General features: G+C 48.4%; 46 protein-coding genes and 1 pseudogene (1 of these 47 running past the window's edge). 20 read left to right on the forward strand and 27 right to left on the reverse strand.

Going from position 1 to position 57,671, the window contains the following annotated elements; translation table 11 throughout:
* From AC1S52_RS16010 to ureE, 3 genes and pseudogenes are all read right to left on the reverse strand, one after another.
* Positions 1–1,041 (reverse strand): annotated as a pseudogene (locus AC1S52_RS16010) (hypothetical protein); the annotation flags it as partial.
* Positions 1,042–1,690: 649 nt separating this feature from the next.
* On the reverse strand, positions 1,691–2,362 hold the full coding sequence (locus AC1S52_RS16015; protein ID WP_482030030.1) for an urease accessory protein UreF: 672 nt from the start codon (positions 2,360–2,362) through the stop codon (positions 1,691–1,693).
* 64 nt (positions 2,363–2,426) lie between these two features.
* Positions 2,427–2,900 (reverse strand): urease accessory protein UreE, encoded by a 474-nt coding sequence (gene ureE / locus AC1S52_RS16020; protein ID WP_482030031.1) that lies wholly within the window; start codon positions 2,898–2,900, stop codon positions 2,427–2,429.
* 393 nt (positions 2,901–3,293) lie between these two features.
* Between ureE and AC1S52_RS16025 the strand changes: the two genes are divergently transcribed.
* The 8 genes from AC1S52_RS16025 to AC1S52_RS16060 all read left to right on the forward strand — a co-directional run bounded on the left by AC1S52_RS16025 (position 3,294) and on the right by AC1S52_RS16060 (position 14,548).
* Positions 3,294–3,884, forward strand: a complete 591-nt coding sequence (locus AC1S52_RS16025; RefSeq protein ID WP_482030032.1) for a LuxR C-terminal-related transcriptional regulator — start codon at positions 3,294–3,296, stop codon at positions 3,882–3,884.
* A 754-nt stretch (positions 3,885–4,638) separates the two neighbouring features.
* Complete coding sequence (locus tag AC1S52_RS16030; protein ID WP_482030033.1) at positions 4,639–5,973, forward strand: oligosaccharide flippase family protein; 1,335 nt, start codon at positions 4,639–4,641, stop codon at positions 5,971–5,973.
* Positions 5,974–5,985: 12 nt separating this feature from the next.
* The gene (locus AC1S52_RS16035; protein ID WP_482030034.1) at positions 5,986–6,900 is read left to right on the forward strand and encodes a glycosyltransferase family 2 protein; all 915 of its coding nucleotides are present in this window, start codon (positions 5,986–5,988) and stop codon (positions 6,898–6,900) included.
* A 708-nt stretch (positions 6,901–7,608) separates the two neighbouring features.
* Positions 7,609–9,282, forward strand: a complete 1,674-nt coding sequence (locus tag AC1S52_RS16040; protein ID WP_482030035.1) for an alkaline phosphatase family protein — start codon at positions 7,609–7,611, stop codon at positions 9,280–9,282.
* 568 nt (positions 9,283–9,850) lie between these two features.
* The gene (locus tag AC1S52_RS16045) at positions 9,851–10,036 is read left to right on the forward strand and encodes a hypothetical protein (protein WP_482030036.1); all 186 of its coding nucleotides are present in this window, start codon (positions 9,851–9,853) and stop codon (positions 10,034–10,036) included.
* A gap of 1,663 nt (positions 10,037–11,699) precedes the next feature.
* Positions 11,700–13,277 (forward strand): B12-binding domain-containing radical SAM protein, encoded by a 1,578-nt coding sequence (locus AC1S52_RS16050; protein ID WP_482030037.1) that lies wholly within the window; start codon positions 11,700–11,702, stop codon positions 13,275–13,277.
* 532 nt (positions 13,278–13,809) lie between these two features.
* The gene (locus AC1S52_RS16055) at positions 13,810–14,181 is read left to right on the forward strand and encodes a hypothetical protein (RefSeq protein ID WP_482030038.1); all 372 of its coding nucleotides are present in this window, start codon (positions 13,810–13,812) and stop codon (positions 14,179–14,181) included.
* A gap of 103 nt (positions 14,182–14,284) precedes the next feature.
* Positions 14,285–14,548: a DUF1232 domain-containing protein gene (locus tag AC1S52_RS16060; protein WP_482030039.1), complete on the forward strand. Its 264-nt coding sequence runs from the start codon at positions 14,285–14,287 to the stop codon at positions 14,546–14,548.
* 120 nt (positions 14,549–14,668) lie between these two features.
* Here AC1S52_RS16060 and AC1S52_RS16065 read toward each other — a convergent pair whose 3' ends face one another.
* The 6 genes from AC1S52_RS16065 to AC1S52_RS16090 form a co-directional block, all read right to left on the reverse strand.
* The gene (locus tag AC1S52_RS16065; RefSeq protein ID WP_482030040.1) at positions 14,669–15,424 is read right to left on the reverse strand and encodes a DUF928 domain-containing protein; all 756 of its coding nucleotides are present in this window, start codon (positions 15,422–15,424) and stop codon (positions 14,669–14,671) included.
* Positions 15,425–15,438: 14 nt separating this feature from the next.
* Positions 15,439–16,245: a DUF928 domain-containing protein gene (locus AC1S52_RS16070; protein ID WP_482030041.1), complete on the reverse strand. Its 807-nt coding sequence runs from the start codon at positions 16,243–16,245 to the stop codon at positions 15,439–15,441.
* Between the two features lie 40 nt (positions 16,246–16,285).
* On the reverse strand, positions 16,286–16,756 hold the full coding sequence (locus AC1S52_RS16075; protein ID WP_482030042.1) for a DUF928 domain-containing protein: 471 nt from the start codon (positions 16,754–16,756) through the stop codon (positions 16,286–16,288).
* Positions 16,757–16,851: 95 nt separating this feature from the next.
* The gene (locus AC1S52_RS16080; protein WP_482030043.1) at positions 16,852–23,880 is read right to left on the reverse strand and encodes a two-partner secretion domain-containing protein; all 7,029 of its coding nucleotides are present in this window, start codon (positions 23,878–23,880) and stop codon (positions 16,852–16,854) included.
* Positions 23,881–23,892: 12 nt separating this feature from the next.
* Positions 23,893–26,523: a CHAT domain-containing protein gene (locus tag AC1S52_RS16085; RefSeq protein ID WP_482030044.1), complete on the reverse strand. Its 2,631-nt coding sequence runs from the start codon at positions 26,521–26,523 to the stop codon at positions 23,893–23,895.
* A gap of 180 nt (positions 26,524–26,703) precedes the next feature.
* Positions 26,704–27,288 (reverse strand): L,D-transpeptidase, encoded by a 585-nt coding sequence (locus AC1S52_RS16090; protein ID WP_482030045.1) that lies wholly within the window; start codon positions 27,286–27,288, stop codon positions 26,704–26,706.
* 420 nt (positions 27,289–27,708) lie between these two features.
* On the opposite strand from AC1S52_RS16090, the gene purB reads away from it, so the two are divergent.
* On the forward strand, positions 27,709–29,004 hold the full coding sequence (purB, locus tag AC1S52_RS16095; RefSeq protein ID WP_482030046.1) for an adenylosuccinate lyase: 1,296 nt from the start codon (positions 27,709–27,711) through the stop codon (positions 29,002–29,004).
* Positions 29,005–29,074: 70 nt separating this feature from the next.
* Here purB and AC1S52_RS16100 read toward each other — a convergent pair whose 3' ends face one another.
* Positions 29,075–29,839: a hypothetical protein gene (locus AC1S52_RS16100; protein WP_482030047.1), complete on the reverse strand. Its 765-nt coding sequence runs from the start codon at positions 29,837–29,839 to the stop codon at positions 29,075–29,077.
* A gap of 173 nt (positions 29,840–30,012) precedes the next feature.
* Positions 30,013–30,912 (reverse strand): calcium-binding protein, encoded by a 900-nt coding sequence (locus AC1S52_RS16105; protein ID WP_482030048.1) that lies wholly within the window; start codon positions 30,910–30,912, stop codon positions 30,013–30,015.
* A 117-nt stretch (positions 30,913–31,029) separates the two neighbouring features.
* Here AC1S52_RS16105 and AC1S52_RS16110 point away from each other — a divergent pair, with 117 nt between their 5' ends.
* From AC1S52_RS16110 to AC1S52_RS16130, 5 genes are all read left to right on the forward strand, one after another.
* Positions 31,030–31,194, forward strand: coding sequence for a hypothetical protein (locus tag AC1S52_RS16110; RefSeq protein WP_482030049.1), 165 nt, complete (start codon positions 31,030–31,032; stop codon positions 31,192–31,194).
* Positions 31,195–31,858: 664 nt separating this feature from the next.
* Complete coding sequence (locus tag AC1S52_RS16115; protein ID WP_482030050.1) at positions 31,859–32,614, forward strand: peptidylprolyl isomerase; 756 nt, start codon at positions 31,859–31,861, stop codon at positions 32,612–32,614.
* A gap of 86 nt (positions 32,615–32,700) precedes the next feature.
* Positions 32,701–35,733, forward strand: coding sequence for a peptidase domain-containing ABC transporter (locus tag AC1S52_RS16120; RefSeq protein ID WP_482030051.1), 3,033 nt, complete (start codon positions 32,701–32,703; stop codon positions 35,731–35,733).
* 125 nt (positions 35,734–35,858) lie between these two features.
* Positions 35,859–37,334 (forward strand): HlyD family type I secretion periplasmic adaptor subunit, encoded by a 1,476-nt coding sequence (locus AC1S52_RS16125; protein ID WP_482030052.1) that lies wholly within the window; start codon positions 35,859–35,861, stop codon positions 37,332–37,334.
* A 31-nt stretch (positions 37,335–37,365) separates the two neighbouring features.
* Entirely contained in the window at positions 37,366–37,524 is a 159-nt protein-coding gene (locus AC1S52_RS16130) for a hypothetical protein (protein ID WP_482030053.1), read from the forward strand.
* 124 nt (positions 37,525–37,648) lie between these two features.
* Here the strand turns inward: AC1S52_RS16130 and AC1S52_RS16135 are convergent, their stop codons facing one another.
* The 14 genes from AC1S52_RS16135 to AC1S52_RS16200 form a co-directional block, all read right to left on the reverse strand.
* Positions 37,649–37,816, reverse strand: coding sequence for a hypothetical protein (locus tag AC1S52_RS16135; protein WP_482030054.1), 168 nt, complete (start codon positions 37,814–37,816; stop codon positions 37,649–37,651).
* Positions 37,817–38,029: 213 nt separating this feature from the next.
* A complete protein-coding gene (locus tag AC1S52_RS16140; protein ID WP_482030055.1) occupies positions 38,030–38,662 on the reverse strand; it encodes a DUF3611 family protein in 633 nt (210 codons plus the stop codon).
* A gap of 27 nt (positions 38,663–38,689) precedes the next feature.
* Positions 38,690–38,872: a hypothetical protein gene (locus AC1S52_RS16145; RefSeq protein WP_482030056.1), complete on the reverse strand. Its 183-nt coding sequence runs from the start codon at positions 38,870–38,872 to the stop codon at positions 38,690–38,692.
* A gap of 142 nt (positions 38,873–39,014) precedes the next feature.
* Complete coding sequence (locus AC1S52_RS16150; RefSeq protein WP_482030057.1) at positions 39,015–39,977, reverse strand: TIGR03885 family FMN-dependent LLM class oxidoreductase; 963 nt, start codon at positions 39,975–39,977, stop codon at positions 39,015–39,017.
* 26 nt (positions 39,978–40,003) lie between these two features.
* Complete coding sequence (locus tag AC1S52_RS16155; protein WP_482030058.1) at positions 40,004–41,656, reverse strand: alpha-amylase family protein; 1,653 nt, start codon at positions 41,654–41,656, stop codon at positions 40,004–40,006.
* Between the two features lie 71 nt (positions 41,657–41,727).
* Entirely contained in the window at positions 41,728–41,934 is a 207-nt protein-coding gene (locus tag AC1S52_RS16160) for a sensory rhodopsin transducer (RefSeq protein WP_482030059.1), read from the reverse strand.
* A 13-nt stretch (positions 41,935–41,947) separates the two neighbouring features.
* Entirely contained in the window at positions 41,948–42,199 is a 252-nt protein-coding gene (locus AC1S52_RS16165) for a sensory rhodopsin transducer (protein WP_482030060.1), read from the reverse strand.
* A gap of 28 nt (positions 42,200–42,227) precedes the next feature.
* On the reverse strand, positions 42,228–43,082 hold the full coding sequence (locus AC1S52_RS16170) for a DUF1206 domain-containing protein (protein ID WP_482030061.1): 855 nt from the start codon (positions 43,080–43,082) through the stop codon (positions 42,228–42,230).
* A gap of 27 nt (positions 43,083–43,109) precedes the next feature.
* A complete protein-coding gene (locus AC1S52_RS16175) occupies positions 43,110–44,051 on the reverse strand; it encodes a metallophosphoesterase (RefSeq protein ID WP_482030062.1) in 942 nt (313 codons plus the stop codon).
* A 53-nt stretch (positions 44,052–44,104) separates the two neighbouring features.
* Complete coding sequence (locus AC1S52_RS16180; RefSeq protein ID WP_482030063.1) at positions 44,105–44,368, reverse strand: hypothetical protein; 264 nt, start codon at positions 44,366–44,368, stop codon at positions 44,105–44,107.
* A gap of 12 nt (positions 44,369–44,380) precedes the next feature.
* Positions 44,381–45,271 carry an HAD family hydrolase gene (locus AC1S52_RS16185; RefSeq protein ID WP_482030064.1) on the reverse strand — a complete coding sequence of 297 codons (891 nt, stop codon included), beginning with the start codon at positions 45,269–45,271 and terminating at the stop codon, positions 44,381–44,383.
* A 41-nt stretch (positions 45,272–45,312) separates the two neighbouring features.
* Entirely contained in the window at positions 45,313–45,927 is a 615-nt protein-coding gene (locus tag AC1S52_RS16190) for a DedA family protein (RefSeq protein WP_482030065.1), read from the reverse strand.
* 3 nt (positions 45,928–45,930) lie between these two features.
* The gene (locus tag AC1S52_RS16195; RefSeq protein WP_482030066.1) at positions 45,931–46,536 is read right to left on the reverse strand and encodes a hypothetical protein; all 606 of its coding nucleotides are present in this window, start codon (positions 46,534–46,536) and stop codon (positions 45,931–45,933) included.
* A 108-nt stretch (positions 46,537–46,644) separates the two neighbouring features.
* Positions 46,645–48,054: an Nramp family divalent metal transporter gene (locus AC1S52_RS16200; protein ID WP_482030067.1), complete on the reverse strand. Its 1,410-nt coding sequence runs from the start codon at positions 48,052–48,054 to the stop codon at positions 46,645–46,647.
* 485 nt (positions 48,055–48,539) lie between these two features.
* Between AC1S52_RS16200 and AC1S52_RS16205 the strand changes: the two genes are divergently transcribed.
* The 4 genes from AC1S52_RS16205 to AC1S52_RS16220 all read left to right on the forward strand — a co-directional run bounded on the left by AC1S52_RS16205 (position 48,540) and on the right by AC1S52_RS16220 (position 53,028).
* Positions 48,540–48,743: a hypothetical protein gene (locus AC1S52_RS16205; protein WP_482030068.1), complete on the forward strand. Its 204-nt coding sequence runs from the start codon at positions 48,540–48,542 to the stop codon at positions 48,741–48,743.
* A gap of 1,195 nt (positions 48,744–49,938) precedes the next feature.
* Positions 49,939–51,330 (forward strand): CHRD domain-containing protein, encoded by a 1,392-nt coding sequence (locus AC1S52_RS16210; protein ID WP_482030069.1) that lies wholly within the window; start codon positions 49,939–49,941, stop codon positions 51,328–51,330.
* 242 nt (positions 51,331–51,572) lie between these two features.
* Positions 51,573–52,106 (forward strand): DUF2808 domain-containing protein, encoded by a 534-nt coding sequence (locus AC1S52_RS16215; RefSeq protein WP_482030070.1) that lies wholly within the window; start codon positions 51,573–51,575, stop codon positions 52,104–52,106.
* A gap of 112 nt (positions 52,107–52,218) precedes the next feature.
* Positions 52,219–53,028 carry a YebC/PmpR family DNA-binding transcriptional regulator gene (locus tag AC1S52_RS16220; RefSeq protein WP_482030071.1) on the forward strand — a complete coding sequence of 270 codons (810 nt, stop codon included), beginning with the start codon at positions 52,219–52,221 and terminating at the stop codon, positions 53,026–53,028.
* Between the two features lie 2 nt (positions 53,029–53,030).
* On the opposite strand, the gene AC1S52_RS16225 is transcribed toward AC1S52_RS16220, so the two are convergent.
* Positions 53,031–54,005, reverse strand: a complete 975-nt coding sequence (locus AC1S52_RS16225) for a LysR family transcriptional regulator (RefSeq protein ID WP_482030072.1) — start codon at positions 54,003–54,005, stop codon at positions 53,031–53,033.
* A gap of 120 nt (positions 54,006–54,125) precedes the next feature.
* On the opposite strand from AC1S52_RS16225, the gene AC1S52_RS16230 reads away from it, so the two are divergent.
* Positions 54,126–54,893: an iron-containing redox enzyme family protein gene (locus tag AC1S52_RS16230; protein WP_482030073.1), complete on the forward strand. Its 768-nt coding sequence runs from the start codon at positions 54,126–54,128 to the stop codon at positions 54,891–54,893.
* A 697-nt stretch (positions 54,894–55,590) separates the two neighbouring features.
* Here the strand turns inward: AC1S52_RS16230 and AC1S52_RS16235 are convergent.
* On the reverse strand, positions 55,591–56,862 hold the full coding sequence (locus AC1S52_RS16235) for an acetylornithine/succinylornithine family transaminase (RefSeq protein ID WP_482030074.1): 1,272 nt from the start codon (positions 56,860–56,862) through the stop codon (positions 55,591–55,593).
* Positions 56,863–57,020: 158 nt separating this feature from the next.
* Between AC1S52_RS16235 and AC1S52_RS16240 the strand changes: the two genes are divergently transcribed.
* Positions 57,021–57,671, forward strand: the beginning of a protein-coding gene (locus AC1S52_RS16240) for a cation:proton antiporter (RefSeq protein WP_482030075.1). 939 nt of this gene lie beyond the right edge of the window; the window shows 651 of its 1,590 coding nt (coding positions 1–651); its start codon is at positions 57,021–57,023; its stop codon lies beyond the right edge, outside the window.

The following is a 57,671-nucleotide window of genomic DNA, read 5'->3' on the forward strand; positions in this document are numbered from 1 at the left end:
CTCAATTAGAGAACATTCAAAACTATGTTTTAACTTTATAAATTCATTCAAAACTTTCTGCCGTGTGTGTTGCATATCATTAGCTAAACCATGTGAATTCTCATCATTTGAGTCCCTAAGATAGCTAATTGAATTGCTAAGAAATTTAATATAATTAACTACCTTGGCTGAGGATATAATAAACACTTCTGTCGGAATATCTTGAATAAATTTTGCAGCACTAGAACTTGTTACAGCACCTAGCAATCCTCCACCCCCAACAAGTACTGCAAAACCTCCTGCCATACCAAATCCACCAGCAGCAATAGCACCACCCCCGAAGAAGGCTAAACCAGCAGAAGTTGCAGCAGCACCAGAAAGCCCCATAAGCCCTCCTACAGTAGTTGCAATTGCAGGAGCAGCAAGTCCCGCCGTGAGCAAAGCAACTAATGTTCCACCAATAGTCCATTTAACAATTCGAGACCAATACCCGGTAACACTTTTCACAAATTCATCGGTATTAGCTAGAATTGAACGACCAATTTCTCGTTCAAAACCAAAAATACGACCGATTCTTTCACAATCGTCATAAATATCTACTTCCGTAAGATTGCTTTGATAACCTGCAATACCTGTATAAACTGGGGCAAGAACTGCCTCTTGCAATATCAGAAATCGCTTAAGTTTTAATGAGACATTTCTGCGAAACTCTTCTTCCAAATCACTCCACGTTTTTGTCTGTAAATTGGTAATATTACTACCCGGAATTTCGTTTATTTGCTGCCAAGCTTTATCACGCCAATCCTCAATCCATACTCTCTTATCTCGAATAGCTTGTGCTAGGTCTGAGATACGCTCTGCAAGCATTTCTTGACGAACACCTCTCAAAAAGGCATCTCGATTGTGTTCTAATTTTGTTAAATTCTCGTATTCTGTCTTCAATAACTTCTCTGTGTTCTCAATGTCATGAAACACACGAGCTTCAACAAGTTTTATAAAAATCGCAAAACCCAATCCGTCTATTTGAAATACTTCACTGGATTGCTCTATTGGAACCAGCATATAGCTTAAATCCTTCTTAATCAGGAATAGGAACAGAACACGTTGGACAATACATCTTTCGTTTCTGTGTTGCGATGTACCTGTAGAATTCCCTGATTACATAACTAAACTTAGCTCTAAGCTTAAATTCTCTTGGTAAAGCTATCCTAATCCCTGTTTTCAATGGTTCAGCAGGTTAAACAACAACAATTAACACTTGCTTTACATGAAAAGTCGTAGGGCACAAGCCATACCTGTCATTTCTTAGACTCACAACCGATACCGTCCTTATCTCCGTCAAATCTGTGAGGATCAGGTTGTAGGACTCTAAAATTTTTGTAAGGAATGTCCTTACAATCCAGGTCAGGAGGAGGGGACGGAATACAAACGCTGGGATAGGAGCGATCGCAATTTCTCTGAGCAAACGTAGCTTGTGGGTGAAGGCAAAGAGTAAAGCTAACCGCCAACGCAAAACCTAGCAGAATTCCAGTCATCCATTTCATTAATTAATGCCATCCTGGTCTGAGATCAGAAGCTCTACCCTAAAATGTTCAAGCGTATTCTTAGCGCTCAGGTAGAAATACTGAGCGGTATAGAAAAATTCACAGAACTCTTTATGAAATGGCTAACCGTTGTCCCTTTCTTAAACAAGAATTGGCTGTATCCCTAACTAACTCCTGAACAGCCGACTGTACTGCGTCTCATGCGCCATACTCGCCAGCGTTAGCCCCCAGCCACAGCTACTCAACTCATCATCCGATAAACTCAAAATTTCCTCAGTAGCGCGCTCTAGCTCCAGGTTGAGGCTCAAAATCAGTTTCTGACCAGCCGTTTGTCCTAACGGGATCAGTTTGATCCCCGCACCCACCAGATTCGTCACCCAACTGTGCAAGTAACCCAAAATCGCCGATCGCAGATCAATCTGCCACTCAGCCGCCACCACCCCAAACGCGATCGCAAAATTACACCCTTCCCCTTTTAACAACTCAAACTTCTGTCCATCCATTGCCGTTGGCTGCAAATCTTGAAATAACCGCAGCAGCGATCGCCCCATCTGCCAACTCTGCGATCGCAACTCCTCCGTTTCTCGCGCCGCAGATAACCAGCGATTCCACCCACAAACTGCCTCAAAATCCCCCAACTCCAGCGATCGGTAACTGCGTACCATCACCGCCGCATCCAACCTCGCTGCCCCATAGCGCAATTCCTGAACTAACCACTGCTCCAGACTATCCTGATCCTGAATTTTTCCACCGTAAACCAGAAACTCCAGCCCCTCCGAGTAACTGTAAGCCCCCACCGGCAACCCCGGACTCACCAACTGCAACAACCGTAGCAACACTACCTCAGTACCCTTCCCTCTTCGACTTCACTCAGCACAGGCTTCATCCCTCATCCTTCATCCTTTACGAGTGCCCATGCCCATAAGCCCCAACCTCCGGCTGAAACGGTTGGGTTTCCTCTACAACCTGTAACCCCCGATGCTCCAACATATCCCACAACACCGGATCGGGCGATAGCCGCAAGTAATCGGGCGTAATCTCCAGCGGCACATGACGATTCCCCAAATGATAGGCAGCCTTCAGCAACTCCAACGGCGTATCGGCTGTCACAGTCAGTACAGGTTCCGGTTTAGCAACGACTCGAATCACCTCATCCCCATCCGCTTGCAGCAGATCACCATCTCGTAAAACGGTGCCCCTGGGTAACTGAAGATAGACTGGCTGACCCGTTGTGGTCTCAAAGCGATGGCGCGATCGCGTCCGCTCCTCCGCCGTCAACAACAGGGTTAGACTCGTTGCCACCTCTGAATCATTGACCAACCGCTGCGTCAAGGTGATTACCACAGGCTTAGCCTCAATATCTTCAACAAACTGCATTAGTAAAACTCAGCTTACAGCGGTTTTCAGACGAGTGCCAGACAGTCGATGCCTTTAGATGAATGCGAAACAAACAAAAAGTCACAAAACTGTAACCCTAAATTCTCCGGAGAAGCTTAAATCCCTGACGAATCTATACTCACCTTCTTCAAACCCTAGTAGAGCCTGGCATAAATCTCGCTACCATTCCTGACACCTGACATCTAAGGGACTCGCAAATTAATAAAGTCCCAACGTCATTCCCGCGCAGGCGGGAATCCATCGTGGAGCAGCTTGTCTAGCGGGTACTTTATTTTGGGGCACATCCCTAACACCTAACACCTAACACCTAACACCTACCCCCTTGCCCCCCAGCCTACTCCTCTGTTCATTTAGCCCCCAAGTGAACTCCTTATGGACACCTCTTTTCCAAATCTCAAACAATCCACCTTACTTCAAGCCATCCTCGAAGGGTTGATAGACGGTATCCTGATCCTGAGTGATCAGGGTGAGTGGATTCACGCCAATGATTGCGCCCGACGCATTTGCCACCAGCTATCGAGAGGCATCCCTCAACCCGATCGCGTGCCCCAGGAGATCTGGAATACCTGTAAACGTCTGATTGAGAACCTCACCCTATACCCAAACCAGACCGTCACCGTTGAGGATGAAATCAACGCAGAATCCGCCTCCTACCGATTACGGGCACAGTGGTTAAATCTGGATGCCATGCAAAGCCCTTGTGTGTTAGTCACCCTGGAAGATCGGCTGCAATCCATCCACAGCACCGCGATCGCTGAGGGACATCGCTACGGCTTAACCCCCCGTGAAGCAGAAGTTTGGCTTCGCTATCGTGCCAACTACAGCTATAAAGACATTGCTTCTGAGCTATACATCAGTCACAACACGGTCAAGAAACACATGAAAAGCATTCATGCAAAACGCCAGTCAGCCCTGGAAGCCCCAGAGACTATATTAATGTCAGCTAAGTTTAATGTCAGCTAAGTCTGAGATTTTGCACCTTTCTCAATAACCCGCCCTCGAATCAAGTCGGGGCTAACAACTCAAACCCATTGCAATGGGTTGAAAGTCTGTTGCTTGAGTGTTTTAGCCCATTGAAACGGACTTTAGCTATCCGCCCAGAATTCAAATTCTGGGCGGGTGTTGCCAGTGGTGCAAGATCTGAAGATGTGCTAATCCTCCATCTTTTCAATTTTTTCATAATCCGTCAGTCTCACTTACCATACCTTTACGGACGGGGAGCAGCGAGGCAACTAGCATAGAGTGTGTAGATTGGTGTTGCTAATCTCCCTCTGGGAGCCAGTTCTATCCTTTTTCAGGAGCTAATTTCCTGGATACGGCGATACTCACTACTCATTTGGGCACTCTATATTAAAGAGCAAGGATATCAATTTGAACGGTATGCAGCGTCAAGGTTAAGTCACTGAAGATAGCGATCCTACTTTGGATTCTGAGAAAAGATCCCTACTGTTGCTACCAAAGTGCTTAGTTCCCTTGAATTCCCCCTTCAAGGAGGACCTTGAACCCAGTTTTTTACCAGGCAATTCAGAGAAAAAATTTCCCTTTCTGTGGGAATACTGCAAGAGCTTCTTCACGAACTACCACGTTTCAAAGCTCCTGTATACTGCTGCTTACATTGCCAAAGATAGGTGCTGCCAAAGCTTGTACTGCCCAAACAGGTAAGTCCCAAGCCCCCCCTGAAAAACAACAGTTCAAACAATTGCCAGGAACATAACCTATGTCTGCTGCCAACGTTACATCATCCCTCAAACGTCTTGCCCTCCGTGGAGCTTTGTGGACCTTCGCGGGCTATGGGGCAAGTAAAATCCTCAGTTTTGGCAGCCAGCTAATCTTAACTCGTCTGCTGGCTCCAGAAATTTTTGGGCTGATGGCATTAGTCAATACCTTTCTGATCGGACTTGAACTGTTCTCAGATGTGGGGATTGGTCCCAGTATCATTCAAAATGATCGGGGAGATGAACCAGAATTTCTCAACACCGTCTGGACAATTCAAGTAATCAGGGGCGTGGCGCTCTGGCTGGTTGCCTGCATGGCAGCGTGGCCCTTTGCTCAGTTTTATAGGCAACCCGAGCTATTTGCACTAATTATAGTCTCTGGGTTTAGCGCAGTCATTTCTGGCTTTAACTCAACTACCCTCTTTACCTCTAATCGCCACCTTGCCCTCGGTCGCCTGACCCTGATTGAATTGATTTCCCAAGCTGCATCTCTGGTCGTCGTCCTCCATTGGGTGTTGCGCTACCCAAACGTTTGGGGATTGGTGGCTGGCAGCATGTTTGGGGGACTGGTCAAAATGTTTCTCAGCTACAGATGGCTGCCAGGAATTCGCCATCGATTCACCTGGGATTGGAAAACCGTTCAGTCTTTAACTAAGTTTGGGCGCTGGATTTTCCTTAGCACTGTGTTAGCCTTTTTTCTGCAATATGCAGACAGGCTAGTATTAGGAAGATTTTTAACTATCGAAGAACTAGGAATTTATTCCCTGGCTGTGCTGTTATCAGGGGTGATTCTAGAGGTTCATAGCCAAATGAATCAAGCCGTATTGCTCCCGGTTTACTCCAAACTCAAGCATCTTCCCATTGAAGAACTGCGGCAGAAAGTTAAGAAGCTACGGATTGCCATGATGGCAGCACTACTTCCTCCCATCTGGATCTCCGCCATTTTTGGCACCTTGATTATTGACTGGCTGTTTGATTCCAGATACCACAATGCCGGTTGGATGTTTCAGATTCTGGCTGCTGGGCTGGTTGTACCCGTAGTTTCAGTCATTGGCCCAGTTTTCCTTGCCTTTGGTGACTCATTTACCCCGTTATATCTAATGATAGTTCGATCAATTGCCCTATTTGGGGCAATGGTGATAGGTGGATTACTATATGGCACCCCTGGGGTAATCTGCGGGATTGCCATCCACTATCTGGTGTTTTACCCGTTCCTGGCGGCTGTCCATAAAAAGTATTCCCTCTGGATTCCCTGGCTAGATGCGGTAGGGATGCTTTCCTCAGCAGGTGTTATTTTGGGTGGTCTGTACTTAGTTAATATGTTTGTTGGAGGTTAGGAGGTAATCAGGATGGGTCAGCCAGTTGTATCAGTTGTGATGCCGGTTTATAACGCCGAGGCATACGTCGGAGAAGCGGTAGAAAGTATTCTGGCTCAAACCTTTGACAACTTTGAATTGATTATTTTGGACGATGGTTCAACCGATCGCTCGGCGCAGGTATTGAAGCATTACCAGCAAAGGGATACACGAGTTAAAATCATTAGCCGTGAGAATAAGGGTCTGATTGCCACCCTGAATGAGGGAATTGCGTGTTCCACTGGACGGTATATCGCACGCATGGATGCCGATGATATTGCTCTTCCAGAGAGATTTTCAAAGCAAGTTGAGTTTTTGGAAACCCATCCTGACTATGTAGTCGTTGGCTCAAAGGTTTTACTGATTGATCCAGAGGGCTTACCTATCTGTCCCTTCGCTACACTAACGGAGCATGAAGCGATTGATGCTGCCCATATGGAGGGTAGAGGCGGAGCAATCTGCCATCCTGCTAGTATGCTTCGTCGGGATGTTTTACAAAAAGTTGGCGGTTACCGTCAAGAAATGAAGTATGCCGAGGATTTTGATCTGTTTCTGCGTCTAGCTGAAGTGGGTAAAGTTGCCAATCTACCCCATATCCTTCTCAAATATCGAATGCATATAAACAGTATTGGACATACTAAACGAGTCGAACAGTTGAAGTCTTGCTTTCAAGCACTCAAAGAAGCTTACGGACGTAGATCACTCGACTTTCAAATTCCGTTTTTGAATGATGTCATTAATCATGAAAGCGATCCAACCTTAAGTCAGATTCATCAAGTTTGGGCTTGGCAATCTTTAGTTTCTGGACATATTCAAACTGCCCGAAAACATGCTTTTCTGTCCATAAAAAATAATCTGGTTTCTTTTGACTCCTGGAAAGTGCTTGCCTGTGCGATAAGAGGGTACTAGAAACTCAGGGATCTTTTGTAAAACACTTCTTAATTTCAGGTTTCGGCTTCGATCGCTCTTTTTGCTCAATCGAAGTCGGAACCTGTTTTTTGGACTTATTTTCGATCAGGTGCAAACCCTTGACCAAAGCGCCGGGGCGATCGCCTCTAAAGCACTACCGATTTACACTGTTCAATCAAATTAATAGCAGGGGGTGCAGCAAATGGTTCCCCAACGTTACCATTGCTACTTTCCAACTGCAAAAAGTTAAGCGTAAACGCTCTGGCAACAAACATTCATTTCTAAGAGCTTTAGAAAAAGAATTACACCCTAATTTTCACTGCGTAGAGCAATTACTTTACTAAATCTTTACCTGTATAATCTATTCTTTAAGACAACTTTATGTTGCGGGATTTACGGGAAAGCTATGCTTCTCCTTACATAAGCGTTCTGTGTTCTCCCTTAGTGGAAAGCAAAAAACTGAACAGAATGAATGTTTTGGGCAGTAGAAACTTGGAACTGAGTACAAATCGTAGGTGGGTTACACTCCATCAAGTTACTGCACACCAGAAAATCAACGGAAGTTAAAGTGAGTTTTTCTTAAAGGACTCACAAGAACTTTTTGGTTGAGTATTGGTTGCACTGGCTAAAAGCTGGAAAGACCTCACTTAAGAATTCAAAAATTTTGAAAAATCTCCAACATCATTTCTAAGAATTAGGATCAGGGAAATGACTAAACCTGTAATCGCAATTGGACTCGATGCTGGTGACCCGGCATTGCTTGAAAAATGGATGGCTCAGGGACATCTGAAAACCATACGTCGATTGAAGGAAAGCGGTGCTTACGGGCGTTTGAAGACCTTCGACTTCTACCGGGCAGAAACTCCCTGGACCACATTTTTGACTGGTTGCTCCCCCAATACCACAGGTTACTGGTCGCCCATTAAATATCATGGGCATAACTATTCAGTAGAGGAAATTGAGTCCTACAAGTTTGGCGAGTACCGCCCGTTCTACGCTCTGGGTAAAAAACGGCGGGTTGCCGTGGTCGATGTGCCTCAGGCTCCCGTATTAGAAGACATCAATGGAGTTCAGATTTCTGCCTGGGGGGCACATTCACCTCAAACTCCCAGCGCTTCCTCGCCTCAGGAACTATTTCAGGAACTCGTAGCTCGTCATGGGGAACATCCCCTCCTGCGGAATGATGAAGCAAATATTCTGGACTTGCCGGATCTGCAACGTCTCCAGAAGGGGATGGAGACTGGAATTGCCCGTCGGGCTGAAATTTGCCGCGATCTTTTGGAGCGGGAACCGTGGGATCTATTTTTGACTGTGTTTGGTGAGGCCCATGTTGTGGGGCATTATTGCTGGCACATGATGCACCCCTCGGATCACCCTTTGTACAAGCAAATGGGCGCTCAGTACTCCGGCGATATGATGCTGGAGGTGTTTGAAGCGATAGACCGGGCGATCGCCCGTATCCTGGAAAAAGCACCAGACGATGCCCAGGTTGTGCTCTTCTCTGCGCATGGGATGGGGGCAAACATCATGGATATCCCTAGCATGATCTTCCTGCCAGAATTCCTTTTCCGGTGGAATTTCCCAGGGAAAATGGGATTGGCACCGGGCAAAATTGGTGGTCCGCTCAAGCCTCCAATCACCGGCAAGCATCCGAGAGAAGAGGGGTGGGCTAGCGCTTTATGGAATACAAAGTACGAGTCGAACCCACTTAAGTCTTTCCTACGGCAGAACCTCCCTGGTAGATACTTTGACCGGCTTGAACCTTTGCTGGGAGCTTCTCAAGAACCGGGTCCCATGTCTCCCTTTAAGCTGTTCCATCAACGACAACCCCAGTGTTTTCAACCCGCCGTCTGGTACAAACATCTGTGGTCCCAGATGAAAGCTTTTGCCATTCCTACTTTCTCTGAGGGCTATATCCGGATTAACTTGCAGGGCAGAGAACCCAGTGGCATCGTTGCTCCCTCCGAGTACAATTCCGTCTGTGATGAAATCATTGAAAAGCTTTATCGGCTCCGAGATGCCCGCACAGGTCAGCCAATGGTGAAGGGAATTTTGAGGACGCGCCAGTCTGCGGCGGATCAAGACCCCAAACTGCCAGATGCCGATATTGTTGTTACCTGGCAAGAAGAATGCGTTACGGATACTGTAGAGAGTTCTGATGTTGGGCGGATTGGTCCTGTTCCCTATACCCGGACAGGTAGCCATCGTGCGGATGGATTTCTTGCAGTCCAGGGACCAGGAATTGAACCGGGCACGAACCTCCCCCATGGACATTCTCTCGATTTAGCGCCCACCATTCTAAAGTTAATAGATGCAGAAATTCCTCAACATTATGAAGGTAAGCCTCTGTTGCAGACCCCTGCAATGGTGTCTCTACTCTAGGGTTTTGTCAGTTTTGAATATGTGAACTGGGGGAGGAGATAATTTAAAAGACACCTCGATTAAGGCGTTTTCCAGGAAAGAAACCACCCATCCGTTTCAACACTTGGCAATGGTCACGCACGCTTTGCCCATCCTACGCTGGCTTGGGTATAGTCTTTATCGGAAATCTCCTGATTGCCTTATTGCGAAAATTGTCCAAGCTATACTGACCAATTCTCAATAAGAATCCCTATTTTTCGAGGGTAGATATACATTCAAAGTGGCGCGAGGATTCTCGCCCCATTGAGTACTCCTGAACTGCTTAAGTAGGTTGGCAGATTTCTATGCACTGGTCACTCTAAAGAAGAACACATCAAGCTACCATTCGTTTCTTCCACTACAAAAAGCGATCATCCCTGCTTTCACTAGCTAGATATAACTGTAAATACTAAAGAATAGATTATTCAATTAACTTAATAAATGATTTGTATTTTTAACGATAAGCTTGGATTAAGCAAAAACCAAAATAATTAATTCGAATCAGTGATTTGTGTTTGTTTTTGCTGGCTTTAATAAAGAGGAACCAGAAATGATTACCAGAGAAACCTATAACTTGGAAGTTGATTACGGGACACGTAATCATAAAGGAAGTTTTGTTCAGGATGCTTCCTACCGATTAATCAAAATCGACCAGGCTGGCTGGGCATTAATTTGCCTTGACAATACAACTTGCCACTATGTCGATCCTGACTCTTTGAAGGAAATTACTGCTTAAGCGAATAGCACTTGCTTTATGAGTTGCTACGGATCATGATAAAAATCTACACGAAAACTTGCTTGATTGAGTACAGGGCTTTGTCAGTTAGGGCTTTTCGGATAGGTTTGAATAGGTGGTTAGAATCGAATGTGGGCTGGGTAAAGCCTGGAGCATGAGCTTACCAAGCTAATAGCGTATTCATGCGATATTGGGTTATCCTCCGACAATCTAAAATATTAATATCAGGGAGGCAATTTACACCAGTTGCCTCCTTGATATTAATTGAGGTTAGAAATAGTACTCATGGATTTTTGTGTTCACTTTCAGTTCTGAAACTACCCATGTGAACATACCCATCGAAACCATTAACGCTATCTTTGTAATTAAATAATTGAGCTGAACCGTTTTTGTCGCCCTCGTTCACTTTGTGGTAATCAAATTCTAAGACCCGGTATTTTAGTCCTTCTACTTCTAAGTAATAGCCATTTTTATAACTATGAAGTGTACCTATTTGTCTGTCTAACCTTTGCATATTTTGCCTTAAGTTATGTAGAAATCTTCGTCTTGGTAAAGTAAACTTTGCCGATTATCGCGATTCTATCTGGATTGCGAGGGAAGAATTCAAGGGAATTACCTCTCGCAAAACCTCTCGTTTTTCTAATGGTTAAGTTACTGACCGCCTAGTCCATCAAATCTTTTAGGATCTTTCTTTGACTTCTTGCTTTCATCAGATTTCGTCTTTGGCTTTTTAGATTCTTTATTACCTTTTCTCTCTTTTGACATGGCTACTCCTTAAATAGAGGCTGCTTGTTGGAGCAACCTATTAGTGATCCAGTAGTGGTTAGAGATCATATCTACGATCTAAGCCACGCAAGGTAAACCATTGGACCAGGTCACTGATAATTTCGTACCTGCAAAATCTTCTCGGTGTAGGCGCGATTTTTCTAGCTGTGAAGTTCGATCAGAGCATTTCGATCAAACCGGACTATTCGTGAAAGTGAATTTCGTGAATGCTCTGATGTAGAAACTGAAAAAGTCACAATGCCGTGCCCAGGATCCACAACGTTTTTCACGGTGCAAATTTGCATTTTGCTATTGCAATAGGCAACAATGCGATCGCCAATCTGAATCTCTAATGCTTGAATCTTCAATTGCCACCTAACCTTACTAGGGAATCAAGTTTCCAACGCTACCTGCCTGGGTGTGCCAGCGATTAAATGGCTATTTATGTTGAGGGTTGATTAGCAGGCTTACGACTGTTCATTTCCAGGAAATAACAACCTTCTGCGCAAATGCATATCACCTAATCTTTAACCGTCACCATCTCCTTTGCTAAAAGAGACTAAAAAAGCTCAGGGTTTACGCAAGCACAGATAAAAATTGGTATCAACAGAAACTCTATACCGCAAAATCTTGTTTTTTTAAGAATTGCGATAGTCTCTTAACATTACCACAAAATCGTGGATATTGCTAGCAAAACCTATTATTCTTTGTCAATAGTGGCTTATACCCAAAACACGATCAAATTGCAGTCCTGATGATTGAAATAATGGGCGACTACTTTCAAATTGTCGATTTTGGCAAGAATCTAGACTAGGTTCAACCAGCCATTAGCAAGCTTAGCCAAGTCCCACCTTGCATCGTCTTTAAAGAATCAACCAATATTATTCAGGGAGGATTTATGAAAGTCCTGCTACTTTATCCCCAGTTTCCGCAGTCCTTTTGGTCCTATGATCGGGTGATGGAAATGGCTGGGCTGAAGGCGGTCATTCCACCCCTTGGTATTATTACGGTTGCGGCTCTGCTACCCCAGGACTGGGAAATTCGATTTTGCGATCGCAATGTCAACCTGGAAACAGAAGCTGATTGGCAGTGGTGTGACCTGGTGATTCTTTCTGCCATGATGGTACAGAAGTCAGATTTTTGTACGCTGATTAAGAAAGCAGTGCAGTTGGGCAAAAAAGTAGCCGTGGGAGGACCTTACCCCACTTCCGTTCCCCAGGTTGCCCTTGATGCTGGCGCACACTACCTGATTTTAGACGAGGGAGAAATAACAGTACCCCAATTTCTAGATGCCGTTTCCCAGGGGCAACCAGAGGGGATCTTTCGCTCCTGTGAGAAACCAGATGTCACCTTAAGCCCCATTCCTCGCTTTGACCTGCTTCAGCAAAATGCTTACTTTATGATGGCGATCCAGTTTTCTCGGGGGTGCCCTTTCAACTGTGAATTCTGTGACATCATCAACCTCTACGGTCGTAAGCCACGCACTAAGGATCCCCATCAGGCTCTGGCAGAGTTGCAAGCTATCTATGATTTAGGCTGGCGCGGGTCGCTTTTTATTGTTGATGATAACTTTATTGGTAATCAGCGTAATGTCAAACGCTTCCTGAGAGAACTGATTCCCTGGATGAAGCAACATCATTACCCATTCACCTTTATGACAGAAGCATCGGTGAATTTAGCCGAGGATGATGAATTGCTGCAATTGATGGGGGAAGCAGGTTTTTACGCAGTTTTCCTGGGAATTGAAACCCCTGACCAGGACAGCTTGCAAGTCACCCATAAACTGCAAAATACCCGCCATCCCCTGGTTGAAGCCTGTCGCAAAATTAACCAGGCTGGCTTGTTAATCTATGCTGGTTTTATTCTTGGTTTTGATGGAGAGCGCACTGGGGCAGGAGATCGGATTCAGGGATTTGTAGAGCAAACCAGCATTCCCCAACCGATGCTGGGGATCCTCCAGGCATTGCCCAATACCGCTCTCTGGAACCGCCTGCAACAAGAGCAACGATTGGTTGAGGGGATTGGGGCCCTGGAATTGGGCGATCAAAACAGTTTGATGAATTTCATTCCCACCCGTCCAATCGCTGAAATTGCAAGAGAGTATACAGAAGCCTTTTGGACAATGTACGAACCGACCAACTACCTGCGACGGTGTTTTCAGCAGTGCCTCGGACTTCATTTACTGGAAAAAGGCAAGCAGGCGATGCGATTTTCCCCCGGGAAAGGGATGCGGCTCCTGTTCCAATTAATCTGGCATCAGGGGTTACGGCGACCTGAAATCCGAGGACAGTTCTGGCAACAGTTCTGGACAATTCTGCTGAAAAAACCCAAAGTTCTTAATGTGTATTTGGTTCTATGTGCCGCTGGGGAGCATTTTTGGGAGTACCGCCTTTTAGCCAGAAACCGAATCTCTCAGCAGCTAGGCTACGATCCCTTGAAAGATGCTGTACCGACTGAACTCCTTGTGAGTCGTTGACGGTGAAGGTTACAGCAATTTTTATAAGGTGCGCACTGCATCTCATTTGGATGTTTTAAGAGTGATGGACTACGATTGCTAAAACTCTCACTGAACACCCCTTTGAGATTATTTGAAGCCATTGTTCTGCCAGCACATATTCACTTTACTTCTCATGGCAATGCTCACCCTATAGCGTTTCCTTTCTGGGTGAGGTACATCTTATCTGTTTGAATCGGGGGTTCTACGGCTATCCATGTACCTCACTGGATTCAAAAACGCTATATCAGGATTAGCGATCGCGCGTGCACAGTCCGGGGCGACGAACTTGGTTCATGTAGTCGTGTTTTTAACTGCCAGAGAGTTTTCAAACATCCTCAAATGAATTACAAAACTGCGCTCATCTTGCAGAAAATTAGCCAACCTGGCTATCTGACTTTAGTAAAGAAGTAGCCATTTCTAAGCATTCCAAATTGTGTCAATGGCTTGAATCTTTCTTTCCTGTCGCTTATCTTTCTAAAAAACCTTCGCCCATATTAGTGATGAGGTTATTGTGGTTTATCGGACATCTTCTGGACAGGCGATCGGGTCAACTCGACCAAAATCTCAGGTGATTGATCCCGGCTGCTGGGATGGGATGCCATCGTCCAAACCGCCTCATACACAATCCAGAAAGTACCACTTAGAGCAACTACCCCGCTTTCCTCAAACACTATTCAATTTTGAAGAATATGATGGAGCAAAAGCATTTACTGCGCTATTACTTGTCTTTGGTTTTGTTTATTTTTTAGCCGGTTTTGTAGGATTTTTATTTGATCACACACCCTGGTTGAAGGGAGTCTTTCATCTAACCACGACTCCTGATTCTAGTTTCCAAAGTCGCTTGGTGGCAGTTTTGGAAACCCATTGGCGCAACGGTCAGTAGTATCACATCCTATGTCGATCTTGCTTTCCGACTATTTATCTTTCTCTGCTCCTACTGTCTTGCCTGGGCAACGTTTGATCCACGCAACATTGAAGGCTATGTGATGGGGTTTTTCAATGCTTGTTTAGGACTCGCCTACATCCTTTTCCCAGCCGATGTAATTCCTGATTTTGTACCCGTTGCTGGCACATTGGACGATGTGTTTTTGGGTGGTGGAGTTCTCTTATTGGGATTGTCTTCTCTCTACCGCAACAAGTTACGAGATGTGAAAACCCAAACTATTTTGGAACTGATTGATGATGGCAATCATCAAAAAGCTTTGCAAATGCTCCTCGAAGATAAAGGCATTGCAATTAAAGAAAAGTGAAGAGAAGTCGGGTGACATTGCCAATCCGCAGTACGAGAGTAGGGTGGGCTTTCATCTCGTTTGGCTACTTTGAGCAGAGATAAAAGCAATGCCCACCCTATAAAATTAGCAGTGCTTTAGTCAGTTTTTGACGATCTGCACTACCTGCGATTGTTTGAATTGGGATAGACCGGCATCTTCCATCAAAATCGCCCAGTCTTCGGCAATGGCGCGATCGCCCGGTTCCTGGTAGCGTTGGGTTGCCAGCAAAGTTACAACATCCTGCCAGATGCCTTGCTCTGCCAGGGTGGTAAGCAGAATATCGTCAGAGACCTTAGGCGCACTGACCCGCTCGACCCAACTGCTGATTGTATACAGGCTGGAGGGTTCGTTGGCAATGCAAATGACCTCTACTTGCCAGGAGTACTTGCGTCCCACTTGCAAAGCAGGGGCAGAGTCGGGTAGCTGAATCCCAACCACTCCAGGCTTGCCAGTGATTTCAAACTCGGTGCTGTAGAGTTCCGTGCCCGACTCATTTTTGAGGGTGAACTGAGCCGTCTGAGGGGGGAGGGAGGGTAAGTGGACAAAAAACACAGGATGGGTAGCAATGGTTTTGTCCACAGACGTTCTGGTCGCAAACAGACTTTCCCGTTTTTCTAACGGAGGAACCAGCGCCCCAGGTAATGGCTGAGTGCGACAACTGGAGCGGCTATACCCCCCTACCCGATAACGGGATGGACGCACCCCCACCCGGAAATTCAATCGTCTGCGGGAGGCTTGTGCCACCAGGGTTTCCTGTTGTGGCAGGGCAGTTGCAGATTGAATCAGGGAACCCCCTGCGATCGCGCTCACCAGGATAGCCATGGATAGTCTGGTGATACCTTTAGATAACTGCATAGCGTTCCCTCGCTTCAATTTTTCACAATTTGCACAATTTCAGCCTGTTTGAACTGGGGTAGTCCGGCATCTTCCATTAAGGCTGCCCAGTTTTCGGCAGTGGTGCGATCGTCCGGCTCCTGAAATCGCTGCATTGCCAGTAGTGCTACCGCATCCTGCCAGATACCCTGTTCCGCCAGGGCAACCATTTGTGCTTCACCCGAAATGGCTGGTAGTTTAACCCGCTCGACCCAACTGCTAATCACCGTACTACTAGAGGAATCATCCGGTTCACAGGCAACTGCTACCTGCCAGACATACTTCTGTCCCACTTGTAAGGCAGGGGCAGAACTGGGCAGTTGAATTCCAACAATTCCGGGTTTGCCCGTTAGCTTAAACTTAACGCTGTGCAATTGTTGAGTCCCCGCTTCATTTTGCAGGGTAAACTGAGCGGTTTGGCTGGGAAGGGCGGGTAGATATACAAAAAAGGTGGGGCGATCGCTGGCGGTTTTATCAACAGTGGTTTCATTGTTTGACAACCGTTCCTGGGATTGGGGGGGCGGCACCAGGGCAGTTAGCATTTGATCTTTGGCACAGGCAGCGGAGCGACTGAAACCACCGACCCGATAGCTAGAGGAACGCACTCCTACCCGAAAATTGAGCCGCTGTCGTCTGGAAACCAGGGTTCCCTGAGATGGGAGGGCGGCAGCAGGGCGAACCCAACTAAATCTGGTGGTTGTATGATTGGTGGTTAACGGTAAGGGGGCAACCCAATCAATCAATGTAATGGTATTCAGTAATGCCGCAATCGATATGGTCTTAACGATTGTGAATAAACGCATGGATTAGGACTCTTAGTAGGGATGAGTGGGAAACCGTGAGCTACTTGGCTCCGAGGATAGGCGCATTGGTAAACTCACTCATCTGTGCGCCTTTCAGTAGACGACCCCAATCTTCTTTCAATTCTTGATTATGAGGTTGTTTTTGTCGCAGGGCTATGAGCGTTGTCACAGCATCTTGCCAAATCCCTAATTCTGAATACAGTAGCGGGTTTTCAATTTCGGATGCCCGCGCTAACTCCTGTACCAGAAGTTTGGGGTTAAAGCCCGGTGCAGGCTTCATCTGATCGGGGTTAAGGCGCTGAATCCAACTGCCTATGTAGACGGTATCGCTGTTGCGGTTGTTCCGATGTACCCCCACACGCCAGGAAAGGGTACGACGACGTTGGGCGATTTGAAACGATTGGTTCGTTGGGTGAGAGGGAGATTGGGCGATCGCAGGGTGGGCGATCGAAATTCCCGGAAGGAGTAAGAGGGAAACCAACACGGACTTAACGGAGTGAAGCGGTTTCATAGGATTACTCTGTTAAACGAGCGGCATGGATCTATCAAGCAAATGGGTATGGGGTTAGGCAAATGAGGTAGGACTGACGTAATGGGCAATGGCAGTTAGAGGGGCGATCGCACCTGTTCTTTCCAGCCTTGGACACAGGTTGCCTGCAACTGATAGGTTTGTCCTGGCTCCAGGGTGACGGTAGAACCATTGCGTAAGGTCACTTCCATCGGTGCCTGGGGAATGACTTCCAGGGAAACCCAATCGCTACCAGGGGACTGAGCGGGTAAGGGAACGGTAGGGCTTAATGCCACCCCGCCTCGTCCGGTGATGCGTAACTCACTGTTCTGAGTCGGTTTGGCACCGACGGCTTCACAGACTCCACCCACCACTTGAGAAACATCATTAAAGATAATCGGTGGTGGTGAAAGCCCACGGGTGGCATCAATATTCAGGGTTCTTAGAACGACATTGCCACTGACCCCAAATTGCGAACTGGCAGTGATGTCGCTTAAGGGAGTGCGTCTGGGACGAAACTGCAAACCAAAAATGCCATTGGTCGTGATGTTAATGTTGCCGCCTCTTCCCTGGACTGCATCGGCAGCAATGTCACTGTTTTCAAAGGTCAGCCCAATGATGAAAGGTGCATTGATTGTAATGTTGCCCCCATTTGCCTGGTTTCTGGCATCGGCTGATATCAAACTGTTAAACCGCATTAGCAAAAGTCCCTGCAACACCTGGATGTTGATGTTGGCACCCGCGCCTTCGCCCGCTACTGCTTCCAGAGTGCCCCGGTTCATGCGGAGATCGTTCGTCCGAACCGCTAAGTTCCCTGCCTGTCCGGCAGGGCTACTCACGGTTGCTTGTGAATTATTTAAGGTTAGCCGGTTACCAGCGTTGATGGTCAGGTTACCTGCCGTTCCACCCGCACCCGCCTCAACCGATAAAACACTGTTGTCTAACCTCACCGAATCAGAGGCATTGACAAATACGTTACCTGCTTGCCCAGACTGGGTTGCCGCTGTAATTTGACCATTATTCATTTGAAGCGAATTTAGACCCTGAAGAGTAATACCCCCGCCTGTGCCGGAAACAGTGGAAGCGGAGATAAATGAGTCACTTACATTTAACTGTTGGGTGTCCAGTAAAACATTGCCTGCATTGCCGCTACTTGTAGATGCAAGAGTCAGGTTGCTGTTATCCAGTAGATTAATGGAACGGGCAGTTTCCCCATTGGCACTCACTGACAGGTTGCCTGCCTGTCCACTGCCAGCGGTGGATGCGGAAATGGAGGAGTTTGCTTGAACGGTTAACTGTTGCGTATTGAGGAAAATGTTGCCTGCCGTGCCAGCACCATTGGCATCTATTGCTGCTAGAGAGAGGGCACTCCCGTTATTTAAGATAATGGTTTCTGCGGCGATGCCATTGCTATTGACAGTTAAGTTGCCTGCCTGTCCGGTTCCAGTTGCCGCTGTAATTTGACTATTGTTGAGCTGGAGGGTGTTGAGACCCTGAAGCGTGATACCGCCACCAGTTCCCGAAACAGTGGAAGCTGAAATTAATGAATCCGTTACATTCAACTGCTGGGTATCCAGTAGAACATTGCCTGCATTGCCGCCACCTGTGGATGCCAGAGACAGGTTACTGCCGTCGAGTAGCGCAACAGAGTTGGCAGTTCCACTATTGGCACTCACCGCCAGGTTGCCTGCCTGACCGTTGCCAGCGGTAGATGCTGAAATCGATGAATTACCCTGAACGGTTAACTGTTGAGTGTTGAGGAAGATGGTGCCTGCGGTGCCGGGACCACCGGGAGTCGTGGCTGCCAGAGATAGGGAACTACTATTGCTTAAGGTAATGGTTTCTGCGGCGGTGCCATTGTTGTTGACGGTCAGGTTGCCTGCTTGTCCAGTTCCAGTTTCTGCTGCAATTTGGCCATTGTTTAACTGGAGGGTATTAAGCCCCTGAAGGGAGATACCACCACCTATGCCCGAAACGGTGGAAGCAGAAATAAGTGAATTACTCACATTCAACTGTTGGGTGTCCAGTAGGACATTACCTGCATTGCCACTGCCTGTCGATGCCAGAGTTAAGTTACTGCCACTAAGCAGCGCGATAGAGTTAGCAGTTCCGCCATTAGCACTAACCGTCAGGTCGCCTGCCTGTCCACTGCCAGCGGTAGATGCTGCAATTGATGAATTATCCTGAAGGATTAATTGCTGAGTATTGAGGAAGATATTACCTGCTGTACCAGAACCACCGGGGGTCGGTGCAGCCAAGGATAGGGAACTGCTATTGCTTAAGGTGATGTTATCTGCGGCAGTGCTACCACTATTTACCGTCAGATTTCCTGCCTGTCCTGTTCCAGTTGATGCAGCAATTTGCCCATTGTTTAGCTGAAGAGTGTTCAATTCTTCCAGAACAATGTTGCCACCAATCCCGGAGTCGGTTGAGGCGGCGATTGCAGCACCATTTTGAATGGTTAATTGGTTGGTCGTAATGGAAATGTTTCCAGAAGCGCCGTTTCCTTCCGTTGCTTGAGTGGTCAAGCCCGCAGGAACAGGAGAATTGCTGCTGGCTAGCGTTCCACTCAGAACGACAGAATTGGCTGCGTTAATCGTCACATTTCCAGCACTGCCGCCATTTCCAGTGGTAGAAGCAGAAATCAAACTATCCGTTACTTGCAAGCTACTCAACCCTTGCAATGTAATACCATCACCTGCTCCAGAAACGGTAGAGGCAGAAATCTGGGCACCATTTTGTAAAGAAAGCAGCCCGATCCCTCCACCATTCACAGTAATATTTCCGGCTGCACCTCCTACAGCAGTGCTTTGGGCGAATAAACCACTACTGGCGTTTTGATTGGGATTCAAGGTATTGCGTTGGTCAACCGAAAGATGCAGCGTATAACCATCGGTCGCAAGGGGAGGAGTTCCTGTGAGGGCAACCGATCCGGGAACTGGGTTAGAGGGGAATCTGCCAACTCCAATAAAGTATGTGCCTGGAGTTGTAAAGGTGAAGTCAATATAGGAGTCTCGATTGCCCTGTCCAGGGAGATTGTTACTACCGCGTGTATTGCCCTCCGGGCGCGAGTCGTCATTGCGAGTTAGCAGGTTTCCGGCGCTATCAAATAGAAAAATTTCGGCATCAAACCGATTGCCTGCGGTTACCAGGTCATTATCAATATCTGCCACGATGCGGTTGCCCGGATTGACACTATCAAGACGATAGAAGTCGAAGGTGCCCCCCTGCCCCTGAATGGTGACGTGAGGAACGGTTGTAGAAAAGTCGATCGCCTGCTCAAAGGTACTGGAAAGTGCAGCCAGATCAACTGTTTGACCACCACTTACCCAGGGTAGAGTACCGCTGCCATTGGGCAAAGGGGGGGGTGGTACGAACCCAGTATTGGTGCCAGCAATCTGAACATTGGGAGAATTGATTGTAACTCCACCCGCTCTCCCCAATCCTTCAGCCGCCGTAATCACCTGTCCACCATCCAGCAGTTGCAAGTTTGCAACATTGATCTCAATGCCCTGCCCCTCCTGGTCACTGCGGTTTAAGGTACTGAGAAATGCTCCGTTCTCAATCAGCAATCTGTTCCCAGGAGCGGCTCCACTGGACACATTGTTAATGATGATTGCGCCGCCTCGCCCGCTTTTGGCAGTATCCGAGGATGCCAGCAAACCGCTGTAGAAGGGTTGTCCATTTACAGAGGTAGACCCGGAAATTGTGATTTCTGGGGCATTAACGACAATGTTTCCAGCGTCGCCACCAAAATTGGCAACATTTCCCACTCCAGTTGTCCGGGTCTCTACACGGGCACCGCCTGTGACTGAAACACTACCGCTTCCGGTCTGTAGCAACACACTGCCACCCTGTCCCAGCCCAGCGGTGCTGGCATTAATGATGCCCCGGTCAGAAAGGTTAATTTGCCCTGTCTGAGCAGTGACGGTAATGGCTCCTCCTGTTCCACTTCCTGGTATGCGAATGTCTACGGGGGGTTGGGTATTACTGAACAAGCCACTGGTCAGCCCCTGATTAGGGTTGCGATCGCTCAGGTCAGCCGTTCCAATTCCCTGGTTTTGCAATGAAACTTGCAGCCGGTAAGCATCGGTGGCGGCTAAGGGTGTACCAGTAATGGGGTTGCCGCTGGATGCGGTTGTGTTAAACCGACCAACACCCAGGACATATCGACCGGCTGAATTGAAATTGAAGGCAATGCGGGAATCCAGCGCACTGACACTACCAGCCGTTGCCGGGAAGAAGTCATCGTTACTTGCCAGCAGTTGTCCGGTTTGGGCATCGAACAGAAACAGTTCGGTATCTACATTGCTGATAGGAACAGAAAGATTATTGTCAATGTCAAAGATGGCACGGCTACCATCCTGACTGATAGTGAAACCGTAATAGTCAAAGTCATTGACAGCTCCTATATCCGTCCCCCCTGCTACGGCATCACCAGACGCATTGGGAGTGGCAAAAACTCTACCTGCTGCGCCAGTTGGATTCCGTTGCAAGGAAATAAACGGCATGGTATCTGACTGTTCTACAAACGGGTTAGCCGTTGGGGTGTTGGGTACCAGTCCATCCAGGCTAAGAATGGTAAATGTCGGGTTGGTGAAAGGGGATACCGGATCGGACGGAGCCGTGCGGCTCTCAGCAATAGTGACACTACCTGCTGCATTCACCGTAATACTTCCCGCATTACCAAAGCTAGAACTGGTGGTGAGTACCTGTCCACCATTGAGCACATTCAAATTATTGACATTGATTTCAATGTTGCCACCCGCTGCTGCAATTCCACCAGGGCTGGCTGTTCGGGCACTCAGAAAGCCACCATTGTTCAGGGTGAGTTCCCCTACCTGGTTGGCAGAGCTATTGATGGTAATGTTGCCGCCAACGCCGCTGTTTAGCGTATCGGTGAACATGCCGCTGTAAAGCTGCGACTGCGGATCAAAGTTGGCGATCGTGGCAGTGTTGGTAAAGGTTAGCGCAATATCACCAGCATCGCCGCTGCCAAAGGTACGTGCCTGAACCCTACCTCCCTGATCCAGGTCAAAGGCGTCTGTGACAATGGTGATCGATCCTCCAGCGGCAGTCCCCGTATTTTGAACTGATGTATTAATCTGGCTGCTTTGATTGACGGTAACTGAATTGGCGTTAATCGCGATCGCTCCCCCTGGGGCTGCACCAGCAGTGGTGGCATTGAGGGATGAACTTCCGGTGACCGAAACGTTAGCAGCGGTAATTTCAATGGGACCTGCTACTGCTGTTGCAGTAGTGCCCTGGTTCACCGCAGTGGTGACCAGGCTGTTGTTTCTGATGGTCACACTGCCATCAACGGCATTCATCCTCACCCCTGGATTTCTGGATCCAGTCCCCCCCTGGTCACTAATGCTGGCATCCAGAAAAGAGCCGCTGATATCTATCGATCCAGCCGATCCAGCGTTTCCGGCTGTCAGGTTAATTTCACCCCCCTGAGCCTGATTCGCCGATGCTGTTTGTAGAGAAGAGTTGGTCACGGTGATAGTGCCAGGAGTTGTGGCATTGCCAGGAATGTTGATGTCAATCAATCCTCCTGTGCCACCTAAGCTATTAGTTGCCGTTAAAAAACTGCGGTCGATAGTTACCCGTTCACCCACCGGCGTTTCAAACGAATTAGCTCGCCCAATAAAGATCCGCCCAAAGGATCCTTCATTTTCAATTGCGCTCTCAGTAATATCAATGTTTTGGGCAGCTCTAATAAAAATATCGCCTGCTCCAGCACCGCCTGTGGTCGCCGGATTTGAGTTAGAAGCGCTAAGCACGGCACGGTTGAGAATGACCGAACCAGCGGTCGAATTAAGCCGGATGATGCTAAAGCTATTGGGGTCATTGGTTGTAGCTTGAATGATTCTGGTTACGTTTGGGTCAGCACTGGAGAGGGTGATGTCTCCGACGGCTTCAAAATCAACGCGCAGCAACCCTCCCGGAACAGTGGTTGCCACATCACCATTCGCCGTGATATTTCCACCCGCATTCAGGACAAAGGCAGGACGGAAAGCGTCTACTGCTGCATCGATCGCATTAATGGTGACATTGCCATAGGCGATATTGCCGCCTGCATTGACCTGTAAAGAAGCTCCTGTGTAGTTGCCGACATTAAAATCGCCTTCCATGTTGATGATCGGGTCATACAGACTGACAAAGTTGCCAATATCTCCCTGCAAGGTGCGGATAGAAAAGTTTCCACCGCCAGTGAAGTGAGCGTCTGTGGAAATTAAGCCATCGCTGATCAGGCTAATGTTGCTGCCGCTGACAAAGGGGGTTTGGGACAGATGATTTAACGCCAGAATATCCACACTCTGATTGCCCTGAATCACCATATCTCTGCCCGATCGCGCCCTAAAGGGTTCTGCCACCGTATCGCGGATTCTGACGGTATCCGTTGCCTGGAGGGTGAGGTCGCGTCCTGCCTGGATCTGTCCCTGCAAGTCCAGGTTGCCTGCTGCTAGAGTCAAATCCTGTCCGGTGGCGAGGGTGCCCCGGTTGGTTAACATGGCGGGAGGATTGGCACCGTATTGCAGACCGATGGGAATATTCACCTCGACCAGGGGTACTGCCCGATCGCCCCTGGCGGCAAATCGCTGGCTGTCGGGAAACACCAGGGCATCGGCGGTGGTGGCGAAGAAGGAACCGGAGACATCCAGACGGGCATTGGGTCCAAAGATGATGCCGTTGGGATTAATGAAAAACAGGTTCGCGGCACCCGCAACCCCTAAGGTGCCATCAATGCTGGAAAGACTGCCACCCGTGACTCGACTGAAGATGTTTTGAATGCCGGTTGGATTAGCAAAGTAAACCTGGTGGTTGGTAATTACATTAAACCGCTCAAAGCTATGGAACAGGCTGGAACTGCGCCGTAACCCTCCGGTAATGTCCGTGCGGTTGTTGATTGTATTGGTGACGGAGTTGTTGCCATTGCCGAGAGTGTTGTCCGGCACGACCTGAGCTTGAGCCGGTAGACTGGCGATCGCAACCCAGGTCAGCAGCCAGAGCAAAGCACTGGATTGCCCCTTTGGTAAGGACGGTTGAGCAGATGCTTTTGCCCCTGGTTGCCGCCCTCCCGGTTGGGATTGAGGCTGACTCACACGACTGCGACGTGGCATAGGAACCTCCAGTTATAACCAGTTACCAAGCAGAACAAACGGTGCCCAATAGTAGGGATGGCGGCGAAATAGGGGATCGTCCAGGATGGCGCGTTGTGCCCGTTGCAGGGCGACCGCCTTCGTTACCTGGCGGGTTGCCAGTTCCCGGTAGAAGCGCTGCATCAGTAGAGACGTGGCATTGTCATTCACCTTCCACAGGCTGGCAATGGTGCTTCTGGCTCCCGATTTGAGGGCAATTCCGGCTAAACCGAGGGGGGCACGATCGTCCCCACTGGCGGTTTCGCAGGCACTCAGCACCAGCAGTTCAATCGGGGTAGTGCGGGTATCGCTGTTGGCACCCAGGGCGATCGCCAGTTCGTCAATCGTGATCACCCCATCGGAAGCCAGCAGAAAAGTCTGTTCCCGGTTCGAGCTAAACTGCCCGTGGGTTGCCAGGTGAACGATGGGTACCTGGGAGTTTTGCAACAATTCATGGAAGCGATTACGGGTAAATTGCTGGTTCAGTTGAACTGTGGAGGGGCGAATTTCCTGTTGCAAGTCTTGCAGTTCCGGTTCGACGAATTCTAGCTCTGAGAAGGTTTGGGAGCGACCACCGGGAAGGGCGATCGTGCGGGATTCCGTCAGCCCAAAGGCAACACTGGAAAGGGCTTTTGCCTGGAGGGGTTGGGGACTGGTGAGCCGCAGACCGGGCGTAGTGGCAAGGCTGTACCGTTCAATTAAAAACTGCTCTCCATCCGACAGTGCTGCCATGGGAATGTTGCGAAATGCCCCATCCAGCACAAAGACCAGGGTTTCGATCTGTTGCTGTTGCAACTCCGTTTGAATCGGTTTAATCAACCAGTTATAGAGCGTTTCTGCAGGCGGTTGAAATTCTAGACTGATGCGGTTCCGCAAACCTTCCTGGAGGTCTCTGACCGTTGCTTCAACGGTTTCCTGGTTGATGGGCTGGTTATAGAGCCTGGGTTCCTGTCCGGCTTCGCTAACGATAATGGCGATCCGATGCGGCAGAATGATGGGATAGACTACGGCGGTTTTCTGAGGCACCGGAATCCTGTCAATCTCAACCTGGGATTGGAGGCAGGCAGCCCGGAGATAGTTGTTAATTTCCTCCAGTTGAAGGGACTCGATCACTTCACGGGTGCGTCGGAGGATAGCGCTGTTTGCCTGGGAGCCATCTTCCGGTAGCAACAGATTGACCAATTGACGGTGGACGGGTTCCAGTGCTTCCTGATCGACCAACAGCGTTTCTGAATTCACCCCAAGTAAGTCGCTGCGAAGGGCACGGAGGACATTCACTGCCTGGGTGTAGGAGGCGATCGCCCCCGGTCGATTGTCCTGCTGTTCCTGGAGTCGCCCCAGTTGTACAGACCAGCGATAGACCTGTTCAGTGGCGCTGGTTGATTTGGCGATCAACACTGCCTGCTCGGTGGTAGTTTGGGCAAGGGCAATTTGCTGGTTCTGCTCTTGTGCCCGTCCCAGGTTGCCAAGGGCACTGGCAATCAAGCGGGGATCATTCAGCCCTCTTGCCTGCTCCACGGTGGCGGTCAGGAGGAAGAGGATTTCATTGCTGCCAATCGTTTCTGTGGCTGGGGTTTTCTGTAATCGCAGCAGGCTGTTAGCAAAGTTCAGTCGGGCTTCAATCCCAGGACGATCGGCAGGCAGAGTGAAAATTTCTGCCTGGAGTGCCTTTGCCAGTTGAATGGCTGCGGCTGGGCGATCGCTATCTACCAGCAGTGCCAGTCGGTTCAGTTGTGCCCGTAGCCTGTTGACGGAGGATACATCGCTCACCTGTTCGTAAAGGGAAAGGGCAGTGGCGGTGTCCTGCTCCATCTGTTCCCTCTGCCAGCTCTTAAGGCTACCAGCACGACCCATTTCCCGGACTCTGGCAGAGAGCAAATTTGCCAGGGTCAGTTGGCTGGCGGCGGTTTCCTGGGCATTGTTCAATCGTTGGGCAACGACCAGACTTGATTCAGTTAATTGTTGAGCTGTGGTTAGGTTACCGACAACGGCGATCGCCTCCCCCAGGCTCCGCAGTCCCCAGGCTTTGATGGTGGAATCTGGCTGTTTTTGCAGGCGATCCTGTAAGGGCAGCAGAACATCCTGGTAGGCACGGGCATAAAGGCCCGCTGCCTGGAGTGCCTGTGCCTGCCTCAACTGGCTCTGAATTTCGCCATTGGAATTGCCAACCTGCCGGTAAAGGGTGGCTGACTGTTGCCAGGTTTGTAAAGCCGCCTGAGCATTTCCCTGAGCCAGTTGTAAACGTCCCTGCACATTCAACACCTGCACCAGGACGGTAGTTTTTGGAGAAGAATTTGCCGCAGCCCGGAGGGTTTGCAGACTATCGGCGATCGCCTGATTGGCTGCCGTCCAATTGCCTTGCTGGCTTTCAACCAATGCCAGATTGCTGAGGGCGATCGCTCCCGTTAAGGGATCGCCCTTGGACTGGGATTGCTGCCGCACCTGTTGCAGGAGCGTTCTGGCTTGATTCAGTTGACCCGCTTCGTAATGTTGTCTACTTTGCCGCAGGAGCGCCTCAGTCGGTTCACTTGCCTGACTGACACTGAAAAAAGCACTGAAAAAAAGGCTCAGGGCGATCGTGAGCAGCCAGGTCAGGAACCATACCAATCTACGCTGAGGCAGCATTAAACCCTCGTTCGATCAAAAGACGTGGCACGCTACCTTAATGTCTACTGAGCCGGGGATAGGGAACAGTAGACTATAGTTAGTGCTTTAGCCAGACTTTCATCTTTACCGACTGAAAATAGGGCTTTAAACACACTTATTTACGTGAAGATACGGTGAAGCCCCGGTTGTGATCTCCCGTTAACGCATAACTTTTACAGGCGTTCCCAGACTAACCTGGGCAAACAGATCCTTTAAATCACGTTGACGCATGTGAATGCATCCGTGGGAAGCTGCTCGACCAATGGTTCCAGGGTCTAGGGTACCGTGAAACCCAATCCAGTTTTTACCCGCCTTCCAGAACCCAATCCAATAACCCCTCAAGGGATTTCTGGGATCTTTGGATGAAATTTTTTCGTTACTGAAGGGGCTAATCCAGGCAGGGTTGCGTTTTTTCTGCACAACTTGAAAACTGCCAGGCGGAGTTTCCCACCCTGGTTTGCCAATTCCCACCGGGTAGCGCTTGAGGGGAGTGTTACCCCGGTAGAGAATTGCCTGACGACGGCTCAGAAGAATCTCTACACGAACCGGTTTGGTCGCGGCTGTGTAGGCAATGGTGGGAATCATCGGATGAATAGTTGCCGTAATCGGTTGAGGGGCTTCCCTGGCTGGTTGAGCCGTCAGAAAAATGGGAGCTGCCAGCAGTAGGGCACCCAGGCTGACTAGTCCTGTGGTGCCTGCCGTTTGTTTCAGCCAATGGGCGATCGCCCCAGGTTGGATGTTCATTTGGATTCATCATGGTCAAACTCCCACCAGTCTTCCCGCTCAGGTCAAAAGGTAACAACCATGCCCATGAAACTTAATATCTACCTTGAGATAGAGGTAGGATGCTAACTAGTATGCAGTTGCGTGAGTTTGGCAACCATTTTGGGGGTGAGGAGTGAGGGGTGAGGGGCGAGGGGTGAGGGGGGTTTGAAAAGTGTCCGGCGGTTAAAACCGCGACTACACAAACAAAGTCCGCCTGCACGGACTTAGGCAAATAGGGATTTCCATAATCTGCGGAGGCAGGTTTTATCCGTATAGCCCCGTCTAACCCTGTGGGAACGCTTCGCGAATAGTCGCCAAGGCGACTTTATCGGGCATGGGCAACAAATTCACCAGAACGCAGTTGTACAATAGGACGGTTGTGTTCTGGGCGACGATCTCTTGATTGAGCGTTATACTCTGCCCGAAATGGGCGAAATTTGGACTGAGGCGTATAAGCTAAGGACCTGGTTAGAAGTTGAGATCGCGGTTTGCGAGGCTCAAGCAGAACTGGGTTACATTCCAGCGGCAGCGGTCGAAGAAATTAAAGCAAAGGCACGGTTTGACCCCCAGCGGGTGCTGGAGATTGAGAAGGAAGTCAAGCATGATGTGATTGCCTTTCTGACGAATGTGAATGAATACGTGGGGGAAGCCGGACGCTACATTCACCTGGGTATGACCAGTTCGGATATGCTGGATACGGCTTTGGCGCTGCAACTGGTCGCCAGTCTGGATGTAATTGCGACGCAGCTTGAGGCGCTGGTTCAGGCAATTCGCTATCAGGCGCAACAGCATCGGAATACGGTCATGGTTGGTCGTTCCCACGGAATTCATGCAGAGCCAATTACGTTTGGGTTTAAGCTGGCTGGCTGGCTGGCTGAGGTCTTGAGGCATCGCGATCGCCTCTGCTTCCAGAAACAGGCGATCGCCGTCGGTAAAATCTCCGGTGCTGTGGGCACCTATGCCAATATTGACCCGAAAATTGAGGCACTCACCTGTCAAAACTTGGGACTGACCCCTGATCCAGCTTCAACGCAGGTGGTTTCCCGCGATCGCCATGCGGATTTTCTCAATGCCCTTGCTCTCCTCACAGCGTCGATCGAACGCTTTGCCGTTGAGATCCGTAACCTCCAGCGCACAGACGTTCTAGAAGTAGAAGAATATTTTTCTAAGGGGCAGAAAGGATCGTCTGCCATGCCCCACAAACGCAACCCAATTCGGTCTGAACGGTTAACCGGGATGGCACGATTGGTGCGGGGCTATGCCGTAGCAGGGCTGGAAAACGTTGCCCTCTGGCATGAGCGAGATATTTCCCACAGTTCCGTTGAACGAGTAGCGTTTCCGGATGCCTGCATCCTGACTCACTTCATGCTGGTCGAAATCACAGAATTGGTGAAGAATCTGCTGGTCTATCCCGAAAACATGAGCCGCAATCTAAATGTCTATGGTGGTGTGGTCTTCAGCCAGCGGGTGCTGCTTGCCCTGGTAGATAAGGGATTGAGCCGGGAAGAAGCGTATGCGATCGTGCAGTCCAATGCTCACGCTGCCTGGAATAAACCGGATGGCAATTTCCGCCAGCGACTTAGCCAGGATGCTCGTGTCACAGAAAAACTTTCCACTGAAGATCTAGACGACTGTTTTGACCCCCAACACCATTTGAAGAATCTGGATCAGGTTTATCAACGATTGGGGATTTGAAAGTAAGATCCTCGACTTCCGCCCAGACCTCCGATATCTCGAAGATTTCGGAGGTCAAGATTTTGGAGGTCTAAAACTTGTTATCAACGGGGAGCTGGACGGTAGGCAGGTCTGCCGTGGCAATTTGAAGTAGGGTTTGGTCAGGTTCATAGAGGTTGGTGATTGCCTGCTGTAGCAACGCTTGAACGGGAAGGCTGTGATACATAGGTGAGCCTTCCAGGGATCGGATGGTATCAATCACCTTCTGCCAGTCTCCCGCTTTTTTAGCCGCGATCGCCCGCTCCAGCACCATTGCTTGCTGTTTCCAGCGTTGCTTCAGTTCAGTCACGCGATCGCCTAACTGGCTGGTTGCTGGAATGTGACTCAGGGTTGAAATAGCGGCTTTCATTTGTGCCTGTTGCCACTGATTACTTGCCTGTCGCATCAGTTCCCGCGACCAGTCCTCCTGTAGTTGTTGGGCTGTTTCGTAGTGACGGCTGTTTTTAGGAATGCCTGCAATGGTGGAAATTGCCTCAGCAAAGTGATCACGGCTTGCCGATGCCTGCGCCTGATTGAGTAATTCATCGTACATAGCTTCCATTTTGCGGGGAAGCTGATTGGTTTTGCGATCGCCCCATTGCAGATCAAATAACGGTTCAGGGGGATTAAGGGTGGGTGCGATCGCTGTTTGTTTAAGGCAATGTTTCTCTGACTCACTCACCTGATTGGGAGGCACTGTTTTGGCAGACCGCTCTGCACAGTCATCGGTCAATTCTGGAGCTGGTGATTGTACCCAACCAGATACCAGCAGCGCAGAGCAAACAACCGTTCCACCTTTTAATACCTGCCGATTCATAATCAGGATAATTCCACAATAGACAGTAGTTGAGAGAGGGGAAAGTTGAGAGTTGAGAGTTGTTGGTTGTTAGATTGATCTGCTTAATCACTAAAAACTAACAACCAACAACTGGTTACTTAACACCTAACATCTAACACCTGATCCTTTCCCAATAACCGATGACTAAATAACTAGATCAAAGCAAAATCATTGCCAGAAAAAGCGGGTAAGCTTGCCAGCCCAGCCTCACCTCGCTGATTATCTAGATTGGCGAGTACGCTGATGTCACCGCCATTGGCGAGATCGTTAGAGTAAACCAGACGATTGATGCCCAGAGTTGAGTTGAAATAAACAAAAACGCCTGCACCGGAGGTGATGTTGTCGTTATTGGCGATCGCACGGGCGGCGGCTCCGGCAGCGGGGAATGGGTCAAGCAGGGCGATCGCGTTACCATCAGCGGCAATTTGGGAAGAGACCCCTTGCTGAAATACCAGGCTTTCAAGCCCCAAATCTAATCGGTCAAAGGCGAACTGATCTTCGCCAATGGTATAGTCTGCAATGATATCCGGTTGGTTCAACACATTGATACCAGTTTGCCCAGCCAGGGCAGGAACTCCATTGGCAAACATATTGCCTTCGTAGATGAATTGATCACGCCCTGCCCCACCAAACACGAAATCAACCCCATCTCCACCAATCAGTTGATCATCGCCAAGGCCACCGTCTAGCAAATCATTTCCTGTTCCTCCAGCCAGAAAATCGTTTCCGGACCCACCAAAGAGTTGGTCATTTCCGGCGTCACCAAAGAGGACATCATTCCCTCCATCGTCCTTTAGAACAGTGGAGTCAAAAGTCCCAAACAAAACATCATTACCATTACCGCCAAAGACTGCATCATCTCCTATACCGCCGACCAGAGTGTTATCCCCATCATCCCCAATTAACAGATCATTATTAGAAATAGTTGGTGCAGTGTTGCCAATTCTGCCAGTTCCTTTAGGTGCCCGACTGGTTGTTGCAGGTGCTACTTCAGGACTGTTCTGTAATAGATTCAGGATGGTTTCTAATCCTTTCTGGGCACTAATGCTCATGGTGATATCCTCGTGATTGGTGAACTGAATTGATCTGAATGAACTCAGCCGTTTAACGATCTGTCTCACACTGCGTCAGAATCCAGGTTCAGGAAGCCAAGAAAATCAGCTAGAATTTTGACTCCTGAACCGAATGGGTTTAATCGAATACTCGCCTTGAATGCCCGCAAATACGCCACAAACTTGAATTACAAATTTCTAGTCGATTTGTGGCTTATAGATTTGAAAATCGCTGGAATGAATGCGATCGCTAAATTCATTGGTAGTGCAGAAAAATCTTGAACGAGTTAGATAGCGGTATGTACCCGTAATGCTAGCCTACATCAAATCTAACTTTATACCAGAATAAAGAAATTAAAACATTTAGCCAACCTGAAAAGCTCAGATATTTCTAAAGCTTATCTTGCTTCTGCTATACAAGCATAGTCAAATTTGAAAATTAAACTCAGATTGAAGCAGGATCATTTTCTACAGGAGATTTCAAGCTTTACCAACTTGAATCGATCATCCTCAATTACATAGAATGGATGGGGCAAGCGTGTTATATTTTTTACCTGAAAGCCCAATTTCTAATAATTAGAACTGTTTCAAGACTGAGTTCTAATTAATTAACTTTCTGCAAGTTCCGGATTTTGGAGTGATTGTCTGAAAGGATAAAAAGTTTAGATCCCCAGCTTTTTTCTTTCTCCCTTATGGCTGACGCGATGGGCAACTTGTCCGCCAAGATTCCCAGTATGCCGTTGAGCTTAATCTAATTGACCAAACAATTCTCACAGAAAACGGGGATCTAGCAGGCACCATTCCTCTGTTCAGTAACGGCTTAACTAGAACGGTTTTAAAACTGGTTCCAGTTAAGTGAAAGCCCGAAGAATCATGCTATTCTTTCATTCAATAACTTTTCAACCCCAGAATCAGCAATTCCGATTGAGAGATCAGGAACACTGTCGTGAGAAATTGTTTAAAGATTGGTCACCGTCTGTTGAATAGTGATCAAATTATTTCTGCCTTAGTGCAGTACAAGCTTCTAGAGTCCCTGGTGGGACAACTATTACTGGATGAAGCGGTTAAAGAAGTTTCCTTAACGAAGCAGGAGATATTTCATATTCTGGCTGGAGTGAGAAATACCCCATTACCAGATGATTTTGAGGGCTTTGTTGCCCAGTGGTGTCAATACAAAGAAGTCACACCAGAGTATTTCAACTCAGTGATTTTGCGAGAGATGAGAGTGCAAAAATTTAAGCAACTTCAGTTTGCAAACCAGGTTGAGTCGGAGTTTCTGCGAATTAAATCTGACCTGGATCAGGTTGAATATTCACTGATTCAGTTGAATGATTTATCGTTAGCCCAGGAGCTATATTTTCAACTCCGAGATGATGGTGCAGACTTTACTCAACTGGCACAACAATATTCGCTGGGCAGTGAACGAGAAACGGGAGGACGAATGGGTCCTGTGCCTTTATCGACCCTGCCCGATGAATTAACGACATTATTTTGTAGTGAACAAGTCGGTGTCGTTTACGGTCCAGTGCCGATCGCAGACATCTTCTGGGTGGTGCGGTTGGATCGGTTCACAAGTACCCGGTTAAATGAAGTGACTCGTGCCAATCTAATTAATCGCATGTATCACCAGTGGCTTCAAGCCCAGGTCAGAAAAGTATTGAACACACCGGGGATGGTAGCGGTGCAACCTGAAAGGAGTTGAGAGTTGAAAGTTAAAAGTTGAGAGTTGAATTGAAAGTTTTGAGTTTTAAGTGAAAAGGTAAGAGTTGAGAGAAAGGATGCAAAACCATGACGCAATTTGATGCTCCTATGCATTCGTTTATCACTGACTTCTTTGTTACCTGGCCCTTTAATGCGTTGCCAGTTGATCTGCGGGAGCGAGTTGCATCTAAGTTGCGATTATGTTGTTTCCAACCGGGTGAGTTAATTTATCACCCCAGGGAACTACCTTCCGCAGTTCATTGTATTGTGCAAGAGCGCGTCCGAATTCTGGGTCCAACGTCGTTTCAAAGCCCAACGTTAGCGGTTGTTGGAAAGGGGGCTGTGGTGGGTTGGGATAGCTTAATTCGTCGAGTCACCACAGGCTCAGTCAGGGCATCCGTAGGTTCCCAGTCGGGAAATTGTGATGTTTTGACGCTAGCATTACCGGCGGATGAGTTTGAAGCGATCGCCCTGGAACACCTGATGCCTGTTCTGGCTGAACGGGTGGGTGTGCTGGAGGTGTTTGACGCACTTTTTCACTGCCTGTCGCATATGCCAGGTCGTCCACCAGATTTGAATTTGAAGGAGATTGTCCAATACATTGACCAGGAGCAATTGTCGGTTGTCAAACATTGGCATGGCACGGAATCTGATCCGCTAGAATTGTCGGCTGATTATGTTTGGTTGGTCAGCGGTGGTGAGTCTCTCAATCTACCGATAGGGATGTCAATCAAACATGTCGATCAGTTAGCCCAGTCCCGTCCTTCACGGTTTCCAATCCGCCTATTGGGAATTGACCGTTCCTGTATTGCATCGTCACTTTTGAGCCGCACCATTCCCCATCCTACCGACAATGCTGTCAGCCTCCTCGCCGATCTGGACTCCTTCAATCCGGCGGCTCCCACCACTTTCTTTGAGTCGCCAGAACCTGCCCCTGCCAGCCCCTCCTATCCTATCTGGTTGGCGCTTTCCCCTAACCCGACTGAAGATGTGGTGGCTTGTTTGGGCATGGTCTGCGATCTCTTGCAGGTGCCCTTCCGTCCCGATTCACTGCGGCGATCGCTGAAGCAACCTTCCGTCAAAACAATTGAACCATTTGATCTATACGTTCGCATTGCTCAGGCAATCGGTTTAAGTGCAATGGTAGTGCGTTACACACCCACCGCAGGCGGTATTAACCGACTGGCAACCCCAGCCTTGATCCAATGCGGCGACATTTTTACTGTGTTGCATGATGTGACTCCAACCAGGGTGGTGCTGGGTTCACCCCGTACCGGACTATTGCGCCTGGATACAACCGATCTGGCAGAGCGGTTGCAAAATGCCTCTGGTGAACCTGAAACGGCATCCTGTCAGGCGATCGTGCTGGAACGACTGCCAACGACTCCCAAAAAGCGGTTTGGTTTCCACTGGTTTCTGCCAATGGTGCTGAAACAGCGTGGCATTTTAGTCCAGGTATTACTCGCTTCAATGGTGATTCAGCTATTGGGACTGGCGAATCCCCTACTGGTTCAGCAAGTCATTGATAACGTCATCGTCAGTGCCAATGCCAGCGCTATGACTGTGTTTGGTGTCTTAATGATTTTGTTTGCCCTGCTGGAAGGCGCACTGACTATTTTACGAACCTATTTACTGATCAGCACCACCAACCGGATTGACCTGCACCTGGGCGTTGAAATCATCCGTCATTTACTCCATTTACCGCTGAACTTCTTTGAGAAACGTCCGGTGGGGGAACTCTCGTCGCGCCTGCTAGAACTGGAAAACATTCGGCAGTTCATGACGGATACAGCCATTACAACGGTGATGGATGTAGCATTTTCCCTATTTTATATCGGGGTGATGTTTCTTTATAGCGTTCGTTTAACCAGTTGTGTGCTGCTAACAATTCCGATTGTGATTGTTTCCATGTTGATTATGTCCAGCATCCAGCAAAAGCTGATTCGTGTCAAAGCCGAGCAGGGGGCAAAGGTACAGTCCTATCTGGTCGAAGTGCTGGGCGGCATTTCTTCCGTTAAATCCCAGCACATGGAATCTCTGGTGGAAGCGACCTGGCGCGATCGCTATGTGCAATACCTCACCAGCGGCTTCACTACCTCAACCGTCAATACCATCTTCTATTCCTACAGCCAATTTCTGAACACCATCAGCAGTTTATTAGTATTGTGGATCGGGGCAGAACTGGTGCTGCAAGGGGAGTTGACGCTGGGTGGACTGATAGCCTTTCGGATTCTAACAGGTTATGTCACAGGTCCCCTTTTGCGGCTGGCACGACTCTGGCAGCGGTTTCAGGAAACCTCTCTATCAATGGAATTGCTGGCAGATATTGCCGATTCGCCCGCCGAAGAAGAAATATCCAGTGAGAAAGTGAATCTGCAAATGCCTGCGATCGCGGGTCATGTGCAATATCACAGCATCAGCTTTGGCTTTAAACCGGGACAACTTCAGCTTACTAATGTGGATCTGGACATTGCCCCCGGTACGTTTGTTGGGATTGTCGGTCAGAGCGGTTCCGGCAAAAGTACGTTAATGAAGCTACTCCCCCGTCTCTATGTGCCACAGACAGGGAGCATCACCATTGATGGTTACGACATCAGCAAAGTGGATTTGAATTCCCTGCGATCGCAGGTTGGCATTGTATCCCAGGATGCGGTTCTGTTTCACGGAACCATCCGAGATAACATTGCCCTGTTTGAAAACCTGTCTGATGAAGAAATTATTACCGCTGCCCAGATTGCCGAGGCACACGATTTCATCATGCAACTGCCCGACGGCTACAACACCCAGGTCGGAGAGCGGGGCAGCAGCCTCTCCGGTGGACAACGCCAGCGAGTTGCGATCGCCCGTGTCGTGATTCGCAGTCCCCGTCTGCTGATTTTTGATGAAGCCACCAGCGCCCTCGACTATGAAACCGAACGAAAAGTCTGCACCAATTTGATGCAACGCTTCCACGATCGCACCTGCTTTTTCATCACCCATCGCCTCAACACCATCGCCCGCGCCGATTGGATTCTGTTTATGCAATCCGGCATCATCGTCGAACAGGGAACCCACCAGGATTTGATCGCACGCCGCCAACTTTACTACTGTCTGTACTCGCAGCAATCGAGAGAAGCATGAAGAGGAGTTGTTAGTTATTGGTCATTAGTCATTGGTCATTGGTCATTAGTGATTAATGATCCAAACTCTCAACTCTCAACTCTTAACTCTCAACTCTCACCCCTTACTCCTCACTAACAACTCCTATGAAACTCCATCAGACTCTACTATCACCCCTGAGAGCACTGCGATCGCGCTACCGCCGTATGTTAGAGCAGGTCGAAGCAGACCTGGATACAAAATCAATTGGTTTACCCTCAGCCGCTAACTGGACTAAGCATGTGACTCAGATAATTCTGATTGGCATCACTGTCGGAGTTGGCTGGTCAGTCCTGGCGCGGATTGATGTGGTGATCAATGCCAGTGGCAAGTTGGAACCCCTGTCCCAGTCTCAGGTGATTCAGTCCAGGGTGGGTGGCACAGTGACGGCAGTCCTGGTGCGGGAAGGGGAAGTGGTGGAACAGGGGCAGTTACTCATGCAACTGGACAAAACATCTCTTTATAACCAGTTGCAAGCCCTGCTGGCACAGCGAGAGCAGCTCGTGAATGAAACAGCCATGCTGCGGATGGCTCACCAGGGTAAATCCATGGCAGCTTTACGCCAACGCGAAACGAAGATTCCACCTGAACTGATGAATCGGGTTCAAACCCGGTTGCTGTTAGTGGCACAGATAACCGGAGATCCCAGCCATTTGTCACCAGAACAACGACAACGGTTTGAGCTATTTCAACGGCAACTGTGGGATCTGCGATCGCTGTCCCGCTTACAGGAAACCAACATCCAATCACAAATTGCCGAATCTGAGGCGCAACTTGCCCAGACCGGATTTCAACTGCAAACGGAGCAGGAACTTTTAGGACGGTTAACTCCTTTAGCCGAGCAGGGGGCCATTTCCCGTGTCAACTTACTTCAGCGACGGGTAAGCGTCAGTGAACTAGAAAAACAGATGATTCAGAACAGTCTGCAAAAGCGCCAGTTGCAGGTGAACCAGCTACAGACAAAGGTAGAAGAGGGAAAGCTGCTCAACGAAACCCAACAGGACTTGCAACGCCGATTAGCAGAACTGGACGCTGAATTTGATACCACTATCAAAGAGAATCAGCGACAACTGGTTCTGGTGGCATCCCAACTAAATCAGACCAAACTGGATTTAAAGAATCAAGACTTACAGGCACCTGTGGATGGAGTTGTGTTTAACCTCGGACCTAAACTGCCGGGTGTGGTCGCTCAGCCTGGGCAAACTCTACTGCAAGTGGTTCCAAACGAATCTCTGACGGCACGAGTTCAGGTTGCCAATGCCGATATTGCCAATATCCGAATTGGCATGCCGGTAGATGTCCGAATTGATGCTTACCCATTTACAGAATATGGTTCCATCAAAGGCATTGTTTCTAAAGTGGGTAGCGAGGCAGTTAAAGTAAGCGAAACAACCCCTGGGCCCACCGTTTTTCCAGTTGAAGTTCGCCTCGATCGCCAGTTTTTAGATCGTAAATCAGAACGATTTCCCATCACTCCCGGCATGAGTGTAGTCGCCATGATTAAAGTCCGACAGCGTGCCCCCATCAGCTATGTCACCGAAGAAATTACTAAAGCCTTTGATGGTGTCAAATCAGTCCGCTAATTTTCAGTTCACTAACCTGGAGGAAAAGAAAATGTCTCAGAAACTGCCCACAGTCTTCCTATTTATGGGTGGTGTAATTCTCACCATGATCATTTTTAGCTTATTAGTCAGCCCACCCACATCCACCAGATCATCCAGCCCATCTGAAAGCCCTTTGAATCCCTCGTCCCCAGACACCAGTAACTATTGAGCATTCATTTCTATTCCCTGCTCCCTACTTCGGTAGGTTCTCATGGGTTCGAAGACTTACAGCGATTTTCATTTGGTTAAGCCACACGATTCCCTACTCCCCGTCTTTGCTGTGGTCTACGCATCTAAAAACTGCTGTAAGTTTGTTGATACAGATCAATCAGCTTCAGCAGGCCATTCACATACTCTTTTGCAGGTTGCAGATTTCCAGATACACGAGCCAACAGATTACCCAGAGCAGACATTTTGTTACTCTGCACCAGTTGTAGTTGGGCTTGTTGGAGTTGTTGCAACGATTGAGCTAATGGTAGTGCTAAAAATATAAGGATAGAAAGGCAGATCTGGTAGTGTTATAGACGTGTGGGTCTCACAATGAGATAGTAGAATTTGCAAATGAGATCCTAGAGGCAGAAAAGATACCAGTAATGCTAGAACCTTTACACTGTCCGAGTTGTGATAGAACTCAGATCATCAAACATGGAAAAGCAGCCTTAATTCGCGGCGATCTAAACCGGGTCTGAAGGGCGATGCAACCAGTTAAATACTCCCAGTGCGGCAAATGCTCCTACAAAATGCGCCGTGATGCCTGTTGTATTTGCGGCTGCCACAAACACATCCAGCGATCGAATAATGCGATTGGGGTCATAGATTGCTACCCCTTGCGGTTGGGCAACTGATTTAGCAAGTAGCACGCCAATGGTTGCGCCACTTCCTAAAATCATCAACAACATTCCTACAAATCCCGTAATCACAGCCAGCCGTAACACTTCCATCACCTTACCCCGTTTAGGATGAATAACCGGATTTGGATTGCGGAGACGTTTAGAGAAACGGATGAGCCGAAATGCCAGGTAGATGCCAAATAGCAATACGAAAAAGCCTCCCACTGCCCAAAAAATGCCAATTCCCAGACTGGGTGTTGTGGCTTGCGTCGTGGTGATAGCGCCGCCCGCAACACCGGGTGGCGCAACGATTGACTGATTAAAATTGCGTCCAGATACGGCTAACAACAGCAACACACCGGATGTTGCTGCCAGCACAATCTGGGTCACAAAACTTGACCAGCCAGCAACTCGCAGGACAACAGCAACCCGCTCTAAATGAGTACTGGGTAATAAATTCTCAATTTCAGTTTGCATCACTGATTCCCTTGATTTCGCTGATCACTAACGACTCACAATGTAGGATGAAGCGGTCTCACTGGTGGGGAGGGGAGCTATTTTCCCCTGATAGACTAAGGCTTGATGAACCAGTGCCGCGACTTCTCCACGAGGGGCAGGCTGATTTGGATTCAAGACCTCTGGATCGGGGTGATTGACGACCATTCCGGTAGCGGTGGTTCGAGCCACATCAGCGATCTCATATTGGGGAACTTGTCCCGCATCGAAGACAAAGTCATACCATACACCGATTGATTCTACTTGGTTTAAGTCTATGAATGGATCGATGCAACATCATCTACCTTATGTTGGAAATCAATAGATATAAAATTTATCTCAAATTAGGAACGACTCTTTCACCAAATATTTCAATAAACTGAATTTGTTCTCGATTCACATTGTGGAGCAACAATTCATCAAACCCAAGTTTAATATCTTGCTCTAACCACTGAATATGTTGATGGATATCGGCTGAAATTCTAATGTAACGATCAAGTTCATCCGGTTGCACAAACTGTCCAGCCGCATCAAATTGTTCTGGAGTGCGTAATTCAGTCATCACAATATTCTTGAAAACATTGTTGCGCCATTGCTGATGAGCTTTTTGTCGGGCAGATTCTTCGGTCTTGTCGTAGGAAAGCTGCACCTTGAGCAACATGGGTTTGCCATCTCCACCCCCCCGGCGGAATGCTTCCACCACTTGCTTTAACTGGTCAGATGGGCGTGAAATGGTAATCAGTCCATCAGCCCAACTGCCCAACCATCCCGCCGTTGCTGCGGTAACTGCGGCTCCAATAATGAGAGGAGGGTTCTCAGGACGGGAATAAAGCTTGGCATCTTCGACACACACAAAGCCCTTGTGGTTTACCGTTTCTCCTGCCCACAATGCCCGCATGATGTCCACGCATTCCTTCAAGCGAGCATTGCGATCGCCCTTTGCCAACCACTTCCCCCCAGTGATGTGTTCATTCAATGCCTGCCCACTGCCTACCGTAATCCAGAAGCGCTCGGGAAACATCTCTGCCAGAGTTGCCGCAGCTTGGGCAATGATGGCGGGATGATAGCGGTCTCCCGGTGCATTTACCACTCGGTAAGACAGGTTAGGCGTTGCTTGCATCGCAGCACCTAACCAGGACCAGGCAAACCCGCTCTGCCCTTGCGTTTCACTCCAGGGATGAAAATGGTCGGATGAAAGTACGTGGGTAAATCCCGCTTGCTCTGCCATTTGAACGTAGCGTAACAACTCACTGGGCTTGAACTGTTCATGGGAGGCGTGATAGCCGATGTATGTCATAAACCTAGCCTTGTTTGATTGCAGTGTTATGAATGGTTTAGATAAACTCGAAACCAGCGATAACCATAGGCATTGATGGGTAAAGAGCCGGTATTGTGATCTGACAATTGATAGGGCTCGTTTCGCCGAATCAAAGAGAAACTATCGTTAAAGACTTCCACCAACTGATGCGGCTCAATGTCTGGTAAGGTTACCACGCAGGGGCGATCGCTCAGGTTATGGACTGCCAGCATTGCTGTTCTGTTTGTCTCACTGATATGAGCAAAGACCGCCGGTTCATCCGTGGGCAGAATCCGCCATTGCCCATCACCAAACTCAGGACATTGACGACGAGTGCGGATGAGATGCTCCATCCAATTGAGTAAGGATGCCGGATGACGTTGTTCAACCGCAACATTAGTGTGTTGATAGCCATACTCGCCTTCCGCAATTACAGGACGAGGCAGTGCTTCTGATGCGGCTGAAGAAAAGCCCCCGTTGGGCTGATCAGCCCACTGCATTGGGGTTCGTACACTATCTCGCCCTGGCAATGAGAGATCATCTCCCATCGCGATCTCATCGCCATATCGCAGGAGGGGAGTGCCGGGTAGTGTAAATGCCAGACTATAAATCATCTCAATCCGGCGGCGATCGTTCTGCACCATGGGCGGTAACCGTCGTCGAATGCCACGCCCAAAGATTTGCATGTTCTCTTCTGGTGCAAAGGCGGCAAAAATCTCTTGCTGCTGGTCTTGACTGAGGCGATCGAGAGTCAGTTCATCATGATGCCGCACAAAGTTCAACCATTGCCCATTATCAGGAATGTTGGGTAACATCTTTAACCCATCTTTCAGGGCATCAGCTTCTTGTCTTGCCAGGGCTAAAAACAAATGTTGATTGAGAAGGAAACCAAACAACATTTGCATCCGATTTCCATCCCCAAAATAAACTGACATTTGCTCTGGCGAAACATTTGCTTCTGCGAGCAGAATGGCATCGGAGCACCGAGACGCAACAAACTCCCGCATGTGTTGGAGAAAGTTTTGTAGTTCTTCGGGACTCGTATTTTTGATCCCGATATCTTTAATCACAAAGGGGGCTGCATCAATCCGAAAACCGGATACGCCTAACTCTAGCCAAAAGCCCATAATCCGCAGAATTTCCTCCCTCACTGCCGGATTGCCAATATTAAGATCGGGCTGTTCTTTATAAAAGTGGTGCAGGTAATGCTCGCCAGCCTCGTCATCATATTCCCAAATGCTGTCTTCCTGCGTGGGAAAGGCAACCAGACTCGGTTGAGGTTGGGGATCGCCCGTCCAAACGTAATACTCTCGATAGGGTGATTTTTTATCCTTGCGGGCTTGTCGGAACCAGGGATGCTCAATCGACGTATGGTTGATGACAAGATCGATAATCACTCGAATCCCACGATCTCGGGCTTGATGCACAAACTCTACAAAGTCCCCCAACGTTCCCAGACGGGGATCAACGCCGTAATAATCCATCACATCGTACCCATTATCTCGATTTGGCGTTGGGTAGAACGGTAATAACCAGAGACAGGTGATACCCAGACCACCCAGATAATCTAAACGGTCAGTTAGTCCTCGAAAGTCGCCAATTCCATCCCCATTCGAGTCGATGAATGTTTCAACATCAAGTGAGTAGACAACTGCGTTTTTGTACCAAAAAGTCTGCATGATGAATTACTTGGGCAATCTGTTTTTAGTGTTCTTGCTTCAATTGTTATCGATTAGAAATTATTGTGACTCTAACTATTGGCATAAGCGATCGTGCTGAGCAAGGCATTTTCAGCCTGACAAGAATCTAACCGGGTATGCTGTACAACGATGGGTACATCAGAGGTGATAACGCTGGCATAGTCTGTATCACGCGGAATGGGTTCGGGATTATTCCAATCGTTAAATCGCACATGCTGGGTACGTTGAGCTGGAACCGTGACGCGGTAAGGACCCACAGGATCACGATCACTAACATACAGCAGTTTTCAGATGCGTAGACCACAGGAAAGACGGGGAGTAGGGAGTGGGGAGTAGGGAATCGTGTGGCTTAACCAAATGACAATCGCTGTAAATCATGATTTCGACCTGGGCATCCTGATCGGAAGTATTCAGCATACAGGCAGTTTCGTGACTGGTGAACTGGGGTTCCGTACCAGTGCCGTAAGCCGGAATATAACCTTCTGAGATCGCCCAACAGGTACGTTCAATAGCTGACTTCATCACATGCTCTCCTTCGTAAACGGTCATGTTACTGGAGCTGAATAATACGTCGATAGCGAGCTTCAATTAATGAATAAATGCTATAAGCAATCAAGCCAAGAGCGACGATACCTAATAACGAGGGACCAAACGGTTGCTGTGCCAGAGTCGCTAGTGCCCCGCCTAGCCCTCTCGCTTCTCTAGCATTCGAATGCAGCGCAGCAAGAACTAAAAACAGCCCAATAATACCAAACACAATGCCCCTTGCCGCAATCCCGAATTGTCCCAACCATTTTGCCCACTTGCGTTCTGTCTCGCTCATTTGATGCCCCTTAAAATGGCGTTGGAACTTTGCTTGATAAGCCTGATAAAGATAGGCAATCCCGACTCCGATTACTACCAAACCAGCCAGCCCAACTAACCAGCGCCCAAAGGGTTGGGACATAAATCGTGCTGTCCAATCTTGAGTTGTATCACCATTGCGGCTTCCCAACCCCATGATAAGCTTGATTGCCGTGAAGGCTAACCCTGCATAGGAGATCGCACTAAATGCATAACCAATCCGCTGCACAATTCGCTTAGCATTCATGTCTTCACCAGAATGTTCTGGATCAAAAATAGTCTGGACAACACGCCAGAGCGCATAGCCAATCAACCCGATTGTGACCAATACAAGCAGAAACGTTCCAAACGGTTGGTTGACGATAGTGGCTAATGCGCCGCTTGTATCTGTTGTTTTACCACCCGTGCTAAAAGCAGCTTGAGCTGCCAGTAGTCCAACAATGAAGTACACAACTCCTTTTGCGGCATAGCCGAACCGTGCCAACCGTTCTACCCAGGGATGGGATGCGGCTTGGCGAGCGGAACGTTGAATATCAGGGGGGGAAGAATTTCGACGGGTCATATGATTATTCCAATTGCATAGTCAGGTTTATGGTGGTGTCTGTGGTTGCAGGGTGAATATCGTTAATTCGGGACGGCAATTAAACCGAATGGGTAAGTGACTGAAGCCAATGCCACGATTGATATAGAGGTGATTTTCCGCATTGCCATAGCCCGGAATCCAACCAGATACACGCACGACATCACCTCTGATTTTGGAGAGCCATGACCAGCTCCGTTTATCCTCTACAAGCGCCATCCACGACCAATCCGACATGAACGGAATCCGGATCTGTCCGCCGTGGGTATGTCCGGCAACAGCAACCGGGGCTGTGTTTGAAGGAAGGTCAGCAAACGAAGCTGGATTGTGCATAAAAACGAAGCGAACAGCTTGATCAGGAACTTGCGCGATCGCCTTGAGGGGCTGAGATTGCTTGGGTAAATAAGCCCCGATCCCAACCAGGTAAAGGCTCTCATTCTCGGTTGCTTGACCAGTCTCAGCAAGGGCGATCGCCTGGTTTTGCAATACTCGAATCCCAGTCTCCTCTAGGGCTTGTCGAATTTGGGTTGCGCGTTGTTGCCCTCCTGCTGCCCCATAATCATGATTCCCTAAAACGGCATAAGTAGGAATCTGAGCCGCAGCAAGCGGACGCACTAGTTCAATAACACGATCGAGTTCGGGTTGTAAGTTTCCTCCCGGCTTGTACACAAAATCACCTGCCATGAGCACAACAGCAGGACGAGCTGTAATAATTTGCGCGATCGCCTGTTCGACAGTGCTAGTATTGGTCATCCACATCCCAATTTGAAAATCTGCAACGACAGCAATCTGCTTTCCTTGCCAGGTTTGGGGTAATGCTGGAACTTCTACATCAACGATGTTTCGATCCAAATAGTAAGGTTCTAGCAGGCTCCAAAGTACTAGTACAAGTAAGCAGCCGAATAGGGCTAATAAAGAATATTTGATTCGTCGCCACCAGTACTTATTCATTCTTAGAGCACCAAACTATGATTTTTTTACTCACTCCCAATGCTGCCAAAATATTAGTTTTTTTTAGCTCTGATTAATACTAAAATTGAGCTAATCACTATAGCTACTCCCAGCAAAAATAATAGATTAAACTCAATTCCTGATCCTGCTTCGTTATTCTGCCAGTTTAATATCCAACCTTGCTGACCAACTGTGAAAGAAGGAATTTGAAATAGTAGAAATATCATCGGTAATGCCAAATGAATCAAAACTAGTAACAGAAAAGTTGTTACACTCAACCCCAACCAGGTTTTTTGTTTTCTTTGAGTCCGATTCATTAGTATTGCCCTCTACTCTCCAGCACTGAGTTGTCGTAAAGCAATTTGTTTACACAAGCTTTCAACGGCTAAGGTGAGCGATCGCATCAATTCCGAGTCTTCCTGGTAATCGGCAGGCGCAAGATTCATCACTCGCTGGCTTTCAGTCACCTCAATTTGCTGAGTCCATTCAGTAACCGTATCTCTTTTGTAAACGCCAAGGGCAATGCCGCCTTCATCATTTAAGACTGAAAAACAAGGCACATCAGATGCCCCATCCCCCACATAGATCATTTGGGAAAGTGGAATATGTAGCTGTTCTTCTGAAGCATCCCGATAAGCGAATGATCGCCCATCCCCATCAATCTGATCTTGTCCACTAGCAATGTGCATTAAATACCGAGTTTTTTCCGTGTGGCTAATACTGCGCTTCAAGAATTCAATTTCACCATTGTCGGTATAATGAAATTCACACCCCCAAATTTGTTTGAAGTAACCTGCAATACAGGTATGACGAACCACTTCCGCAAATCCGCCGGTAATGATGTAAAACTCTAATTCAATCTCGGGGTTGAGTTCCTGCACTCGCTGAAGCAGGCGATCGAACATCTCAGTTACACCATCAAACGGCTGTAGCTCCTGTCCAAACTGGATCAGGTAGTCTTGGGTAATTTTTTCTTGGCGCTGTTTGGATTCTTGAATTAAAGAATAAAACCTGGCTGCAACATGATCCCATCCCGCTTCTTTCAAAGGTTCGTACCGTTGCTGGCGAAACTCATCAACATTTAGCCCTAAGCGTTTGATTAATTCATCATACGTGTCATGAGCTAACGTGTCATCAAAGTCAAACACGATCGCAATTCGATTACAAACAGGCTTTGTTGCCTGGGGCTTCTTGAAATCGGTTTTTGTCGCCTGCGCCATAGTTCTTTCTCCTTATTGGGTCATTCCGTGATCACTTCGGATTACCACTTGTGCTTCTTGTTTTGTTTTTTCCGCCTCATCACCCAAACGCTAAAACCAATTAATAACCCAATCAGTACAGCCCCAGATATTGGTTTTAAGAACTTCTCAATGACTTGAAAGTTCTGTCCAAGCAAGAATCCTGCATAGGTCAGTAACACATTCCAGCAAATGGTTCCAATCGTGGAATAAAGCAAGAACTTGAACCACGGCATTTCCTCAAAACCAGCGGGTACAGAAATGAATGTTCGAATGCCTGGAATCAGACGACCAAATAAAACGACAATGCCGCCATATCGGTTAAACCATTGTTTCGATTGATCGATGTTTTCCCTAGAAAGGGCAAGCCATTGACCGTGGCGATCGATCCATTTCCGCAACCGCTTCTCCCCAACTTGCCGACCAATGTAATACCAGGGCACTGCACCTACAACAGAACCAATTGTTCCTGCTGCAATTACCCCAAAAAAATTCAATTTGCCCTGCCTTACCGTAAATCCTGCAAGAGGCATAATGACCTCAGAGGGAATGGGCGGAAGAATATTCTCCAGCAACATCAGCAGAGCAATGCCCCAGTAACTTAGATTGGAGATCGTGTTGATGATCCAGTCAAGCATGACTTAGCTGGCTGCGCTCTCTTCGTATAACTGGCGCCCTGCGTTGAGTTGGGACTGAATCTGCTGACGATTGCCAATGAATTGATACTGTTCATTGAACACGCCACTTGGGCGATCGCCCACAATAAATTGACGCACAGGCATATCGGGAGCATTAATCACAATGCGATCGGAAGCTCGTGTTGTAGCTTTCGGCGCATTCGGATTTGTTTCTTCTAAACGAGAAACCACCCATAGCTCATTATTAACCGCATAGACACCGCGAATATTCAGGCTGTAGCCAGCGGAAGGGACTTCAACTTCCGAGGTAATGGTGCGCTCTTTCCGTTCTGCACCAGGAACATCCACATCAATATAGGGAACCTCAACCGTTTGTTCTTCCTGTACTACAATGACTTTCGGCACGGTAACAGTGCGTTCTGTTACTCCCACATTGACATCAGGTCCCTCAATGTCGTATTTGGGTAACTGTCCTGGTTCGACGTTCACATCAACATCCGGTAGTTGCGCTGCTCTTTCTTGTTCAACTCGGCAGGATGCCAAAGGAATTAAAACGAGAAATAAGGCAAGTGGTAAGGTTTTTTTAGAGTTTAGGGACTTTAGTTTCATGAGATTGAACCTCCAATAATGAATTCAACAAAAGTTAGACCAGAACTAAAAGGGCTTAAAAACGAATCAAGGGGCATTGGTTAAACATTCAGATAAATTTATCGCCGGTCAACTATAACTGGAACCGATCACGCCTGTCAGTTGCAACAGATAAGTCACCGCAAACGCTGCAAAGAACAAGCCCGCAGTCACAGTGCCCCAGAATGTAATTCCTGATGGACGTAACTTGCGCGACAACATTCGGTGATTGAGGAATAGTGTGAGTCCAGCAACCACTGGAATATGAGCAGCCTCGATCGCGCCCGCTGTTTGCAGCAATCCAACTGGTTTCTCAAAGAATAGATAAATGGCGATCGGTAAAATAGCTAGCAAGGTCGCAATGTAAAATTTCCGGAGAAACTTTTCATTGGTCCACCGACTTTGCCGAACGCCAAACCCTTGTAGAAGAATCTGCGTACCATCGGCAAACATCCGTCCAAAGCCATCCTGTACCGATAGCGTGGTACTGCAAAACGTGATAAACACGATCGCGATCATGAACCAGAAGCCAAACGGTCCCCAGATATTTCCCAATAGATTACCCAATGTTTCTGCCACCTGATTTTCTTTGGGAACGAGACCCTCTGGGCGTAACAACTCACCCCCAAGGATCAGAAAAGCCAGTGCCGCCAGCAATGCTCCCACCACGGCGAGCGTGTTGGAGAGCGTCATTAACTGTACCCACCCCTGTAGTCGTTGTTGCTGCTCTCCATCGAGCTGTTTGACCTGAAGGGGCTGTTCTTGCTTTAGAGCAGTCGCTCCATAGCCACGTGCGTCCACCCAGTAGGAGTACCACATCATTCCGGCTGCGCCTGCCAGCATGAACCCCAACCACGGCAAAATTTCCTGGTATTGCACATCCTGAGGAACTTGAGGGACTAAACCAGCCACAAGCTCACGCACATTAGGAAAGACAAAGACTACTGCGGTGACAACCGCCAGGGTACGGGCAATTCCCACAAAAGAGGAGACTTTTTCGACAACGTCATACTGCCCCAAAAAGACGATCGCGGCAGTCACCAGAATGATAATCACTGTCCAACGTTGTGCCGTACCACCCGTCACCAGGATCAGCGCTGTTGCCGCTGCTCCTGCCATTCCAGCGACCGTGGAAATAGCAACCGCAAATTGGGGTACCAGAATTAACCAGACTGCCCAGTTTTTAGGTCCTGGCAGTTGTTTAAACCCCTCTAAAATCGTGGCACCTGTGCAAACGGTAAAGCGACCAACCTCCCGATTAATAAACCACTTTAAAATCACAGCGCCAAGTAATGCCCACAACAAAGTGTAACCATACAGGGCGGCTATTCGAGGTGTAAACAGAAGTTCGCCGGAGCCTGCCGCCGACAACATCCAGATAAAGCTGGGACCCAACCACTTCAATTGTTCCATTCCCTGAGGTGGTTGAGGAATTGGTTGGTCTTGCGAATCTGAATGCGATGCTCGTATTAAAGTTCGACCTTGTTGCTGGTGATCCATCTGGGTGTGTTCCTGTCTTTGTTTTAATTAAGAGCAGTTCAGTTTCAGTAGGTTCTATAGCTTGACGGATTTATAGTTGAATTCGTTCAAAATTGCCAACTTCACAACTTTTGCCTTTACAGGCGATCGCGATATCATCCACCCAAGCCTAATGCAGGTCAGCCCCATGTAAGCACATGCGGAATCCCTGATAAGGGGGAGAATAGTTTCCTTCCTGTTTCCTTCCTGTTGACGTGTGAGTGCGAACCCAGAAGGATCAGTAAGTTAAGGAAAAGCGATCAACACGCCATCCCCCATACCCATTGTTGACATCAATATACATTTCTCCCTGGCATATTGCTTCTACAAATGGATAGAGATGCAGAACGAGTTGTTGATTCTCCATTATGGGTAAAAGGCAACCCGTTTGTTTTAACCAAAAGTGGCACCTGATTCAAATGTGAGCACTCAACGGGGTGGAAGGTGATGCTTTTGAGTGACACTTAATGGAGGCAAAAAGCCAGGGTAAGAAGATTGCCGAAGAGGAAGGCTATGATTCCTCAAAGAGTACCTTTTGGCATCAAGGTTATGCCCCAGAGGGAGTGACGGTGAAGCAACCCAAGAAGAAGCCACGCAGGGCAGCATTGAGTGATGAACAGAAGCGTGAGAATCAAGCGATTTTCAGTGTCCGGGTGGAAGTGGAAAGCTGATTGGAGGGATCAAGCGATGTCAAATTTTGGTGCAGAAATTTTGCAATCAGATAGCCCATTAGGTTGATGATGTGATGGAAACGACCTCTGGTTTATACAACTTTCGGCTGACTCATCGCCAGAGTCGTACAGGTGAGATCCAACAAGCAGTCTAATCGACAGGACCTGGCAAGTTAGAAGTAGAGGAAAGTAGAAACGTCCTCTTACCTAAACCGGAGAGCTTGATGGTTCCCTGTGTTGGAGTTCCTGCCACAATCTCCAACGGTGAGTTTAGCCCAACAAAGGGAGTGGTCACAGCAGCAAATTGCGCTGGTTTCAATTTGGATGAACTGAAATTGGCATTGCTGAATGCGTGTATGATTTAGCCGACTCTGCGGGAAATAAGCTACATCCCCAACCCTTCTCCCCATAGAGAAGCGAGCTAGAAATCTTGTTCCCTCACCCTGTAGGCGAGGGCGAGGGTGAGAGTAGATTTTTAATTGGAACCAACTGGTATTATGGTTCCAGTAATGGGGTCAGTTTTTAAATTGGTCTAGTCATCGGTGTTCCTAAAAGCATATTTGCATTACTCTGTGAGAGGTTAGCCAGTTGAGCGATCGCCATTCACTTCAATCAGGGTTGCCATTCAGTTGAAGGTTGCTATAGTTGACGCACAGCAAGGGTTTGCACTTGAAAACACGCTCTAAATTGCATCCACCTAGAAATCCAGAAATTTCCCTTAAAGAAACGATGGTTCTAGTTATGGATAGGATTTAGCCCGGTTTCACTCAGATTTTTCACTGATCCGAAGCTGACTTTTACTATCTGTAGCCTCCCATCTAGTTGTACTGTCTCCACAGTATCTAAATGCAGCTAGTATTGGCTGTGTGGCATATTCTTACATCTACCAGCTTGAGTGACTAACTAGAGTTTCGTTTTCAATTAGACATTTGCTAGCAGGCTTTTTAGAAGAATTGAAGTTTTTGAGCCATCTAATTTGCGTTTCCTCGCTTGTGAGATAGCTCTACATTTCACTATAGGTTAGATCAGCATTTGCAACATCATATCTTCTAACAGTATTGATGTTAATCGCATTTATCAAACCTATGGAAAATGAAGGGTTATTACTAGAGCTTTAAACTCAACAGCTTCATTTCTATAAGAAGTCTAACCTTGTTTGTTTGTTTGTTGTTTTTCCAATGTCAAGGAGTTTCTCATGGCAGGACTTGATCACGACCATAATTTGGCCCATAACTCGAATACGGCTGTTGCAGAACCATTGTTGAGCGCTGCCCATGCCGATCATTCAACAGCTCCCTCGGTTGGCTCTTCTTTGCAGGAATCAGAACTGGAAAAGTCCCTCAATGATGTGTTGGCACCCGATGAAAAGCAGCCGCTCACATCGACACCGGATGATCATAACCACGCCCCAGCAGTCAGCAAGTTTGAACTCCATACCGGGTTGGATCAGGTAGACTCTGCTCGCAGCCTGGATCCCAAAAAAGTGGGTCGCGATACCTCATTTACGGATAATCTCGGTGCCAAGGGCGATTACCTCAATCCCAAAGGGGGTAATAATGTGGTGATTGGTTCGGGTGATAGCGATATCATTCGGGCAACGGGACGTGGATTTAACACAATCACTACTGGCACTGGTAAAGACACTATTATTTTGGGTAAGGAAACCACCAACCGAATCTTTGACTTTGACCCAGCCAGCGATCGCTTTGCGCTTCACGGTATCAATCCCAAAGACATTGTGATTGCACAAGGTAAAAACCTTGGTAAAGGAGGGTTGGAGCAACCCCTGGATGCCGTCACGAACACGCTAATTATCGACAAAAAAACAGGGCATATTCTTGCATCCCTGGCATTTGTCAAGTCTAGCGATATTTCTGAGAAACACTTTGTTAAAGGCACTGCTCAGGCAGAAGCCAGCCTTTCCAATCACAAGAAACTGGGCTTAAAAACCCAACGAGGGAGTGGGCAACTAACTGGTACCCAGGGACGCGATCGCCTAATTGGTGGTGCTGGAGATGACTTCCTTTATGTCGGTGATGATGGTTTCAAATTTAATACGGCACGGGGAGGGGGCGGCACCGAGTTTCCCTTCCGCACCGATAGCCCTGGCACCTCTGAACTGACCACAGAGTTGAAAGGGGGTGTTCTTAGCATCAACGGTACTTACGAAAACTTTGATGGGTTTCCCCTTTTCAGTCAGGGAGAAAGAGAGATTGATCCAAACGCTAAAATCCTCAATGGCTCTGACCCCGCAGCACTGGTTGAAAGCTTCTTGAGAGTGCCCAAAGATGTAGAAGGAAATCTCCTTTCTGGAACCCATCTGCACTTCAGCCCTGCTGGAGACAGTCGTGGTAACTTTGCCGATGCCACCGTGGTCCGCTTCTTTGAAAATACTCCCACTGATGCCAAGTCCGGCACGCTTGAGGGCGAATTCAACCTAACGCCAGCGGAGCAAGCAGCGCTATTGGCGGGCAACTTCTATGTCAACATCCACACCAATATTGATGGCGATGGGGATGGCAAGGCAGGCTTCCCAACCGGAGAGAACCGCATCAACCTGAATCGAGATGTGGTGAGGTTTGTATAGCATTTAATACCTGACACCTGACATCTGACACCTGACACCTGGTTAAAAGCTGTGTTTCCTCCTGCTGAGTGAGTGAGTCGGTTGCCTGTAGAGGAATACCGTTCTTCTACAGGCTTTTTTAATTTACAGCGGTAGCCATAAAGGGTAGGACAAATTAGCAAGTACAAAATCTTGTTACATCGTCCTTTTTACCCTGACACCTGACACCTGCAACAAACCTATGGATTCTTCTGGAGGTTATCATGCGATCGCTAATCCTGGTTCTACCATTGACAATCACCAATGTTCTATTTAACCCCTGGGCAGTTGCCCTCGAACAGCGCCCAGTAGAACAACCCGGTTTGCGACTGGCCCCGTCCGTTGTCAAAAATGGGAATCGGGTTACTGCCCGAAATGGCACCTATTATTTCACAATCACCCTACCCCAAAAGACGGACAGACGATTTGCCAGACTTTCCTTTTCGTTCACCCAACCCGGTCAACCCAATCAAATAACACCTCTTTCCGTGGATCTGTCCAGTACCCAGGTGTTTATGGGAAGGGGGGAGGCGGTGGGGCAGGCGATCGCCCCTGCCGGAAGCTGGGTGGATGAAACAGGAGTGCTTTGGCTTGGGTTTAAGCCATCTCTCCCGTCCGGCAGCAGCCTCACAGTGGCTATCAAACCCACAAAATTCCCTGCTGGCGCAGCTTATCAGTACGGGATTGCGGCTTACCCAGATATCACCAATCCTGTGCCCGTCTTCGTTGGGGACGGAATCCTGACGACGGTGCGGTAATGAAATGAAGGTTATGGTCGGAGGTCTAGGTCAACCTGAGGGACAGTCACGCCATCTTTGACTATCCTATATAAATGATGCTTTTGAGTTTGATTGCTTCCATCGTTAGGGTATGGCTGGACATAGTAAGTGGGCGAATATTAAGCGCCAAAAATCGCGGGTCGATGCCGTTAAAGGCAAGGTTTTCACTAAGATTTCGCGGGAAATTATCGTCGCTGCCCGCAGTGGGGCTGACCCGAATGGGAATTTTCAACTGCGAACGGCGATTGACAAGGCGAAGGCAGCCGGAATTCCGAATGACAATATTGAACGGGCGATCGCCAAAGGGGCAGGCAAACTAGGACCCGATAACGCCGCCCTGGAAGCGATTCGCTACGAAGGCTATGGTCCCGGTGGGGTTGCCGTTTTAATTGAAGCTCTGACCGACAACCGCAACCGCACTGCGGCGGATCTACGGGTTGCCTTTAGCAAAAATGGGGGCAACCTGGGAGAAACGGGCTGCGTTGGCTGGATGTTTGACCAGAAGGGTGTCGTTGAGGTGTCCTTGACTCCCCAGGAAGGTGGGCGTAAACGCCGTAACGGAACAACCAGCGAGATCAATGAAGAAGACCTGCTGGAGGCATTCCTGGAGGGCGGAGCCGATACCTACGAACTGGTCGAAGTGGAAGCGGGAACCGCCGCCGAGGCACTTACTGATCCAACCAACCTGGAAACCTTGAGCCAGACCCTTAAAGACAAGGGCTACACCGTCAGCCGGGTAGAGCTGCGCTGGATTGCCAACAACACGGTTGAAGTAAGCGACTCAGACCAGGCACACTCCCTGCTGAAGCTGATGGATGCTTTGGAAGATCTGGATGATATCCAAAACGTCACCGCTAACTTTGAGATGAGTGATGAACTGATGGCACTCAGTGTGGGATAGGTCTAAGGAGTTTTTCCCTTTTCTGCCGCTTCTTGAACTACCATCAGAAACTGACGCAGCAAGATTGAATCGGTAGGGGATGGTTGCTCCAGGTCGTTAAGATCGGCGCGCCGCCACACGACCGCAATTTGTCGAGATAAAGGTGCATCCCGCAATCTGCAATACACCACATCCTCCCGCTGGAGCGTTTGGACATTGTCAGGTAGGATTGAAACGCCTGCACCCGCTGCCACCAGGCTCAGGTTGATCACCATCCAGGTTGCTTTGACCGTTTCAAGCAATATGGGCTTGAAACCTATCTGTTCAAGTTGGGATAGGACCACTTCATAGGAAGGTACCGCATCAATCGGGGGCAGAATTAAAGGCTCATCTTTAAGTGACTGGAGTGAAATATGCGATCGCCCAGCAAGCGGATGATTCTTTGGCAATGCAACGACGAAGGACTCTTGCGCAATTGGCAGGAACTTCAGGTTTGGATCCTCTGAGTAAGGATTCGGCAAATGTTCAAACCCAACATCAATGGAACTATCCCGTAGTCCCTGAAGCATTTCCTTAATGGTCATTGAACGCAGTTCTAATTCAACGTTGGGGTAGCGATGCCGAAAGTTTTTGAGAATATCCGGCAATAAACTGTTAGCAATCGCAGTATTGACGACTACAACTAATTTGCCAATTTCACCGCGATTAGCTTCCTGTGCCCGTCTCACCGCTCGTTCAAGTGCAGCCAAAGCGATCTGAAGTTCGTTCAGAAAAACCTTTCCAGCAGTCGTTAACATGGGAGGGCGACGAGTGCGATCGAATAGTTCTACACTCAATGTTGCTTCCAGGGTTGCAATGGTTTTGCTGAGGTAGGATTGCTCTACATTTAACCGTTCAGCCGCTTTACTAAAACTCTTTTTCTCACCTGCTTCTGCGGTTAACTCCACAAAATACTGGAGTTGTCGCATTTCAAGCTGCTGCCAGGGTTGAAGGGACATAGGATCGATTAGTATATCTTAGAAATCATACTAATATATCTAAAATCACCTTACTAGAATATTAGTCTTCCCTTAAGCTTACTTTCATCCAATCACTGAATCACAATCAAGACAGGATTTATGAAAGTGGCACCTGAAATTGTACTGACTTCCAGTCGGCTGAATCGGACGGTTGAACTGCCTCCAGCGCTAAAAGCCCAAGAGGCTGCAATCACAGCTGAAACAATTGCCTACTGCCATACAGCCCTCGATCATAGTCGCTTCTTTAGCTTACTTAAAGCAGAAAGCATCTCGCCATCTGTGATGCAATATGTCTTTTTGCAGTATCGTCATTGGCGCGATCGCCTGCACCAGTGGTTTGGGTTATGCATTGTCAAAGCTGAGAGTTGTACTGATCCAGAGCAAGAATCTGCCCTTCTATCGCTGGCGGATCACATCTTTACAGATTTACAAGATGGACATAATCAGATGTATAGGGAATTTCTCCATGCGCTTGGCTTGAGTGATGATGAAATTACGATTTCTCAACGCAGCCGTGCAACCACGTCCTATGAGCGTTCCTTTTTCGACGACTTTGGCTATGGCACCGACAACTTTTACGAAACTCTTGCTGCACTCAGTGGTCGAGAATTGTGTGTATCAATCAGGAATACCAGGATTCTTCAATCCTACTTTGAGACTCGCGACCTGAAGTTTCCCACCTGGCTGAGCTTACATGCAGAATTAGAGGCAAATCATTTCCAGGATTCCATTCGCCCGGTACTGTCTCGTCATGAGCAGAATTCAGTCAAACGAGCCAGTGTGATTTCAGCCGTCAAGCATGGAATCGATCGGCATATCCAATATTTCGAAGATTTATTGGAGGAATATGAATCGGCGAATCAATAACACTGACATCAGCGGAAACATAGGAGTGACCGCACGTTCCTATCATCCATCCATCTCGTTCCAAGTCTCTGCCGGGGAATGGTAAACGTGGAGGCTCTGCCTCTATCAGCGCTAGAGACAGAGCCTCCCAATCGCTGTTCCGAGGCTCAGCCTGGAGAACCGTGCATTAAGGTTTTCACTGACTGACCGAGTGCTGAGCGGAGTCGAAAGTTGCTCACTCTCACAACTGATTAGGTCTGCGATATAAGGAGATCTACTGCTTTATGCCCAGGAAATATTTGTCCATTTACTTACAGCCATTTTCATTTGTGTATGCCACACCGATCCATTGTTTCGCATTCATCTCAAGGCATCGCCTGTGTGGCACTCGTCTGAAAACCGCTGTAACTCGATTTGGGTTCTCTCTGATTGTGAGCTTATGGGATACCACTGGTCTCGTTAATCTGGCTTTATTACACCCTGCGATTGCTCAAATCCCGACGGAAGAAATACAGCAATCACTTGGAACACTGTGCCATCAAGCATTTTGGCTAGGGATTGAGCCAGCCAAAATCAGGGGTGGATCCCGAAAAGTAACCCCTCTATGCAATGAAATGAAGGCACTCTACTCCTTCGTTCAATGCGATCTGACCCATGGCACGGGTAAGCGCCAGCGGACCAAACTGAAGCTGGCTGGGTTCGGGCGAAAACGCTTTTCCTAAAACGCCATTTCCACCGCCTTTAGTGCCTGATCAATTTCTGCTGCACTGACAATCAGAGGCGGCACAAAGCGAACAACTTTAGGACCCGCCGGGACGAGCAGCAAGCCCTGGGAAATGGCAGCTTTCACCACATCAGCGGAGGTGAGAGAACTTTCAACGCTCAGTTCTAAACCATTGATTAAACCCCAACCTCGTACTTCAGCAATAGTGCCGGGGTGTTTTTCTGCGATCGCTCGCAGTCCGGCTCTCAACTGTTCCCCCCGCTCCTGAGCATTGGTCAGTAGGTTTTCTCGCTCGATTGTCTGACACACAGAGAGGGCAACGGCACAGGCAAAGGGATTGCCCCCAAAGGTGCTGGCATGATCTCCCGGTTGAAAAATGTCGCAGTGGGATTTGCACAGCATTGCTCCGATTGGAATACCGCCCCCCAACCCTTTCGCAGAGGTGAAAATATCCGGTTCAATTCCCAGATTTTCGTAGCCCCACAGGTGCCCAGAGCGACCCATGCCTACCTGCACCTCATCGCAGATTAACAGGATCCCCTTTTCATCACAGATTTGACGGATGCGCTGGAAATAAGCCCGATCGCCCGGACGCACGCCCCCCTCTCCCTGCAATGCTTCTAGCAGAATGGCGGCTACCTGGCGCTCTCCCCTATCCAGTTCCTCAATTGCCTGCTCCAGTGCCTCAATATCGTTATAGGGAACATAGTAAAAACCAGGTACTAGTGGGCTAAAGCCTTTCTGGTATTTCGGCTGTCCGGTGGCGGTAATGGTTGCCAAGGTGCGTCCGTGGAAGCTGGCATGGGCAGTCAGGATGACCGGGTTCTCAATATTCAAGACCGTATGGGCATACTTGCGTGCCAGCTTAATCGCCCCCTCATTTGCCTCTGCCCCCGAATTGCAGAAAAAGGCGCGATCGGCACAGGAATGCTCTACGAGCCACTTGGCTAAGGCTCCTTGAGCTGGAACGTAGTAAAGATTGGAGACGTGGTGCAGGGTTTGAATTTGCCGCGTCACGGTCTCCACCATGACTGGATGAGCATGACCCAGGGTACAGGTGGCAATTCCCGCTACAAAATCCAGATATTCTCGCCCTTCCGTATCCCAAACGCGGCAGCCTTCTCCTCGCTCCAGGGCGATCGGGTAGCGGCCATAGGTTGCCATCACGTAAGGATCAAAGTCGGCTGCCGGGTCAAAGGGAGCAGATGAACCAAGGGGCAGTTCCGTCACGGCAGAAGAGGTTGGAAGCAGGGTTTCTGGACTCACCGGGGTAGTTCCTTTAAAGCGCGACTGGGTGGATTCAACTCTTATAACGATAGACTTTGAACGGTCTTGCAGTCCAATGTGAATATCGTGTTTTACCAACAAATCAGTACTATAGCTTATCGATTCTGCTATCCAGCCACGATTCAGGTCAGGTTCCTATGACATGGTTGATTGCAACAGTAAACGGGGATCAGAGCAATGTCGCTCAACTGGTCAGAGTCCTCATCATCCTGCTGCTGGTGGCAACGGCAGTCGCCTTGATTTCACGCCGCTTGCGGGTGCCCTATGTTACCGGGTTGGTAGTCGCAGGGCTGGCAGTGACCGAATTTTTACCCCGCCGGATTGGACTGGATTCTTCGTTAATTTTTAATCTTTTCATGCCGATTCTGCTGTTTGAAGCAGCCATCAATACGGATGTCAGCCGTCTTCGCAGCACGATTAAGCCCATTGCGTTACTAGCAGGACCGGGGGTTGTTATTTCATCGGGGGTGACTGCCCTTGTGCTTAAGTTTGGGCTACCGCTGGCGTGGGTTCCGGCACTGTTGGCAGGGGTGATTCTGGCAATTACGGACACGGTTTCGGTGATTGCCGTTTTTAAGGAGGTGTCGGTCCCCCCCCGGTTAAGCACGATTGTAGAGGGAGAAAGCCTGTTCAACGATGGGATGGCGCTGGTGCTGTTCAGTCTAATTTTGAAGGTAAATGCAGCCGGCTCAATTACGATCGCCGATGGTATTCAAGAGTTAGTCGTAGTCATCCTGGGGGGTTGGCTGGTAGGGTTGGTGGTGGGCTATCTGGGTGTAGGTCTGTAT

Source organism: Kovacikia sp. CALU 1929 (genome assembly GCF_056784235.1).

Excerpts from the sequence above, each read along its gene's own strand:
- AC1S52_RS16070 (WP_482030041.1), bottom strand. The coding sequence starts at position 16,245 with ATGCGTTTATTCACAATCGTTAAGACCATATCGATTGCGGCATTACTG.
- AC1S52_RS16125 (WP_482030052.1), top strand. The coding sequence starts at position 35,859 with ATGAAACTCCATCAGACTCTACTATCACCCCTGAGAGCACTGCGATCG.
- AC1S52_RS16225 (WP_482030072.1), bottom strand. The coding sequence starts at position 54,005 with ATGTCCCTTCAACCCTGGCAGCAGCTTGAAATGCGACAACTCCAGTAT.
- AC1S52_RS16175 (WP_482030062.1), bottom strand. The coding sequence starts at position 44,051 with ATGAATAAGTACTGGTGGCGACGAATCAAATATTCTTTATTAGCCCTA.
- AC1S52_RS16075 (WP_482030042.1), bottom strand. The coding sequence starts at position 16,756 with ATGAAACCGCTTCACTCCGTTAAGTCCGTGTTGGTTTCCCTCTTACTC.
- AC1S52_RS16090 (WP_482030045.1), bottom strand. The coding sequence starts at position 27,288 with ATGAACATCCAACCTGGGGCGATCGCCCATTGGCTGAAACAAACGGCA.
- AC1S52_RS16080 (WP_482030043.1), bottom strand. The coding sequence starts at position 23,880 with ATGCCACGTCGCAGTCGTGTGAGTCAGCCTCAATCCCAACCGGGAGGG.
- AC1S52_RS16130 (WP_482030053.1), top strand. The coding sequence starts at position 37,366 with ATGTCTCAGAAACTGCCCACAGTCTTCCTATTTATGGGTGGTGTAATT.
- AC1S52_RS16140 (WP_482030055.1), bottom strand. The coding sequence starts at position 38,662 with ATGCAAACTGAAATTGAGAATTTATTACCCAGTACTCATTTAGAGCGG.
- AC1S52_RS16190 (WP_482030065.1), bottom strand. The coding sequence starts at position 45,927 with ATGCTTGACTGGATCATCAACACGATCTCCAATCTAAGTTACTGGGGC.
- AC1S52_RS16180 (WP_482030063.1), bottom strand. The coding sequence starts at position 44,368 with ATGAATCGGACTCAAAGAAAACAAAAAACCTGGTTGGGGTTGAGTGTA.
- AC1S52_RS16030 (WP_482030033.1), top strand. The coding sequence starts at position 4,639 with ATGTCTGCTGCCAACGTTACATCATCCCTCAAACGTCTTGCCCTCCGT.
- AC1S52_RS16165 (WP_482030060.1), bottom strand. The coding sequence starts at position 42,199 with ATGAAGTCAGCTATTGAACGTACCTGTTGGGCGATCTCAGAAGGTTAT.
- AC1S52_RS16085 (WP_482030044.1), bottom strand. The coding sequence starts at position 26,523 with ATGCTGCCTCAGCGTAGATTGGTATGGTTCCTGACCTGGCTGCTCACG.
- AC1S52_RS16230 (WP_482030073.1), top strand. The coding sequence starts at position 54,126 with ATGAAAGTGGCACCTGAAATTGTACTGACTTCCAGTCGGCTGAATCGG.
- AC1S52_RS16200 (WP_482030067.1), bottom strand. The coding sequence starts at position 48,054 with ATGGATCACCAGCAACAAGGTCGAACTTTAATACGAGCATCGCATTCA.
- AC1S52_RS16040 (WP_482030035.1), top strand. The coding sequence starts at position 7,609 with ATGACTAAACCTGTAATCGCAATTGGACTCGATGCTGGTGACCCGGCA.
- AC1S52_RS16205 (WP_482030068.1), top strand. The coding sequence starts at position 48,540 with ATGGAGGCAAAAAGCCAGGGTAAGAAGATTGCCGAAGAGGAAGGCTAT.
- AC1S52_RS16105 (WP_482030048.1), bottom strand. The coding sequence starts at position 30,912 with ATGAGCATTAGTGCCCAGAAAGGATTAGAAACCATCCTGAATCTATTA.
- AC1S52_RS16035 (WP_482030034.1), top strand. The coding sequence starts at position 5,986 with ATGGGTCAGCCAGTTGTATCAGTTGTGATGCCGGTTTATAACGCCGAG.
- AC1S52_RS16025 (WP_482030032.1), top strand. The coding sequence starts at position 3,294 with ATGGACACCTCTTTTCCAAATCTCAAACAATCCACCTTACTTCAAGCC.
- AC1S52_RS16220 (WP_482030071.1), top strand. The coding sequence starts at position 52,219 with ATGGCTGGACATAGTAAGTGGGCGAATATTAAGCGCCAAAAATCGCGG.
- AC1S52_RS16060 (WP_482030039.1), top strand. The coding sequence starts at position 14,285 with ATGGGGTTTTTCAATGCTTGTTTAGGACTCGCCTACATCCTTTTCCCA.
- AC1S52_RS16100 (WP_482030047.1), bottom strand. The coding sequence starts at position 29,839 with ATGAATCGGCAGGTATTAAAAGGTGGAACGGTTGTTTGCTCTGCGCTG.
- AC1S52_RS16120 (WP_482030051.1), top strand. The coding sequence starts at position 32,701 with ATGACGCAATTTGATGCTCCTATGCATTCGTTTATCACTGACTTCTTT.
- ureE (WP_482030031.1), bottom strand. The coding sequence starts at position 2,900 with ATGCAGTTTGTTGAAGATATTGAGGCTAAGCCTGTGGTAATCACCTTG.
- AC1S52_RS16045 (WP_482030036.1), top strand. The coding sequence starts at position 9,851 with ATGATTACCAGAGAAACCTATAACTTGGAAGTTGATTACGGGACACGT.
- AC1S52_RS16150 (WP_482030057.1), bottom strand. The coding sequence starts at position 39,977 with ATGACATACATCGGCTATCACGCCTCCCATGAACAGTTCAAGCCCAGT.
- AC1S52_RS16195 (WP_482030066.1), bottom strand. The coding sequence starts at position 46,536 with ATGAAACTAAAGTCCCTAAACTCTAAAAAAACCTTACCACTTGCCTTA.
- AC1S52_RS16185 (WP_482030064.1), bottom strand. The coding sequence starts at position 45,271 with ATGGCGCAGGCGACAAAAACCGATTTCAAGAAGCCCCAGGCAACAAAG.
- AC1S52_RS16155 (WP_482030058.1), bottom strand. The coding sequence starts at position 41,656 with ATGCAGACTTTTTGGTACAAAAACGCAGTTGTCTACTCACTTGATGTT.
- AC1S52_RS16065 (WP_482030040.1), bottom strand. The coding sequence starts at position 15,424 with ATGCAGTTATCTAAAGGTATCACCAGACTATCCATGGCTATCCTGGTG.
- AC1S52_RS16170 (WP_482030061.1), bottom strand. The coding sequence starts at position 43,082 with ATGACCCGTCGAAATTCTTCCCCCCCTGATATTCAACGTTCCGCTCGC.
- AC1S52_RS16050 (WP_482030037.1), top strand. The coding sequence starts at position 11,700 with ATGAAAGTCCTGCTACTTTATCCCCAGTTTCCGCAGTCCTTTTGGTCC.
- AC1S52_RS16210 (WP_482030069.1), top strand. The coding sequence starts at position 49,939 with ATGGCAGGACTTGATCACGACCATAATTTGGCCCATAACTCGAATACG.
- AC1S52_RS16215 (WP_482030070.1), top strand. The coding sequence starts at position 51,573 with ATGCGATCGCTAATCCTGGTTCTACCATTGACAATCACCAATGTTCTA.